This is a genomic window from Leptospira ellinghausenii, from assembly GCF_003114815.1.
Taxonomy (GTDB): domain Bacteria; phylum Spirochaetota; class Leptospiria; order Leptospirales; family Leptospiraceae; genus Leptospira_A; species Leptospira_A ellinghausenii.
Genome location: NZ_BFAZ01000003.1, coordinates 230686 through 286469, shown reverse-complemented (window position 1 = coordinate 286469; position 55784 = coordinate 230686). Strand labels below are relative to the sequence as shown.

The window sequence follows — 55784 nt, the reverse complement described above, 5'->3', positions numbered from 1 at the left end:
AAGGAAGTTTCATCTCCCTCTAAAAAATTTTTACGTTCACTCAAGTAAAAAAGGAACTTATCTTTTTGAAATTCCGTTTGGTGTTTGAATAAAAAACCAAGAGAAGCCGAACAAATCGAACAGGATTCACCAGATACACCCAAAATTCTGATCCTATCCTTACCTTCTTTTCGGTAATACAATTTCACTTCATCACCACATAAGGGATTCAATGCCGAAACTTCTAAAACAGTTTCCTCTGGTTTTTGCCAAAGCGCATAGGATTTCCATTTTAGAAAATCTTGGAATGTATTATTTTCTGACGACACGACCAAATATTGATTTTACCTTCTCAATGGATTTTATGAGAACATCAATGTCTTCTTTTGTATTATAAAAATAAAACGATGCCCGACAGGTTCCAGGGATTTGGAAGTGTTTCATGAGAGGTTGGCAACAGTGGTGTCCCACACGGATGGCAACACCTTCTTCATCTAAGATGGACCCAACATCATGAGGGTGGATTCCGTCCAAAGTGAAGGAAATTACACCACCACGTTTGTCCAAATCCTCTGTTCCGTAAAGGGTAAGACCACCGATCTTTTGAAACCGTTCCAAAGCATATTCGGTTAACATCCGTTCGTGGTTTTTGATATTTTGCATACCTACTTTTTGCAAATAATCCAAGGCATGAGAAAAACCAATCACACCTGCTATGTTTGGAGTACCTGCTTCTAGTTTAGCAGGAAGTGCTGCGTATGTAGAACTTTCCAATTCCACGGATTCAATCATATCACCCCCACCTAACCAAGGTGGCATGGCTTCTAAAATTTCTTCTTTCCCAAAAAGTACACCAACTCCAGTGGGACCTAACATCTTGTGGGCAGAAAAAGCATAAAAATCCACATCTAAATCCACTAAGTGAATAGGCATATGGCAAGCTGCCTGGGCACCATCAACGAGTACCTTTGCTCCTACTTGCCTTGCCCGATCAATGATTTTTCGCAGATCATGAACCGTTCCAGTCACATTTGACATTTGGCTAATTGCCACAATTTTTGTTCGTTTGGTGATAATTTCACTTAACTTTGATAAGTCGTAAGTTGTATCCGGAAGGATTGGAATGAATTTTAAAAATGCTCTTTTCTCGCGAGCTAACATTTGCCAAGGAACTAAATTGGAATGGTGTTCTTGGACAGATAAAACAATCTCATCCCCTTCGGATACATTTACCCGTCCATAAGTTTGTGCCACTAAATTGATGGCATCTGTTGTTCCCCGGGTGAAAATGATAGCCTTTGCACATTGTGCTTGGAAAAAATGGGAAGTTTTGATTCTTGTTCGTTCAAAAAGTTCAGTGGCATGTTGGGAAAGGTAATATACACCCCTATGGATGTTTGCATTTTCTTTCGCATAATAATCATTTGTTGCCTGAATGACACTGAGTGGTTTTTGCGAAGTTGCTCCATTGTCTAAGTAAACAAGAGGTTTCCCATTCGGCATTGTCTCGGAAAGGATCGGAAAATCTTTTCGAAGTTGATAAGGATCCAAACTCATACAGACTCCAAATCCACTTCTAAGTCATTTCCATTTACTTTTGTAGGAAATGTAGTGAGTGGTTCTGTGGCTGGCAGAGCCAAAACATTCCCATTTCTGATATCAAATTTTGCAAAATGGCGAGGACAAGTGATGACACAACCTTCCAACTTACCACAGGAAATCTCTTCACCATCATGAGTACAAGAATCTTCAAAGGCATAGTATTCGTTTTCCCATTTTGTAATCACAACGGAAAAATGCCGGGTTTTGATGACAGTTAATTTACCTTCTTCAATTTCCCCAATGGAAACTAATTTTTTAAACGCCATCATTTCCCTCCCACGAGAATGGTATGAATGGAAGATTCCAAATCCAGTTTTACTTCCTCATTGAATCCAATCGTATGTATGGTTTCTCCATAAAAAGCAGTCACAAGTAAAGACTTAGATTCTTCAGGACTTAGACCTCTCGATAATAAATAAAAGTACTGTTCTTCATCAATGTCACCAACGGTTGCACCATGAGTACAAGATACGTCTTCTGCTAATACTTCTAACTTTGGATTTGCTTCCGCTCTCGCCTTTTTGTTTAAAGAAAGGTTGAATGATTCCTGGTGAGCCACTACCTTTTTTAAGTTAGGTGGGATAATGAGATTTCCTGTAAATACATGATGGGAACGATCAGTAACAATTGCCTTATATGTAATTTTACTTGTTGTATGGTCTGCATGGTGGTGCATTTCCATATCCAAATCCTTCAGGTTCCGCTTTCCTAATGCAGAAACCCCATCCACAGTCACTTCTGCTCCGTTTCCTAATAAATGAGAATGTAATAATAATTTGGATCGAAACCCACCAAAAGGAAAATGATGGTATTTTACCGATGTATTTTCTTTGGATAGTAAAAGAACAGTTCGAAACTGGACCAAGTCTTCATCGTAATTCTCTTCATCTAAAATCTCAACGTGTGAATCTTTGTCTGAAATAAAAACATCAATTCCTGATTTTAAATGAAGGGAATCTGAATTGTGGTTTGTTTGTGTTTTTAAATGGATTTGTGAAAATTTTCCTTTGGGAACATAAAAAATTCGGAATGAAAATTTTGGCTCATCACCTAATGATGAATCAATGGGAGTAACTAGTCCATCTTCACAAATATAAAACTCAATCCCAGGGGATTGTAAAACAGAGAGATAACTAAAATAATCCTTTGGTAGGTATTGTTGTAACAATACAAAAATATCATCTAGGATCGTTTCACTTACCAAATCCTTTTCAACAGAATTTGAGAAATCCTCAATCTTAGTTTTTTTCTCTTTGGGGTCAAATCCCAGTTCCTTCCAATCTAAACCACTGATTGGAAATTTACGATAGGATTCCTCTTTTTCTGTGGGAAGAGACAATCCTTCCCAAGTTTGTATGAGGGAACGACAAAACTGATTTCGCTTTTTTGGGTCGATGGTAAACTGTTGTCTGTTGAGTAAGGAATTCATTTGACCCCTTCTCTCTCCAATATCCAATCATAACCTACTTCTTCCAATTTGAGAGATAGGTCTTTTCCACCTGTTTCCAATATCCTTCCATCAGCAAACACATGGACAAAATCAGGAACAATGTAGTTCAGCATCCTTTGGTAATGTGTGATGAGTAAAATCGATCTCTCAGGATTTCTATTTGCATTGATTCCTTCTGAAACGATCCTTAGGGCATCGATATCTAATCCAGAATCAGTTTCATCTAAAATCGATAATACAGGTTTTAATAAACTCATTTGTAAAATTTCAGCTCGTTTTTTCTCTCCACCAGAGAACCCATCATTCACATAACGCCCGATAAACGATTGAGGAACTTCTAAAAGATCCATTGCGGTTTTTAATTCTTGTTTGAATTCTTTTACAGGGAGTTCTTTTCCGCGGTGTGCTTTTAAAATGGATTTTAAAAAATTCCCGATGGTGACACCTGGAAGTGCAGTTGGGTATTGGAACGATAAAAACAAACCTAACCTTGCCCTTTCGTCTGTAGAAAGTTTTAAGATCGATTCTCCTCGAAAGAGGATGTCCCCAGATGTAACATTGTATTTTGGATGGCCAAGGATCACATTGGAAAGGGTACTTTTCCCAGAACCATTGGGCCCCATGATGGCATGGACTTCTCCGGCTCCGATGGTTAAATTGACCCCTCGGAGGATCTGTTTGTCTCCGACATTGGCATGTAGAGATTTGATTTCGAGAATTGCGGACAAGGTGGTATCCTGTTTTTTTATATTTAGAATGATTCTATATTATAGACGAATCCCTACTACCAGGAAAATCGACCACTCAAAAAAAACAAGATTCTATTCCGACCAACTCACCTGTGCCACAAGGATCTTCCCTGCCATGAGAGAAAAGGTAAAGATAACATACTGATTTTGGTTGTTGATGTCATACAGAGGGTATGTCACTCCCCATTTTTTGCGAAACCGCTCCGATTCCTCTTTGTGTTTCAAAAAATAAGGTTTCCAAGCGTAATTGTTTCCAATTTGCCTAGATCGTTCCAAATACCCACCATTCATTCGATCCAAATCATAGGTTGGTGTGATTTGGTATCCTTCCCCGTCGCATACAAACACCTTTAAGATCTCCCGTGGAAGGGAACCTAGGATTTGTCCAAACCGATAAGGGAAATCTTCTTCACTCGAATCAGAAAGTTCATAAAATAAGTCTTGTAATTGGTCGATGATCTTTTGTTCTCGGATTCCCTTTTCCCGAAGTTCACGAGAACGAACACTGGAAAAGTTTTCGAGAACTGTTTTCATTTTATCGGAGAAAGTATTGCGGTTGAGAAAATGTGGGTTCGGGGTCGAAAAATAAAATCCTTGGAGGAGATTGGCTCCCATAGAAAGGGCAAGGTTCACCTCTTCTTCAGTTTCAATCCCTTCAAATAGAAGTTGGCTTCCTAATTTCTGGGACATCTCCGAGATGGCTCCTAGAACTTGTTTGAAGGAGTTTTTATTCAAACTTTCCCTCATGATACGGATGTCCACTTTCATGATGTCTGGGTGCAAATACCCAATGCGTTCTAAATTGGAAAATCCTGTCCCCAAATCATCGATGGCAATTTTTAAGCCATAATCCCTGAAAATTTGCACAATTTGGATGAGCCGTTCGATCGAACCATCAAATTCGTCTTCCGTGATTTCGATCACCACTTGGTTGCGATCAATCCCATACTTTTCAATGAGTTGGATGATATGGAAATTTTCTGCAAATAAATCAGTATGGTGCACCCGAGAGAGAAAGTTCGGCATCATATTGAAAAACAATTTTGTCCGAAGGTTACTTTCCTTTAAGGTTTGGACTGCCTTCTCTCGCAAAATCCGATCAATATTGTAAATTGGAACCGGGTCATGTTCTCGGTTATGGAAAAGTCCACCTAAAGAATGGTAGGTGTTCTCTTCTGGGTTGAACTGGCGGCCGAGGACTTCATAGGCTGAAATCGAGCGATTGATCGCATTGACGATGGGTTGGAAATGTGGGACAAAGTATGTCTCGTTCCAAAACTGGTTTCCTTCCGTTGATTCCGTTGTGAACATGGTTCCCTTTCTTCCAACTTAGAACTAAGTTCAAAACTGGCAAGAAAAATTCCACATTTTTGGAACCATTTAGACCTATTTTAGGCAAACTAAATCCATATTTGTGTCATTTATGACTCAAATAGAATACCCATCAGGGATGGCAGAGTGCCTTGGGACTACAATGATCCCATCCCGGATCCGAATGTAATCATCTTCGTACTCTTGTAAGTTTTGTTCGTTTAACAGGCGAACGTTGGCACCGATCGCACAATCTTTGTCGACAATTGTCCGCCGTATTTCGCAGTTAGGTCCAATCCCAATAGGAATTTTTCCCGATTTACGATCAAAGTAGCCGTAATGGTCAAGTCCCATGATGATGGAATCGTAGATTTTTGTACCAGAAGCGATGAGTTGTCTGACCCCAATGATGGATCTATGCACCTCACATTGGTTAAGGATGGTACCTTCCGAAATGAGGGCTTGGTTTACCACCGCCTGATTGATCTTTGACGGTGGAAGTGCCCTCGCCCTTGTATAAATCGGGGTTTTCTCTAAATACAAATTGAATTTAGGGATATGATCGGTTAACATCAAATTGGCTTCATAAAAAGCTTTGATGGTTCCAATGTCCTCCCAATAACCGTCGTAAGTATACGCTTTTACCTTTCGTTCTTTTATCGCATTCGGTAAAATTTCCTTTCCAAAATCTGCCATATTTCGGTCTTCCAAAACATCGATTAACGTGGATGTGTTGAAGATATAAATTCCCATGTTTGCAAGGAAGTTCCCGTTTTCTGTACGGCAAGATTCTACCTGGGAAAGTTCCTGTGGTTTTTCAATGAATTCCTGGATGGTACCACCGACTCCCGCTTTGACAATGCCCAAACCATAAATTTGGTCTTCAGGGATTGCATTGGTTGCCACAGAAATTTGGGTTTCTGGGTCCATCAAATGGCTCTGCATAAAGTCAGCAAGATCCATATTGTACAATTGGTCACCAGAAAGGATGAGAACATACTTTGGTTTTTGTTCACGAATGTAAGGTAGTACTTTTCTTACGGCATCGGCAGTGCCTTCGAACCAATTGGCACTCGATACGGTTTGTTCCGCTGCAATGATTTCTACAAAACTTTTTTGGTGGATATTACCTGTAGCATAGGTTCGATTGATGTGGCGGTTCAGCGAATACGAGTTAAACTGTGTGAGGATAAATATCTTTTCGAATCCACTATTGAGGGAATTGGAGATCGGAATGTCGATGAGCCTATACTTTCCGCCAAAACTCACGGCGGGTTTTGATCGTTTTTCTGTTAAAGGCAGAAGCCTTGTTCCTTTTCCCCCACCGAGAATAATTGTGAGGACTTCATCTTTTTTTAGAATAAAATCCACACAGTCTATTGAGTCTTCTTGGAATCGCATACCAATCCTTATAAAGGTATTCGACGAAAAAGCAAGAAAAGGAAACGAAAGATTCTAATTTTTTAAGAGAGCTTCTAAGATTAGTTTGCCGTCCATTTTTCCCGTAAAAGGATTCATTGCTCTTTCAGGATGTGGCATCATTCCTAATACATTTCCTTTTTCATTACAGATCCCAGCGATATCATGTAAGGATCCATTTGGGTTTTCCTGATAACGAAATACAACTTGGCCATTTTTTTCTAATCGTTCTAAAGTTTCTGCATCAGCAAAATACGCACCTTCTCCATGAGCAATTGGAATGGAAAGATTTCCTTGGAAATGTTTTGAAAAGCCATTTTCTTTCACCGGAACAAGTTCAACATCTTTGCAAATGTATTTTAGAGTTCGATTGTGTAAGAGTGCACCTGGAAGTAGTCCCGATTCAGTAAGGATTTGGAACCCATTACAAACTCCAAGAACCTTTCCCCCTTTGTTCGCATACTTCACTACCGATTCCATGGATGCACTAAATTTTGCCATAGCACCACAGCGTAAGTAATCTCCAAAGGAAAACCCTCCGGGTAAAACAACCAAATCAGGAACGTCATCGAAGGATTCTTTGTACCAAGTATAATTGACATCTGCCTGGAAATAATCGTGGAGAACGGATCCAACATCTTTATCACAATTGGAACCAGGAAAGGTGACCACCCGAACTTTCATTGGGATTCAACCACCAGTTTGTAAGTTTCAATCACTTGGTTCACAAGGACTGATTCACAAATTTCCTTGGCGATCGATTCCGCCTCTTTTAAGGAAGAAACATTGAGTTTGAGTTCAATGTATTTTCCCACACGTAAGTCCTGGACTTGCCCCTTACCTTGGTCATGAAGGGTACGGAGCACTGTTTGGCCTTGTGGATCAAGGACGGATTCTTTGAGGGTTACATTTATTTTTGCGACAAACATATATTGATTTTATCTTCCAATTCCAAGTATTTTTTACGTAGTTCCTGAATCAAGGATTCGGGGAGTTTAGGGGGTGGTGGATTTTTATCCCAAGAGGTGGATTCCAGCCAATTTCGTAGGATTTGTTTATCAAAACTGGCGGGAGTTTTCCCAAGGGCATAGGTGGACGCATCCCAATACCGGGAAGAGTCTGGTGTCAAAATTTCGTCAATGAGAACCGGTTCTCCCCCAATGAGCCCAAATTCAAATTTGGTATCACAAAGTAGAATCCCTTGTTTTGCCATCAATTGATGGGCTTTTTCGTAAAGTTGGAGGGAGATCGATTTTACTTTTTGGAATAAATCTGATCCCACTTCCTTTTCCATTGTGCTCTCACTGACATTTTCATCATGGCCAGAATCGTTTTTCCTAGCGGGTGTGAAAATGGGTGTGGGAAATTGGTAGGATTCTTGTAAACCCTTGGGGTATGGAGTCTCCGCAATGGTTCCCAATTGTAGGTATTCCTTCCAAGCAGAACCTGTGAGGTAACCACGAACCACACATTCAAAATCAATTCGTTTTGCTTTTTTCACAAGGACAGAACGACCAATAAGGCTTGGTTCATTTTGGTAAGGTTTTGGAAAACGGGAAACATCATCTGTGATCAGATGGTTATTTATATCCGAAAAATACCGAAACCATTGGGTGGAAATTCGAGTGAGGACTTTTCCTTTGTCTTCCACCGGTTCGGAAAATACAACATCAAAGGCAGAAATCCGATCCGTTGCTACGAGTAATAACTCAGAACCAAGATCATAAACGTCTCTCACCTTTCCTTTGTAATGGGGACTCGGGATCATAATTGTATACACACCATTGCCATATCATCATTCGGAGTGGAAGTTCCACAAAACTCTAAAATTTGATTTTGAACCGTGGGAAGGATATCCCCACCAATACTTACAGATTTTTGAAAAATATCGCGCATACCTTCTTCTGTGATGTATTCCATTTTGGAATTCATAGCTTCACTTGCCCCATCCGTGTACATAAAAAACTTGGAACCTTGTTTTAAAGAAATCGATTGCACTTCGTCATTGGTAATCATATTGATTCCCATTATCATAGGACTCATCCCCTTTAATAATTTGGTTTCTCCATCCATGTAAATGATAGGAGCCGGGTGACCACCATTGATATAGGACAGTTTTAATTCCTGATCAATGATCGCATAACAAAACGTAATGGCATAATCTTCAGGAAGGACAAGTTCCATATTTTTACGAAGGTGAGAAACACGTTCCTTCAATCCCATATTGGGAACTAAGTTGAATAATTGCATTTTGAACATGGCACCGATGAGAGCGGCACTTGGTCCATGGCCTGAACAGTCAGCAATCACGATATGGAGTTTTTTTTCTTCAATCCAAGTGTCTACAAAATCACCACCAATTTGTAAATACGGATGGAAAAGTGTCTGTGCTTTGATTCCATTCCAAATAAAACTTTTTTCGGGGATCAGTTGGTCTTGGACACGTCTCGCAGTTTGTAGTTCTTTTTCGTATTTGCTTTTTTGTTGGTACAGTTCGTCCTGTAGGTTTTTTAAACGGATCACTGAATGGATCTTTGCAACTAACTCTCGTTTATTGAAAGGTTTGTTGATAAAATCATCACCGCCATTTTTCATGGCTTCTTGGAATCCAACTTCGCGATCAATAGAAGTAATAAAAAGAATGGGCAAAAGTTTAAACTGGTCCATCTCCCTAAGTTCACGACAAAAGGAAAACCCATCTTGTTCTGGCATATTGACATCCAATAATAAAGTATCAATACGAGTATTGAGTAAAACTAAACGTGCTTCTTCTGCTGAATAGGCAGTGTATGTTTTAAAACCTTCTTGGGATAAAAGGTATTTGAGTAGCTCCACATTTTCCGGAACATCATCAACAATGAGAATTGTATGTTGTGACTCTTTTGTTTCCATTTTTCGTTTAATTCAATTCGGACCGCAGGTGATTTTTCAGTTCCTGTATTTTTTCGTTTCGATTCGAAAGGAAAAAGAGAAACAAAAACAAAAAATGGTAAGCAAGAACACCAAGCCACATTGTTTGTTTCATGTCCGAATCCATTCCGCCTTTTCCAAGTACACTGCCCGGGTGGTTTCCAGGATTTTCAATCCACCTGATGGCACCCCAAGTCAAAACCGCACTTAAGGCACAAAGAACAGAAAGATAAGCGGATAAAATCGCCTTTTTTTTACGAGAAGGAACCAAATAACGAAAAATAAAATAACTAAGGAGAGAAAGGCATAAGATAAAGAATGATTGTAACCTAGCGTCCGTTTTGTCCCAAGGAACACCCCATGCGCTATATGCCCAAATGGGACCAGAGAATAACACTCCCAAGGCAAAAAGAAAAGCTAGTTGGTTTGCCGTAAATGCTAGCCTATCCCAAAGCAGGTCTTTTTTGATGAAATAAATCAGAGAAAAAACAAACGAAAGAATTGGCCCGTATAATGCAACCCAGGCGACTGGAACATGTAGGTAAAAAATCCTATGGCTAAGGCCTTGTTCCAAGATGACATTGGGATACAAGATCGAAACAAATACGGCAATCACCAAAGAGATACAGACTACGATGTAAAAGGCAAAATCCAAAGTCGGATGAATCAGTTTGATCTTACGTTCCATTTTTTTCCAAATTTTCAGAATGGAAAAGAAATTCTAGGAGAAAATACAAATCCCCTACTCATTCTGTAAGGTTTCTACCATAATGGAACCAAGGGTTCCGTAAAATAGAAGGAAAAACAAAAGTAATCCAATCGAAGGTAAATACAATCCAGGCTCAATCCAGTATCGATTTTCAGCTTCTAGTCCAAATAAAAACAATGGAATTGAAAACGGAAGTTGTAAGAGAGGGATGATGATCTCTTTCAGTCGGCTTTCGAATGCAATCACTCCAAGGGATACACCCAAAAACACCAAACACCCACTGCCTAAATTGGCAAATAACCACTCTCCCAAATAACGATCCAAAACCATATTTTGGAAAAAGATCGATAACACAAGGATCAGGAGTGCATTTACAAGGATGGTACAAAACCAAATTGTAATCGATTTGCTAAGGTAAAGATAAGTAGGACTGACATAACTGGAACTTGCTTCCCATCCCATAGACTCTCTTTCTTCCCATAAACTTTGGCTTACAATGACAAAGTTGAGAATGAAGATGATGGCCCATTTTAGACCACGAATGCTTCTTGCTGATAACATTTCGTTCACTTCGATGGATGTATAAAAGATGAATACAACAGAAACACTCAGTGTAAAAAGTGAAACCACTCCGCCTAGCGAACGCCCAATTAAATAAAAATCTTTTTTTAATAGATTAAGAAACAAAGACATTCCCCTGGCGAATTAAAATTTGACCTGTACACTCAAGTTCACTTGGAATCGAATGGAGCACTGTAAGAATGAGTTTCGATTTTTTTTCTTCATTTAAAATCGAACTAAAAACCGAAGAAGATTCAAAATCAAGTCCTGTAAATGGTTCATCAAATAAAATGATTTCTGCTGAAGAAAGTAATACCCTCATGATGGCAACTTTCTGTTTCATGCCTCTGGAAAAAAAATGGATGGGATCCCATATCCTTTTTTCCAATCGAAAGAGTTTTAGTAACTCCATCCTTCTCTCCATGGAATGTATACCATCCAAAGAGGCAAAGTAGTCCAAGTTTTCTTCTAAACTAAGGGAAGAATAATAACCAAGTTCATGGCCCAAATAAGCAATTTTTCGTTTTCCACTAGGCCAAGTCCAGGCAGGAGAGGTTAAGGAATCATGGAAGATTTTTTTAAGTAATGTCGATTTACCAGCTCCATTTTCTCCAAGAACTGCAAGTAATCCTTTCTCAAAAAAACTGAGATTCACCTCTCTCAATACGGTTTTTTCGCCGACAGTAATAGTGAGCCCTTTTGTCTCCAAAAGCATTCGGTTCATTCTAACACCATGTTCCATCGACTGTTTACATTCGCACTTCTGTTTTTGTTTCCAAGCATAGTCTTTGCGCAAAAACTCATCGGGAACAAAGAATACCCAGAGCTTTTATGGGGGAAAGACGAAGAGTTTGATACCCGCGATTTTCCCAATGGATCTTTTATCTACCACAAAGATGATTTTATCCTAACCCGAGGAAAACTTTTTACAGGTGAGCCACCCAAATCCAATGGAAGTTTTACCTACGGAACAGAAACCATCACAAATTCTGGAAAATGGAACAACGATACCATCGAACTTCTCTTAAATGGAAAGGCAAACCAAAGAGGTGAAGTCATCAAACGTTTGGAAGCCGGAGTTCGATTTGACCCTCAATTTTTTCCTTTCCGTTACAATTTGGGCAGATTGTATTCACTTGAAATGAAATACGAAAAAGCGCTTGTTGAATTTGAATACGCAAAAGCAGAAATGCCAGAGTATTACAAAACATATTTGCATATCGCAATCCTTTCTGAAATCACAAGACAAACCTATTATGCCATTATGAATTATAAATTGGCAGTTGAAAAAAATCCATACGATACAGAAGCACTCATTCGACTTGCAGATCACTACCTGGCTACTGGATTAAAAAATAGAGCACTTTTGTATCTAAACAAAGCTCTGAAGATAGAAGAAGAAAGTCCGAATGTAAAACTTGGATTTGCTAGGCTTGAAATGGAAAAAGGAAATTATCATATTGCCTATAAGATTTTCAATCGAACGAGTTTAACCACCGGTGAAGGAAAACAAAAGTCATATGACAAAAAGTTTCATTATTACTTTGCGGAGACTGCTTCAAAAGTCACAGATTACGAAACAGCGGAAGAACAATATACAAAAATGCTTAGTTTCACAAATGATCCGTTTTTTGCGACCGTTTCCTCAAAAGTGATCGCACGTAGAAGGGATATAGCGAAAAAATTTGCGGAAGCAAAACGAACTCAATTGGATGATTCAGAAGAAGAAGTTACACCACCAAACGAATGATTTCTAGCAAAAACCAATTCTTGTAATAGTTTCGACTGTGGATGTTTTAAGAGTTGTTTTGGATTTCCAAATTCAGTGATACTTCCCTCTTCTAATACAAATATTTGATCACACATATAAGATAAAAATCCAAGGTCGTGTGAAACAATCAACATTCCTAGTGAATCCTTTTGGTTGATTTCCTTTAATTCTTCAGCAATTTTCTTTTGCACAAGAACATCAAGAGCTGTTACAGGTTCATCCAATAATAGGTATTCTGGATTCATAAGCAAAGCTCTGAGAATCGCAAATCTTTGTAATTGACCACCACTTAACTCTCGTTTTGTTTTACTTAATAAAGACGTTGGTAGTTCAAATCGATCACAAAAACTTTCAATCCTTGTCCTTTCTCCATTCATTACCCTTTGGTTTAAAAATAGGTGTTTCTGAACCTTAAGTGGTTCTAATAATAATTCGCCAATTGTATTGTACGGTGAAAAACTACCAAAGGGATCTTGGAAAACAGGTTGGATTTTGGGACAATGTTGTTTTCCTAACATTGCGCCGTTCCATTCCAATTCCCCAGTCCACTCATACCCCTCAGACTTAGGAAGTAAACCCAGTGCCAAACGAAATAAAGTGGATTTACCAGATCCAGATTTTCCAATGAGACCAGTGATTTCTTTGGGTTTTGCTTCTAATGATACGTCATTTAAGATGGATCGTTTCCCAATGTGAACGGAAAGATTTTTGATTTTAAACATAATACCTTGAAGATAAAATCATTGCATTCTCTCTTTCTATAAACAAGCTAAAGAGTATAAATAGGAGTGAATTGTTTTGGAGAAAGTAAAAATCACAGAAGTTGGACCAAGAGACGGATTACAAAACGAAAAAACCATTCTCTCCACTCAGGATAAATTTGAATTCGTAAAACGTCTAGTCGAATCTGGGACAAAACACATAGAGCTCACCTCTTTTGTTCGAAAAGATCGAATTCCCCAAATGGGAGATGCGATCGAACTATCTACACTCGTATTACCAAAATTTGCAAGCGATGTCGAATTTTCATGTCTGACTCCAAACACCAAAGGATATGAAGCAGCAAAACAAGCTGGTTTCAAAGAAGTGGCGGTGTTTACTGCGACTTCCGAATCTTTTACGAGAAAAAACATCAACATGACAGTCTTGGAAAGTTTTACTTCCTTCCAACCAATTTTTGACCAAGCAAAACAAGATGGAATCAAAGTCAGGGGTTATATATCTACAGTCATTGCCTGTCCATATGAAGGAAAAATAGCACCAGAAAAAACGTTAGAAGTCGCTTTACGACTATTAGATGCCGGTGCCTATGAAATTTCACTTGGGGAAACAATCGGTGTTGCTGTTCCAGATGAAATAGAAAAATTATTGGAAGTATTACTAAAAAAAATTCCGATTTCTTATCTCAATTGTCATTTCCATGATACCTATGGAATGGCAATTGCGAATACAAAACAAGCTCTCTCCATGGGGATACGAAGTTTTGATAGTTCCGCTGGAGGGTTAGGTGGTTGCCCCTATGCAAAAGGAGCTGCAGGAAATGTGGCAACAGAAGATTTAGTTTATTTTTTAACGAGAGAAGGATATGATACAGGGATTCAATTGGATTCACTAGTAAGAGTGAGTCAATTTATGGAAACAAAACTGGATCGCCAATTTAGTTCCAGAACCTTCATTGCCAAAAAAAATGCCAGTTGATGTACTCTTATTAAAGAAAAAATTAGAGAATCTAAAAAACAAATACCAGAGTGTATCCTATTTGGATACAGATCCCATTTGTTTCCCAAAACAATACAAAGACCCACTCGATATCGAAATTACATCATTGATTGCCTGCTTATTTGCCTATGGATCAGTCAAAAACATTCAGAATTTTTTAAATCCTATCGTTTCGGCAATGGGACCTTCTCCTTATTTATTTCTAAAACAAAAACAAAGTGCATTGGAACCCTTTCTAAAATCTCTAAAAGGGTACCGTTTCCAAACAAAAGAGGATATAATTGTTTTCTTTTTAACCTTACAAAGGATGATACAAAGACACAAAACGACAAAACCAATCTTTGAATCCACTTTTTTAGGTGAGGAATTCAATTTCCAAAGAGAAAGGTCCATACAGAATTTTCAAGCGTTCCTGGAAGAAGAATTCAAAATTACCCTGGGCAACAAACCACTTACGTATGGTTTACAGTTTTTAATTGGTAAATGGAATTCCACATCTCCTAAAAAAAGGATTTCTCTTTTTTTACGTTGGATGGTTCGAAACCAGTATCCTGATTTTGGAATCTATAAACAAATCCTTCCAAATGAAATACCCTATCCGATGGATGTTCACATTCAAAAATTGAGTAAAGTATTAGGCATTCGTGACAAAAAACAAGTGAAGTTAGATGATGCATTCCTTCTCACTGAGTATTTCAGTTTACTCAATCCCACCGATCCCTTGTTATACGACTTTTATCTAACGAGAGTGGGAATCATTGAAAAATGCAAAGGAAGTTATGTAGAGGAAATTTGTAACTTATGTGAGTTGCGGGAGGTTTGTTTGGTAGTGCCACGGGGAATTGAACCCCGATTGCAAGGATGAAAACCTTGTGTCCTAACCATTAGACGATGGCACCGTTTGAGAACGATTTCCAAGAGCTTCAAACTCTTGTGTTTGAGTCGTCGGGGATTCGAACCCCGGACCCATTCCTTAAAAGGGAATTGCTCTACCAGCTGAGCTAACGACTCGTTCTGTAGCCAAGAATATCGAACCACCTTTCTCGGTCAACAACTACTTAAAAAAAAGATACAGAACTATCTGTTTTTTTAATCCATGATGATCGTGTGATCACGATCAGGTCCAGTCGATACAATCCCAATTTTTGTATTCACTAAGTCTTGCAACGATTTGATATAAGACTGGCACAAAGGTGGTAATTTCGAAAACGAATTGATACCAGAGATATCATCTTTCCAACCCTTAAACTCAGCAAACAACGGTTTTACGCTCTCAAGTCCTTGTGATGGGAAAAAATCTAATTTTTTTCCTTTGTATTCATATCCTACTACTACTGGTATAGAATCATAGTGGCTAAGAACATCAATTTTAGTGAGAACAAGTGAGTTAATCCCGTTCACAGTGACTGCATGTTTGATCATCTGTACATCAAACCATCCACAACGTCTTGGTCTGCCAGTAGTGGATCCATATTCCCCACCTAACTTACGAAGTACGTCTCCAGCTTCACCCAAAATTTCGGAAGGGAAAGGTCCCTCACCAACTCTAGTTGCATACGCTTTTGTAATCCCAATCACATCTTTTAAATAACGGAAACTAACTCCAGAACCAGCAAGCGCTCCCCCAGTCGTTGGATTGGAACTTGTAACATAAGGATAAGTTCCAAAATCGATGTCAAGTCCTGTCCCTTGTGCACCTTCCAGAAGAACACGTTTGCCTTTTTCCAATTCGCCATTTAGGTAATACACTGTATTCACAATGTTTTTTCCCATTTTATCAGCAAAATCTAAAAGGAAATCATACATCTCTGTTGGATTCACTGGTTCTAAATCATAGTATTTTACAAGTTCTTGGTTTTTTACTTCTAGAATATGATTGAGTTTCGATTTTAAAAGGTCTTTATCGAGTAAGTCACCTGCACGGACACCATTACGTAACATTTTGTCCGCATAACACATACCAATCCCTTTTTTTGTGGTTCCAATTTTTCGTTCTGGAGAAGAACCAGCTTCTCTTGCCTCATCTATCAATCTGTGGTAAGGAAGCAGGATATGGCAGGAATCACTGATAAGGACTTTATCTTTGACCCGAAATCCATGAGATTCTAGATCGGCACATTCTTTCAGAAAGTATTCAGGATCTAGAACAACCCCATTTCCGATCACACACGTAGTATTATCATAAATAATCCCAGACGGAACTAAGTGGAAAATGTATTTTTTACCACCTACTACAACCGTATGACCCGCATTTGCGCCACCTTGGTAACGAACAATGATATCTGTATCTTTTGAAAGGTAATCAATAACTTTTGCTTTTCCTTCATCACCCCATTGGGCTCCAACGACTAAATTTGCAGGCATAAATCCCTCATTTTTCCTTATTTAACAAAACTTCAATTGAATCCAAATGCAGTGCAAATCCACATGCATCCTTTTGTATCCCTGTAAAACTTGCATATAAATCATTATACACACCACCAGCAAAAACTGGTTCAGGGTCATGTTCGACATATCCTTGGAACATAAATCCCGTGTAATACGATAAATCCCGAACAAGAGATGGATCCCAAATACAGGATACACCTAGCATTTGTTTGTTCCAAACTTCAAAAAAAGATGTAATCGAATCCAATTCATTTTTTACTAGATTCAATTCTTCTTTTGATAAATTAGATTCCAAATCTTTCTTAAAACCGACCATTTCATTTGCAGGGATCGGTTTGAGTAATAACTGAATGATTTTCATATGAGAAGCACTCGTATTTGTCCTCGCAGCAAGAGAGACTAATTCTGGAATGTTTTTCGTGTATAAAAATTGTCGTAAAACTTTTGTTTGTTCTTCATTCCAACCTAGGATGTCTAACAGACTAAGAAAGAAGGAAGAATGACCAAACACAATCGTAAATGTTTTGTTAGGAATTGTATTGTCCCAAAGTTTTTTCAGAATTTGGATTTGGGATATCAAATGGTTTGTATCACTTTTTCCTAAACTCTCGACCCCGATTTGTAAAATCTCGCGCCTAGACGCGTTTCGTTTTTTATGGTCTCTTATCTTTTTGGCAAAATAATAAATGTTTTGATTTTCTTCCCAATGGGACCTCGCAGCCATCCCCTTCACCACTTGTAATGTTAGGTCCACACCAGGAGAGAGTTCGTTTCCATCCCAATCCTTTGTGACAAGTAAACTCTCAACACCTTCATGCAACTGGGAACGAAACGAATTGGAATAATCAAAACTGGGGAGAGTGATTTCAGAATACCCTTCTCTTTCAAAGAGCTCTGAAAACGATTGTAGTAAATTTCGCCGGTTTCTGCTTTCTTCCGGTCCTAAAAAATGAAATCCATCGGGAATCCATTTCTGTTCCGAGGAAATTGTTTTGTTTTTTTGATTCATACCGGGATCTCGATCACCCAAGAAGTCAGTTTAGAGAAATCCAGGATTTACGCAATCAAATGTAAAAATCGAATAGACAAATCGAAACTTTTCAGTACGCTGATGTCGGTTTAGAGGCATACATGACAGAAAAAGAAGCCACTTTAGGACGTTGGCACAAAGAATTTTTTGAGAACATTCACTTATTTGTAAAATCCGGTCTTTCCGAACAAGAAGCAAAGTCCATTCTAGAAGAATTTTTAGTTCTGTCACAAGCGACTCCTAAACCCAAGGTCATGGAAATTTTCCAAGAACCTGAGCGATTAGAAGAGATTGGTGTCTACACCGACATCCGTCCCGAACCTCGCGATTTTATGCTCAAATTCCTAGATCCCATCATGAAGAAGTTTAAAGTGGAAGGCACAGAAAATTTAAAACTCCTCGATGGCATCATTGGCAAATACCCAGTCACTCTGATCTCTAACCACTTAAGCCATTTAGATGCTCCTGCCATTTTTACTCTACTTTACAATTCGGGGCCAGAAGGTAGAAAGATTGCTGAGTCTCTTGTCTTCATTGCGGGAAGACTTGCCTTTGAACCTGATTTTACACGCCTCGGTCTTTATATGTTTGGAACTCTCCTTGTCTGTTCCAAAAAAGATATGGCGGATAACCCTTCTCTTTCTGATGTCATGACCAAAATCAATATGCGTGCCTTTCGTAATTCACAGAAATTACAATCAGATGGAAAGGTAATCTCCATTTTCCCGGAAGGAACCCGTTCTCGCGATGGAAGGCTCATGCCTTTTGTGGACACTGTGTACCATTATGTAGCAAACAAAGTCATTTTACCGATCTCTCTCGAAGGTACGGAAAAAATTCTACCGATTGAAGGATTACTCTTCAACCAAGCAGTTGGAAAACTTGTGATCGGTAAACCTGTACTTGTTGGAGAACTGACCAAACGGGAAATGGAAACGTTTCCATCTCATATCGAACAAATTTCGTTTCCAGGAAGTGGTGACAAAAAACAATTCATCATTGATAACCTTGCCCTTCTTGTGGGAAGTAATCTCAACAAACACAAACACGGAACATATCGAAACCTTTACCGAGGTGATGTAAGAGAAACAAACCAACTCATTTCGCTTCCAAAAAAACCAGACGAACACGTTGTGATCATTGGTTCATCCAATATGTCTGTAGCCTTTGCTTGTATATTGGCAAATAAAAATGTAAAAGTGACTATTTACCATCCAGATTCAGAAATGGTAGCTAGAAGTAATGAGGAAAGACGTGATATCATCCATTACCCTATCTACAAACTGCCACCAAACATTGATTTCTCTGATAAACCAGAAATTTTAGAATCAGCAACATTATTTGTCCAAGGAACAAATCCTTGGGAATTCGATGCTGTTTACTCCAAAATCAGAACTTATTTACAGAAGAATAAATCACCGATGGTGAATGTAATCAAAGGATTTACTGGATCCAAAAAAGGGCTTATCCTAGAAGACTTAAACGAACTTCTCCTCATTGAAAGAGATCGATTGGCAGTTGTATCTGGTGCTTGTTACCCAGACCAAATTATGGAACGAAAAATTTCTGGATTTGAAATCTCTGCATTTGAAGATTCTCTCATTCCCAAACTCAAAGAACTTCTGACCAATAATTATGTATTCACTAGACCTGCGATCAATTCAAGAGATACAAAGGGCGTTCAGCTAGGTGGTGCATTAAAAACAATTTATGCACTTGCTATGGGACTTGTCGAAGGTTACTTTAAACGCGAATTAGGTGGCAATGTAGACAACACTCTATTCCATTTGAGTAACCGATTTTTTAATGAAATGGTTTCGATTGGTGTTTTACTCGGAGGAGATCCAACTACGTTTAATGGTTTATCTGGTATGACTGATTTTATGTTGGCCTGTTTTGGATCTGACACAAGAGACCGTAAATATGGTTATGATCTGGCAAATGGAACAAGACCAGAAAAAATCACCAATGGATTTTATGGTCTGAAAGTTTTACCAAACCTCATCCAACTGGATGAAAAAAGACATCCAATTGTTGCTTCTGCTTATAAAACAGTGATTCAAAATGAAGATTTTGATATAGTTGCAGAAGAATTACAAAAACAGTTAGCTAGAGTTTAGGGATAGAAACGATAAAAACCGTTTGGCCTGGTTCGGAAAATAACCGGATCTGGCCTTTGTGCCTCTCTTCTACGGATTGTTTGACGATCCCAAGGCCAAGCCCAGTTCCTTCTCCTTTTTCCTTTGTTGTATAAAAGGGTTCAAAAATTCGTTTTTGCATATTCTGTGGGATTCCTGGGCCATTGTCCTTAATGGATACCTCCACATCGGTAGTCGTTTCTTCCACTTGGACAGTCAACTTTCCTTTGAAGTGCATTGCCTGTAAGGAATTATAAATCAAATTGGTCCAAATTTGGATGAGTTCGTCTGGATATCCCATGATCACAGGATTTGCGTTATACAAACGTATACACTCAATTCCTGATTTCATTTTGTTCTGATACAAAGTAAGTACAGTTTCAATTGTATCTATGATATTGGTTTGGATTTTAGCAGAACCTCTGTCCATCCTTCCATAATTTTTTAAACTATAAACGATTTTCGATGTGCGTTCCACTGCCAAACGAATCGATTCAATACTACGTAAGGCATTTAATTCATTTAAAATGATACTGAGAATGGGAGTGTTTTTCAGTTTTTCCACAAAACTTGTATTTTCAAGAATATAATCAGATACACCCAAATCTACGATTCGATCTGCTAAATCATAAGGTGAATCAATATTGGCGGTTACAAAAAGTGATTCTAGATTCTTTTTGATTTTCCTTGTCTCTGAAAAACTATACGTTTTGGGTTTTACTTGGAAGAGTTCCGTGATCCAACGAATGATTTCCAGAGCATCTTTATCTGAATATTTACCCATACAATTTCGAATCTCAAGTAACCTAGATCCAAAATCACCCAAGCGGTTTTGTAATTCTTCACTAAATGCAGAGATAGCCGCCAAAGGGTTGTTAATTTCATGAGCCACGCTAGCTACGAGTTGGCCAAGAGTGGCCATTTTTTCGGACAAAATCAATTGGTCTTGGGTTTTCTGTAGATCTTCTAAGATACGATTCAGTTCTTTTGTCCTTTCTTTGACAGCAAATTCAAGAGCTTCTTTGTTTTGTTTGGATTCAGTGATATCAATGAGAATCGCAAGTAAAGTGGATCGACCTTCATGATTGAGAATTGTATTACCCGAAACTACGTGTCGAATTTCACCAGATTTGGTTCGAACACTTGCTTCCATACCCGTACTCCAACCTTTTTTCTGGACTTCTGCGAGTAACCTTGCTCGGTCAACCTTTGTGATCCAAATATTCAAATCATGTGATGTCTTCCCGATGATTTCATTTCTATCAAATCCAATGAGACGACAATATGCCTCATTCACATCATCGTATCTACCTGTTTCTGCATTTGATAAACTAACAGCCGCAGGATTTAACCTAAAAACACTTTCAAATAAATCCTTACTTAACTTTAATTCTTTTTGGAGTTGGTTAGCGAGTTTCTCCTTTTCCTTTAAGGCGGTTATATTCTGACCTGCACTGAGTAAGTAACGACCGTTCTCTACAATTTTCCCACTAAAAAGAATGGTGACTGTTTCACTCGTTTTAGTCAGAAGAGGGACTTCAAAATTCAGTACAAAACCATCTGTCTTTAATTTGGATAAAATGAGATCACGGTCCGCTAAATTTGAATAAATCCCTAAATCAATTGTGGTCTTTCCTACCACTTCCTCTCTCTTACGACCAAGCCAATTACAATAGACTTCATTTGCTTCCACATAGAGACCTGATTGTAAATCAGTAATTGCCATACCTATGGGACTTTCCGCAAAACTGGTATGCCAAATTCGATCAGTGATGGGTAATGAGGAGTCCATAGTTTTCGGAGGTTAAAGGCTAGCGGAATCAACGGGTATGGCAATAAAAAAACCTACTTAAGATTGATCTCAAGTAGGTTTTTCACCAAGGAATCCTTGTTAGCGGATAAGAAGTTACTTAGAAGCGGCTACTTTTTCTTTTTTGGCCTTTTTTGGTTTTTCTTCTTTTTTGGCAGGTTTTTTCTCTTCACGTTTTGCTTTCACTTCCGCTTTGAGTTCGTCTTGTGTTTTTCTATCTACAAGTTCTAAAATTCCCATCGCAGTGTTGTCTGAAGGACGGTTTACCAATCGGATGATTCTAGTATACCCACCTACTCTCTCAGCATAACGATTTGCCAAATCTTTCAAAAGTTTGTTTACGATTTCTTGGTCACCAAGGTGGCTATAAAGATACCTTGTATTGTGCAAAATCGCAGCATTTTTCTTTTGTTCATCTAGGTTTGCTAGATTTGCATCTAGATTCTTTTTCGCTCTAGTGATGATTCGTTCTGCGTAAGAACGAGCTACCTTTAACTTCGCTACTGAAGATTCAATTCTTTCGTGGCGAAGTAGAGAGATTACCATATTTTGAATCATAGCTTTTCTATGATCTGCTGATCTATTGAGTTGTTTAACTTTATTACGTTTGTTCATCTTAAAAATCTCTCATACCGAAAGAAAGTCCCATAGAGGAAAGTTTTGCTTTCAACTCTTGTAAACTCTGTTCGCTGAAATGTTTTGATTTCGTCATTTCGTCTTCTGATCTCTTTACGAGTTCACCAATGAAGTCAATTTCCAAACTTCGAAGAACGTTAGTAGAACGAACAGAAAGTTCTAATTCTTCTACGTGTTTTGATAATGCTGCTTTGAGTTTTTCATCAGCTTCATCTAACTCTTCTTCTTCTTCTTCAATTTCTTCTTCAAAATTGATGAATACAGTGAGGTGGTCTTTTAGGATTTTTGCTGCTTGTGCCACTGCATCTTCTGGTGATACAGATCCATCAGTCCAAACTTCCATTGTTAGTTTTTCGTAATCAGATCTTTGTGCTACACGAGTTTCTGATACTTCAAACAAAACTTTTTGGATCGGAGAAAAGATTGAATCGATTGGGATCGTTCCCAAAACTTCGATGTCTTTCTTTTTGTCTTCCGCAGGAACGTAACCACGTCCTCTTTGGATTTCCAAATCCATAATCAAATTAGCATCCTCATTGAGGGTAGCAATATGAAGGTCAGGATTCATGATTTCAATTGAAGAATCTACAGCAAGGTCAGCAGCTCTAAAATATCCAGCCCCTTTTAATTCAAGGTGGATCACTTTACTTGCTTCTTTATCTTCTGGCTCGTATTTGATTCGAACTTGTTTTAAGTTAAGAATGATACGAGTGACGTCTTCTGCAACACCTTCGATGTAAGAAAATTCGTGAGAAACTCCTTCAATGCGAATGGCAGAAATTGCAGCTCCTTCGATTGAAGACATGAGTGTACGACGAAGGGAGTTACCGATCGTTGTACCAATTCCTCTTTCGAAAGGTTCTGCAACAAACTTACCGTAGTTTGGTGTATTCACATCGGTAGTGAATTCGATTTTTTTGGGTCTTTTAAAACCTTTTAATAAATTCTTTGGAGACAATGTCGTATCCTTCTTCTCTAAATTCTTACTTCGAGTACAACTCTACGATTACCTGTTCTTTCACAGGGATATCAATATGTTCTCTTGTTGGAAGTGAAGTCACTTCTCCTGAGAACTTGGCATAATCCACACTCACCCAAGAAGCAGTACGATTGATTGCTTGGGCTAGTTTGATATTTTCTTCGATAAACGCGGATTTTTGAAACTTCTCACGAATTTCGATTTTATCACCAACATTCACACGATAGGAACAAATATCAACTCGGTGGCCATTCACTAGAATGTGTCTATGTGCCACAAAGTTACGAGCTTGTCTTCTAGTAACAGCAAAACCCATACGATAAAGAACATTATCCAATCTTCTTTCAAGGAATTGGAGTAAATTCTCACCAGGAATCCCTGGAGTGTGAGAAGCTTCTTCAAAGTATCTACGGAATTGTTTTTCTAACACACCATAAGCGCGTTTTACTTTTTGTTTTTCACGTAGCTGTGCACCGTATTCTGTTACCTTCCCTTTCTTTTTTGGAGGAAGACCTGGTGGGTACTTTCTCTTTTCGAGGGAAGATTTTTCTTTATGTAATGTATGACTATTTTTGAGAAAGAGGTTAAGTCCCTCTCTTCTCATCAATTTAACAACTGGACCTCGGTAACGTGCCATATCTAATTCCTACACCCTTCTTCTTTTTCGTGGTCGGCACCCATTGTGCGGGAGCGGAGTTACGTCTTTAATGAGTTTGATTGCAATCCCTTTTGTGGTCAAAGAACGAATGGCAGATTCACGTCCAATTCCAGGACCTGAAACCATTACATCCACTTCAGAAAGACCAGCAGCTTCGATTGCTTTCTCAGCAGCATTGGTAGCAGCTACTTGTGCTGCATAAGGAGTGGATTTTTTGGATCCACGAAATCCCATCATTCCGGAAGAAGACCAAGAAAGAACGTTTCCTGCCATATCAGTAATCGATACGATTGTATTGTTAAACGAAGCTTGGATATAAACCTTACCCCGTGGAACATTCTTCTTTTCTTTTTTCTTAACCTTTTTGGTATCTTTTTTATTCTTTGCGTCTTTTTCAGCCATGGACTGGTCCTCTACTTAGTAGCCTTTTTCTTATTGGCTACAGTCTTCTTGACTCCCTTACGGGTTCTTGCGTTGGTTCTTGTTCTTTGTCCGTTGACTGGAAGTCCGCGTCTATGACGGAAACCTCTGTAACATCCCACATCCATCAATCGTTTGATGTTGAGGTTGACTTCGGAACGAAGATCCCCTTCTACCTGGTATGATTCTTCAATGACTCGTCGGATCGCGGCTTCTTGTTCGTCCGAGAGGTCCTTCACCCTGATAGATTCGTCAATTCCTGCTTTTTTCAGGATATTTTGAGAGGATGTCTTACCAATACCAAATACGTATGTAAGACCGATCACTATTCTTTTGTTTGATGGTAAATCAACACCCGCGATACGTGCCATATCTTCCTATCTTTGCCTTTGTTTGTGTTTTGGGTTCGTGCAAATCACTCGGATTACACCTTTTCTGCGAATGACTTTGCATTCTGGACAGATTTTTTTTACTGATGCTCTAACTTTCATTATAGTTTCCTATTTCTTTCTGTAAGTGATACGGCCCTTGGTTAAGTCATAAGGAGAAAGTTCCACAGTGACTTTATCTCCAGGTAGAATACGAATGTAGTGCATACGCATTTTTCCTGAAATGTGCGCTAAAACCTTGTGACCATTCTCTAGTTCCACACGGAACATTGCATTTGGTAACGGTTCTAAAACGGTTCCGTCAATTGTGATTGCTTCTTCCTTAGCCAGGGTATATCTCCTACTGGATTGATTTTAAAATAGTGTTAGTGATTTCTTCCATACTTCCCAACCCATTGATTTGCCGAAGGATCCCCGTGCCTTTATAAAAGTCAATCAGGGGCAACGTCTTGGTGTTGTAAGTATGCAGACGGTTTTTGATGGTCTCTTCGTTGTCATCCGAGCGTCCTTCTTTGATCGCTCTACCTAGCAAACGTTTGACGAGTTCTTCATCAGGAACGTCTAGGTTGACAACGGAGTCGAGCTCCATGTGAAGCTCTTTGAGGATTTCCGAGAGAGCCTTTGCTTGCTCCACCGTCCTTGGAAATCCATCCAAAATGAATCCATTTGCACAATCGGATTCGACCAAACGGTCGCGAATTATGCCTATAACGACAGCATCTGGAACTAGGTCCCCAGCGTCCATAAATTTTTTAGCTTCAATCCCCATAGCAGTGCCATTTTTTACAGCGGCACGAAGGATATCACCTGTGGAAATCTGAGGGATATTGTATTTCTCTTTGATGATGTCAGCTTGTGTTCCCTTTCCAGCACCTGGAGGGCCCATAAATATGAGTCTCTTCATTCGTTACACTCTTCCCTTGATTTTAGTCTTTTTCATGAAACCTTCGTAGTTTCTCATGAGGAGTTGGGCTTCGATTTGTTTTAACGTTTCGAGAGCGACACCCACCATAATGAGAAGAGAAGTTCCTCCGAATGTATACACTAATGTTCCTCCACCTGTATTAGATCCCAGGTTTAAGAATTTAATGATGAGATACGGAGCAAGAGCAAGACCAGCAAGGAAAAGAGCACCGGGTAAGGTGATTCGATTCAAAATTTTCTCGATCATTTCTTTTGTTTGGCTTCCTGGACGAACACCGGGGATAAACCCACCGTATTTTTTTAGATTATCAGCTAACTCTTGTGGGTTGAACTGAATTGCTGTATAAAAATACGCAAAGAAGATAATGAGAGAAGTATAAATCACATAATAAAATAAAGCATGATACCAAATTTGTGAGAATGGGTTAAAATAATCCATTATCACAGCCCATCCAGCCCACTGTCCCCCTTTCGAAGACAACCACTGAACAATTGTTTGTGGAAAAAGGATGAGAGAAGATGCGAAGATAATTGGCATTACGTTTGCACTGTTCACTTTGAAAGGAATGGATTGGCTACGAGCCTGTACCATCTTTCTACCCACCATTTGTTTTCCATAATTCAATGGAACCCGGCGAACCCCTTGGGTTAAAATCACCGTAAGTGAAATCAGAACAATAAAGATAATGATTAGGATTAGGATACTGAGAGCATCCGAAGTATCAGAAGTAAACATCGCAATGAGTGCTTCTGGCATACGACCAATGATACCAGCAAAGATAATGAGAGAAATTCCGTTCCCAATCCCACGTTCTGTGATTTGTTCCCCGAGCCAAATGAGAAGCACTGTTCCCGTTGTGATGGATAACATCGCAATCGGTAAAAAATATCCTTCTACAGAAGGGTTGATAAGGCCTGGGTATTTCGCTTGCGCTGTTCCCGATCCAGTGGACCAAGAATTTGCAAGTTGGATCACAGCGAGCGATTGAATCGCACAGAGGATCAGAGTTCCGTACTTAGTGTACTGTTGGATTTTTTTTCTGCCTTCTTCCCCTTCTTTCTGCATTTTTTGCAAACTAGGAATGAGAACCATCACAAGTTGCATAATGATCGAAGAAGAGATGTAAGGCATAATCCCTAGCGCAAAAATAGAAAATTTGAGAAGAGCACCACCAGCAAACAAATCTACCATTCCAAGGAAACCTTCACTTGGATCGGCAGTAATGCCCGTCACAATCAAACTGTTGATACCAGGAATGGTCACGTGAGTTCCCATTCTGAAAAGTAACAACATACCGATCGTAAATAGGATTTTAGATCTTAATTCCGGGATTCGAAAGATGTTAGCGATGGTTTGAAACATGGGTTATTTAGTTTTTTTTCTCTTCTTTTTTCTTTTCTCTGATGATGACTTTGCCACCTGCTTTTTCAATCTTCTCTTTTGCAGAAGCTGAAAATGCATCAACCGTAATGGTAATGGCAACAGTCACTTCACCAGTTCCGAGTAACTTGATCGGTCCTAGTTCGGATTTGATAAGTGACTTTGCTTTCAAAATCGCAGGAGTCACTTCTCCCGAAAGACCAGCTTTCGTAAGAGAAACCAAATTCACAGGTTGGAACACTTCAGAGAAGATATTCGTAAAACCACGTTTTGGTAAACGTCTGTGGAGAGGGAGCTGACCACCCTCGAATCCACGTCTCATCGAAGCAGCACGAGCTCTTTGTCCTTTGGAACCACGAGTGGAAGTTTTTCCCATCCCAGATCCAGGACCTTGGCCAACGCGTTTTGGAGAGGTTTTTGCGCCTTCTGGAACAGGAACCAAGTTTTTGTTTCCGAGAGATGTGGATTTTTTAGCGCGTTTTGCACCAAACCCACGACCTTGTTCGATTCTTTCTTGTGCCATATTATTATACCTTTTCCACTTTCAACAAGTAACCTACTTGTCGTAACATCCCTTTCAATTGGGGAGTCATTTTGTGTTTTTTGGATTGACCTTTCTTTTTAAGGCCGAGAGCAATCAGAGTTTTTTTGTGCATCGGGATGATACCGATGGAACTTCTTTCTTGCGTTACGATCACTTCTTCCATAGTCAGATTCCTTCTTATAGATCTTGCCCAAACAAGTGTTTGAGGCTAACACCACGTCGTTTCACCGCCATAGACGGAGTTTCCAACTGTTGTAATGCATCCATAGTCGCCTTTACAATGTTCATCGGGTTTGAAGAACCCCAAGATTTTGTTAGAACATCCTGGATCCCGGCTCTTTCCAAAACGGAACGAACAGAAGCTCCAGCGATGATCCCAGTTCCTGGTGAAGCTGGTTTCAAAATCACTCGTGCTGATTTGAATTGTCCAACCACATCATGTGGAACGGTGTGACCAATGTAATGAATGGATTTTAAATTCTTTTTTGCAGATTCGATGGACTTTCGGATCGCATCTGGAACTTCATTTGCTTTTCCAAATCCAATGCCTACTTTTCCTTTGGAGTCACCTACAACGGATAAAGCATTAAAAGAGAAACGACGTCCCCCTTTTACTACTTTGGCAACGCGGTCGATTTTAACGACTTTTTCAGTAAATTCTTTTGTTTCTTCTTCTAACATCATTTAGAACTCCAATCCACCTTCACGGGCAGAATCAGCAAACGCAGCGATTCTTCCATGGTAAACCATTCCAGAACGGTCGAGTACCACTTGGGAAACACCCGCTTTTTTCGCCTTATCAGCAACTACTTTACCGAGTTCGGTTGCAGCCGATTTACTCTTCTTAGAATTTTCATGTTTCGGAAAATCTTTCTCGAGAGTGGTTGCGTATACAAGTGTTACACCTTTTGCATCATCTATGATTTGTGCAGTCAGGTAACGGTTTGTTTTATTAAACACTAACCGAGGCCTATCCGATGTTTGGCGGATTTTGTATCGAACTCTCTCCGCTCTTCTCAATCTTTTACTATTTTTAGCTGTCTTGTTGATCATGACGTTCTACTTCTTACCGGTTTTTCCGGCCTTTCTACGGATGTATTCGTTCTGATATTTGATCCCTTTGCCTTTATAAGGCTCCGGAGGTCTTTTGGAACGAATGTCAGCCGCAACTTGTCCAACCAGTTGTCGGTCAATGCCCGATACTTTGATTTTGAGCTGATCTGCGACTTCGATTTTGATGCCATTTGGCTCAGGAAAAACCACTTCGTGAGAGTACCCAAGAGCCATCACAAGATCCTTACCACGTTTTTGCGCACGGTAACCGACCCCAGTGATTTCTAGGTTTTTTTCCCAACCAGTTGTGACACCCTTTACACAGTTCATCGCAAGGGAACGAACGAGACCGTGGAGAGCCACTGTCTTCTGGTCTTCACTTTTTCTTGTGAACACCAATTCGCCGTTTTCCACGTTTGCTCCGACACCTTCATAAAGTGGAGTTTTTAATTCCCCTAATGGCCCTTTGATTGTAAGGGCTTCTGCATCTGCTTTAACTTCTACCTTTGCAGGCAATTTGATGATACTTTTTCCAACTCGAGACATGGTGTTATCGTTCTCTAGAATACCTTACAGAGAACTTCCCCTCCTACTCTGAGTTTACGAGCGCGTTTTCCCGTCATCACACCTTTCGATGTCGAAAGGATGAGTGTTCCGATGTTATTTCGGAAAGGACGGATTTCACCGGATTGGATGTACACCCGACGTCCTGGTGTGGAAACACGTTCAATCATACGGATCACAGGTTTTTTCTCTGTGTCGTATTTCAATTTTACTTGGAAGTCATCAAAACTTCCATTTTTTACAGTTTGGACATCATCTACAAAACCTTCTTCTTTGAGAAGATCTAGGATGGACTTTTTGATTTTGCTACCAGGAATCACACAAAGCTCATGTTTAGCTTGTTGTGCGTTTCTAATTCTTGTTAGCATATCTGCGATTGGATCTGAAAGACTCATATCTTACCTTAACCTAATTACCAGGAGGACTTTTTCACACCGGGGATCTGAGCCTTGCTAGCAAGGTCCCGGAAGCAAAGACGACACATATCAAAGCGGCGCAAATAAGCGCGTGATCGACCACAAAGAGGGCAACGATTGTACTCTCTCACTTTGAATTTTTGCTCTTTGGCGTGGCGTTCCATCATTGATTTTTTCGCCATGAGTAATCTCCTACTTACCTGCCGCTCGGTAAGGCATACCGAAGGCTTGGAATAATTCGAACGCTTCTTTGTCCACTTCCGTGTTCGTTACGAAAGTGATATTGATTCCATAGATCGTATTGATTTTATCAAATTGGATCTCTGGGAAAATGATCTGTTCTCTAACAGAAAGGTTGTAATTCCCTCTGCCATCAAATCCCTTCGGGCTAACACCACGAAAGTCACGAACCCTTGGAAGGGCAACGTTGATGAAACGATCAAGGAACTCATACATATGATGTCCACGTAGAGTCACTTTGCAACCAAGCACCATTCCTTCTCTCACTTTGAAACCCGCGATGGATTTTTTAGCGAAAGTTTTCACAGGTCTTTGTCCAGTGATTTGGCCAATTTCCACAAGACATGCTTCCATTGCCTTAGGGTTTGTGTGAGCTTCACCCATCCCTACGTTGATTACGATTTTTTCTAATTTTGGAACTCGCATTACACTTTGGAAGCCGAGTGACTTTTGGAGTGTAGGACGAATTTCCTTTTCGTATTTTGATTTAAGCCTAGGTACCATATCTATACTTCTTTCCCTTCAGGTCGAGTCACTCGTACGGATTTACCATCCTTCTCAGCAAAGCCCAAGCGTACAGCCTTAATTTTCTTCTTTGGCTTCGCTTTGTTCTCTGCTTTTGCGTCGTGAAACATCACATTGGAAATATGGATCGGGAATTCGATTTCAATCGCACCACCACCAGGGTTTTCTTGGGTTGGGCGAACGAATCTTTTTCTTTTGTTCACACCTTCGATGTAAACACGGTCTTTACGTTTATCAACAGCAAGAACCTTCCCTTTTTTTCCTTTTTCTTTTCCAGAAATCACAAGAACTTCATCGTCCTTTTTGATTTTTGTTTTTTTGAATTTAGTAGGCTCGGAACCTCTATATGCTAACTTAGTCGCCATTTTAGAGAACCTCCGGAGCTAGAGATATAATTTTCATGTATTTTTTATCACGTAGTTCACGAGCAACAGGTCCGAAGATCCTTGTTCCTTTTGGGTTACCTTTATCATCGATAATGGCAACCGCGTTGTCATCAAAACGGATGTAAGTTCCGTCTGGACGACGAACTTCTTTTTTCGTTCTTACGACAACGGCTCTTTGAACCGCTTTGTTATGCACTTTCTTTCCTTGCCCGTCACGAAGTCCGTATGCAGGTTGTGCTTCTTTCACAGCGACGATGATTTCGTCACCAAGCGTTGCGTAGCGTTTTTTGGAACCGCCAAGCACTTTAACGCACATGACTTTTTTCACACCCGAGTTATCGGCTACTTGTAAAATAGTTTCTTGTTGGATCATACTAATTTCGCCTTCTCAATTACCTTTACAAGTTTATGGTGTTTCTGTTTAGAAAGTGGTCTTGTTTCCACAGCGATGACTCGATCACCAACTTGACACTCGTTCTTCTCATCGTGAATTTTCACTCGAGAAGTTCTGGTCATAATTTTCTTAAACCGTGGGTGCACTTTTCTTGTGATGATTTCGATCACTACGGTTTTATCCATAGCATCACTCACAACTACACCTTGAATGGTTAAAGATTTTTTAGAGTTTTTATCTTCCATAACCTACTTCTTCTTACCTTTGCTTGTTTTTGCGACTTTTGGAGCCGAACCAGCTTTCGGTGCGATTTGTTTGAGTTTACCTTTGGCAGCTAGTTCCTTCTCACGAAGGACAGTTAACGCTTGGGCAATTCTCTTCTTATGATTGCGGATTACTTTTGGGTTCTCAAGAGATCTTGTAACCCCAAATTGGAATCTTGCTTTTCTAACTTCTTCTGAAGAGGAGAGAATTTCTTTCTTCAAATCTTCTGGAGAAAGTGATTTGAAATCGTCTTTCATAGAACGTTCCTCTTAACAAATGAAGTTTCAACTGGCAGTTTAAATGCTGCTAGGTGGAGTGCTTTTCGTGCTGTTTCTTCATCAACACCAGCCATTTCAAAAAGAACTCGTCCTGGTCGGATTTCAGCAATCCAGAACTCAGGGTTACCTTTACCTTTACCCATACGAGTTTCGGCAGGTTTTTTAGTGATTGGTAAATGAGGAAAGATCCTGATCCATAATTTCCCACCTCGTTTTACTTGGCGGTTGATAGTGATCCTTGCTGCCTCAATTTGTCGCGCAGTGATACGACCGGAGGAAATGGCTTTTAAACCAAACTCTCCGAACGCAACGTAAGAACCTCTTTCGTCCTTACCTTTTAAGCGCCCTCTTTGGCGTTTTCTAAATTTTACTCGTTTAGGTGCTAACATGATGGTTTCTCTTTAGTACTTCTTAACTCGTTCTACGTTTTACAGCGTATTTATCTTCATCGGATTCTTCCTTCGTTGGGAAGTAATCACCGGTATAAGTCCATACTTTCACACCGATTTGTCCGAAAGTCGTGAGAGCTTCTTTGAATCCAAAATCAATTTTGGCACGAAGAGTATGAAGAGGGACTCGTCCTTCCATATACTTTTCAGTTCTTGCCATGTCCGCCCCATTGAGACGTCCAGAGATTTGGATTTTGACACCTTCAACCCCACCGCGCATCGCACGACGAAGTTCCGCTTTCATGACACGACGGAAAGGCATCCTTTGTTCGATTTGAAGGGCAACCGTTTCAGCAATCGCTTGTGCGATGATTTCTGGTTTTTTCACTTCGATGATGTTCATTCCGATCGGTTTATCAGCGTATTTTTTAAGCTCTTGTTTCACCGCTTCGATGTTTTGGCCTTTTTGACCAATCACCATACCTGGTTTAGAAGTATGGAGATTCACGTTGATTTTTTCAGGGAATCTTTCGATTACGATTTTCACAACGGATGCATTTTTGAATTTCTTCTGAAGGAATCTACGGATCTTGATATCTTCGTGAAGATTTTTGATGTAATCTTGTTTGGAAAACCAAACCGAATCCCAGTTACGTGTGATTCCGATTCGTAGTCCGATTGGATTTACTTTCTGACCCATAAATTAGCTAACCTTCTTTTCGATTTCAGATACAACAACGGTAATGTGGCTTAGGCGTTTACGGATCCGAGAAGCACGTCCACGTGCTCTTGGGCGGAAACGTTTCATGATTGGTCCGTCATCCACATAGATTTTTTTAACATAAAGTGAGCTAGGATCCAAACTTTCATTCATCTGAATGGCATTTGCCACTGCAGAGTTGAGAAGGTTAATGATCATTGAACTTGCCGATTTGTTTGTAAATCGCAAGATATCTATCGCTTCTTTGTAATCGTATCCACGAACTTCATCCGCAACCAGGCGAGCTTTTCTGGCAGAAATTCTGAGGTGTTTTCCTACTGCTTTTGCTTCCATCACTCTACCTATTTCTTCGCTACTTTTTTGTCTCCACCATGACCTTTGAAGGTTCTAGTGGGAGCAAATTCACCAAGTTTGTGTCCAATCATGTTTTCATTCACATAAACAGGAACAAACGCTTTGCCATTATGAATCATGACTGTATGACCAATCATATCTGGATAAATGGTACTTCTTCTGGACCAAGACTTGAAGGGAGTTTTTTTCCCTTCAGAGTTTAACTTGGTAATTTTTTTCATGAGGTGGTCGTCGATGAACGGACCTTTTTTTAAGCTTCTAGCCATGAGTATCTAGATCCTACCTATTCCTGTTTTTCTTACGTCTTTGGACAATAAAACGGTCAGACGGTCTAGTCTTACGTGTTTTAAATCCTTTCGTAGGTTTACCCCAAGGAGTCACTGGGTGACGACCTCCGGAAGTTCTACCTTCACCACCACCGAGTGGGTGGTCCACAGGGTTCATAACGACCCCTCTTACCTTCGGTCTTTTTCCTAACCAACGGTTACGACCGGCTTTTCCTATGATCACTAAGTTGTGGTCTTTGTTGGAAAGTTCTCCAACTGTCGCCAAACACTCTTTACGCACCTTTCGGATTTCCGAAGAAGGAAGTTTGAGGGATACGTAGTCACCGTCTTTTGCGGAGATTACAGCAAAGGAACCTGCTGTTCTTGCAATCTGACCACCTTTTCCAATATGGAGTTCGATGTTGTGAACGTTTGTTCCTGCAGGGATTTTATCCAATGGAAGTGAATTTCCTAGTTTAATCTCCGCGTTTGGACCAGACTCAATTTTATCCCCAACTTTAAGACCGTTAGGAGCTAAAATGTATCGGTATTCCCCATCCGCATAACAGACAAGAGCAATGAATGACGAACGGTTTGGATCGTATTCAATTGTTTTTACTGTTGCAGGGATTCCAAATTTATTACGTTTAAAATCGATGATACGAAACTTTCTTTTGTTACGTCCACCTTTGCGTCTAACAGCGATACGTCCCTTATTATCACGACCAGCCTTATAAGAAAAATTGGCTGTGAGAGGTTTATAAGGAACCACTTCTGTGATTTCTTTGAAATCTAATACCGAATAATACCGGCTCGACTGTGTTGTGGGTTTAAGTTTTCTAATTCCCATAATTAAACCTTAGCAAAATCCAAATTTGCTCCGTCAGCAAAGGTCACTACAGCTTTTTTGTAGTGAGGTCTAGGGGACGGCATGTTTCTAAAACGTTTCATTTTCCCACGGTAAACGGCTACGTTTACAGCAGTTGGAACAACGTTATACATTTGTTTCAGGGCTTGTTTGATCAAAGTTTTGTTCGCATCCGGGTGGACTTTGAACGTATACTTGACAGTTCTTTTTCCCATACGTTCTCCAATTGTTTGCAGGTCTTGCGACTTTTCTGTAACAACCGGTGATAAGATTACATTCTCTAGGTTCACTGTCTTATCCTTTCTTAGAATACTGAGCCTGAAGCTCTTTTAAAGCGCTTTCAGAGATTACTAAATTGTTATTATAGAGGATGTCTCGGCAAACGACACGTTTGCTGTTCACATATTTGAGGTTCTCTATATTGCGAGTGGATCTTTTTAGAAATTGGTTTTCACCAGCTACTACAAATCCCACGTTACCCTTCTCTGCAATGTCCATGTTCTTCAAAATATTGTAGATGGACTTTGTGGAGTAAGAAGAAGGTTCTACGTCTTCTATGATCGCGATTCTGTTTTCTTCTGCCTTTTTGTTAAGGATGGAGAGAACAGCTTTCTTCTTAACGCTGCGTGACAAGTTAGAGGAATAATCTCTTGGTTTTGGTCCATGAATGATACCACCACCAACGAAATGAGGAGCTCGGATGGATCCTTGTCTTGCACGACCAGTTCCTTTTTGAGCCCAAGGTTTGATTCCCCCACCGCGAACTTCGGAACGATCTTTTGTAGAATGTGTTCCTTGTCGATTGTTCGCATTTTCAGCTTTAACCGCATCATAGATGGCTCCAAGCGAAATGCCGGTAGCAAATAATTCTGCCGGAAGTTCAACTTCGCTTACGAATACGCCTTCTTTATTGTATTTACGCGCTTTCATGTTCTACCTATCTATCCGATTTTTTCTATCGTAACGATACCACGTTCCCTTCCTGGAACCGGACCGGATACAAATACTAAGTTAGCATCTGCATCAATTTTTACTACTTTTAGGTTTCGAACAGTTGTCTGTTCAGAACCCATTCTTCCACCCATCTTCAAACCCTTGAACACACGTCCAGGAGTTGTGTTCGATCCAATCGAACCAGGGTGTCTTTGGAAACGAGAACCGTGCCCAGCAGGACCACCAGCAAATCCATGGCGTTTTACAACACCTTGTGTTCCCTTCCCTTTAGAAGTTCCGGTAACCTTTACTGTATCATTCAAAGCAAAAACATCAGCGAGTTTCACTTCTGAACCCACTGCAACTTCTTCAAATCCTTTGAATTCAACCAAAGTTTTTTTAGGAGTCGCGATATTCGCCTTTTTAATATGTCCAACTTCGGCCTTTGTTAAGTGTTTTTCTTTGGCATCACCAAATGCTAATTGAACAGCTTCGTAGCCGTCATTCGCAGCAGTTTTTACCTGGGACACAAAACAAGGACCCACGCGTAAAACAGTAACAGTTACCATCTTACCGTCGTTATTGAATATGTGGGCCATGCCCAATTTTTCGCCGATTAAACCTTTAGCCATGGATCCTATCCTTAGGATTTAATATCTACGGAAACTCCAGCAGGGAGTTGAAGCTTCATCAGGGCTTCTACCGTATCTTCATTCGTATTTAAAATATCGATGAGTCTCTTGTGAGTTCTCATTTCAAATTGTTCTCTAGCTTTTTTATTCACGTGCGGAGAACGTAATACCGTGTAGATTTCTTTTTTCGTTGGAAGTGGGATAGGACCGGAGACAGTAGCTCCAGTCCTTTTCGCAGTTGCAACGATTTCAAAGGTTGATTGGTCAATCAACCGATGATCGAAAGCTTTTAACTTAACGCGAATTCTTTGTCCAGCCATTGCGATTACTCAACGATCTCCGCAACAACACCAGAACCAATCGTTCTTCCACCCTCACGGATAGCGAACTTCAAACCTTGGTCCATAGCAATTGGGTGGATAAGTTCGATTGACATCGTAACGTTATCACCTGGCATAACCATCTCCATTCCACCAGGAAGGTTACAAACACCAGTGATGTCTGTAGTTCTGAAGTAGAATTGTGGGCGATAGTTATTAAAGAATGGAGTGTGACGTCCACCTTCGTCTTTTGTAAGGACGTAAACTTCCGCTTTAAATTTTCTGTGTGGAGTAATTGTACCCGGTTTCGCAAGAACTTGACCTCTTTCGATGTCTTCTTTTTTCGTTCCGCGAAGAAGAGCACCAATGTTGTCCCCTGCTTCTGCTTGATCGAGAAGTTTGCGGAACATCTCAATACCAGTAACAACTGATTTAGATGTATCACGAATACCAACGATCTCGATCTCATCGTTGATCTTAAGAACTCCTTGCTCAACACGACCTGTTGCAACAGTTCCACGACCAGTGATAGAGAATACGTCCTCTACTGGCATTAGGAAAGGTTTATCAACAACACGTGTAGGGTTTGGAACGTAAGTATCAACAGCTTCCATCAATTTCAAAATGGATTTCATACCTAGGTCAGAATCTTCACCTTCTAGAGCTTTTAATGCAGATCCGGAAATGAAAGGTGTTTTATCACCAGGGAAGTTGTATTTGTTAAGAAGGTCTTTGATTTCCTCTTTAACCATCTCAATCATGTCTTCTCTTTCGTCAGCAGCGAGCATGTCTGCTTTGTTCAGATAAACAACGATGTAAGGAACACCAACTTGGCGAGCAAGAAGGATGTGTTCTTTGGTTTGAGGCATAGCACCGTCAGTTGCAGAAACTACGAGAATCGCAGCATCCATCTGAGCAGCACCAGTAATCATGTTTTTAACATAGTCCGCGTGACCTGGACAATCTACGTGTGCATAGTGACGGTTAGGAGTTTCATATTCCTGGTGAGACGTTGCAATAGTAATCCCACGAGCCTTTTCTTCTGGCGCGTTGTCGATTTGGTCGTAAGCAATCGCTTTGTTTTTTCCACCAACTAACTTCGCAAGCGTTGTTGTGATTGCTGCTGTTAGCGTAGTTTTACCGTGGTCAACGTGACCAATTGTTCCGATGTTTAAGTGTGGTTTTGAACGGTCAAATTTTTCTTTAGCCATTGTTAGAATCTACTCCTCAATCGTGGTGCAAGACCCGATATTCGGTTCTTTACTCCTTTAGAACTGCATAAAATTCAGAGGTAAAAGCAGTCCTTTCCCAAGAAATGCCAATCCCTTTGGTCATGTTTCTAAGAGCCCCTGAAAAGCCAAGCAGGTTTTCTGCCGATGCATTGGCTTTTAAGTGACTCTTCCCTGCCACAGCCTCATAGGTGGATACCACCTTTGCGTTCCTGCGACTTAGATCAGAAAGAACTACACCCAAATGGTTTGCGTCTACCATCACTTCGATCTCAGTGAGGGGACCAACCAAATATGTGTTTGACGGAAAACTTTCCTTCACTCCTGCAAGTATTGCTACTTTGAGTAAAGTGAGAGTGGTTTGTAAATCCCCCGGAGGCATCTCATACGAGAGCACTCTTAGTCTCAGGCCACAAACTTCCTCACCGTAAAACCCGTGTAAGCAGGCTTCCATAAAGGACGTTTCTATCGAATGTTTTACTTCTTCCGGAAGACTTACCTCGAAGGCAATTTGCTTCGAAAAATCGGCAGTATCTTCCAGGACTGCGATGAGCGCGCCGCTTGACTTTTGGTCTTCAAAGGCACGATGCTCTAGGGCAACCTTATGAGACATTTTTTTAAAAAGCTCTAATTTGGCAATGTTTATCGAACTAAATGAGAGTTTTTTTTCTGTTTTCTCGGAAATCCTTCGGATTCCAATATCTAAATGGAGTTCCCCTCGGCCAAATAGAACGATTTGTCCAGTTTCTTCTTTCAGTTCCAGCTGGTAACCGGGATCTTCCCAAATTAACTCCTTTAAGCGACATAACCAAAAATCCTTCTCCGCAGTCATCTCTGGTTCTAACACCACAGAAAACGGACTCAGTTCCGAAATTGTGTGTTTGGAACTGTTTGCGTTGGACACACTCGCTAGGTATACAACTGGATTCCCTGGTTCCATTTGGAAATGTTCATTTTCCCGAACGAGTGCAAGTTTTCCTTTGGTAAGGGAACCTACTCCTTCCAAAGTTTCTGCTGATAAAAAAGAAAGGGAGAGGTTAGTATCGTAACCAATCGGGATGGTTTTCTCCCTTTTGGTTTGGTCTTGTGTTTCCTTTGCGAAAAGAAGGACTTCCATCACCTTCTCGGTTGGTAATGAAATCGTTGGGCAAATGACCGCATAACGACCGATTTGTGGATCTGTCCTTCTTGACAGAACAAGGAGTGGAGAATGAGAAATTGGTTCAATCTCCTTTGGATTTGTCCACAAAACAAGATCTAGAAGTTCACGAACCCCTTCACCGGTTTTGGCAGAACCACCATACACTGGGAAAAGTTTCCCTTCCCCTGTCCCCTTTTGTAAGGAAAATTTTGGTAGTTCCGATGTTTCGCTTTCTTCTTTCCAGAATGTTAACAGTAATTCTTCATCACATGCGAGTAATTCTTCCTTCGTGGTTTTGGTAAAAACTCTTTCGTTTTGCAAGTAGTATTCCCAACCATGGTCTCCTTTTTGGAATAAGGATACGGGAGGTATTTGTAATATCTCTTCCAACGAAACGAGTGTATCAAGGTAGTCTTCTGCAAACCGGTCCAATTTGTTGATGAAAAAAACGATGGGGATCTTTGCCTTTCGTAACTCTTCAATCACTAACCTTGCTTGGGATTGTACAACTGTACCTGCTTCCAAAATGACAATCGCAGATTCCATTGCGGGAAGAAGGTCCGTCACTTGGTTTCGAAAATCGATATGACCAGGAGTGTCGATGAGTTGGATTTCAAATGTTCCAAAACTTGTTGTCCAAGGGACAACATGGAAAGTGGTACGGATAGAGATCCCTCTTTCAATTTCTTCTTGGAGTTGGTCTGATTCGGTATTCCCATCTTCAATGGTTCCAACAGCGGAAATTTTACCAGCTTCGAATAAGATTCGTTCGGTGAGGGTAGTTTTCCCAGAATCGATATGAGCAAAAATGCCAACTGTGCGGTAGATCATGGTTTATGGGATGAATGTAGAAATAAAAAAGCCAGGTATAAAACCTGGCTTATCAATGTTTGGAATCGAATAAAAGGGATTACCAGCGGTAATGAGAAAATGCCTTGTTGGCATCTGCCATCTTTCTGATGTCTTCTTTTTTCTTGATCGCAGATCCTGTGCCTTTTTGGGCTTCCATGAATTCTGCAGCCAATTTGTTTTTCATAGATTTTTCGTTTCTGCCACGGCTATATTTGATCAGCCATCTGATTCCAAGTGCGAGACGTCTTTCTGGACGAACTTCAATTGGTACTTGGTAAGTGACACCACCCACTCGGCGGGATTTTACTTCCACTTGTGGTTTTGCATTTTCCAAAGCTTCTTGGAAAACAGCAAAAGGATCTTGTCCTGTTTTTTTCGCAATAACTTCTAATGCATCGTAGAACACAGCTTCAGCGACACTTTTTTTACCATCTACCATTAGGCAGTTGATAAACTTCGAAATCACTTTGTCGTTGTATTTTGGATCGCCTTCGATGTGGCGCGGTTCAACTTTTCCTCTTCTTCTAGACATATACCTTTCTCCGATTACGCTTTAGGACGCTTCGCGCCGTATTTAGAACGTCCTTTGCGACGTTTGTCCACACCGAGTGTATCCAGTGTTCCACGAATGATATGATAACGAACCCCTGGTAAATCTTTTACCCTTCCCCCACGAATGAGAACCACGTTGTGTTCTTGGAGGTTATGGCCTTCGCCTGGGATATATGCTGTGACTTCAATTCCTGTTGTCAAACGAACCCTTGCTACTTTACGAAGAGCCGAGTTAGGTTTTTTAGGAGTGAAAGTCATCACTCTTGTGCAAACTCCACGTCTTTGTGGGCATGCCTTTAGAGCGGGAGATTTAGTTCTTTTCTTTTGGTCTTCTCTTCCAATGCGGATGAGCTGGTTAATTGTAGGCATTCGATTCCTTCTTCTACTTCTCTATTTAAAAAAATAATGACGTTTTCGTCCAAAATTCCAGACAGGGACATTTTGTAAACGAAAACATGATTTTTGTCCCTAGAAACCATCCAAATTGGATGATTTCTAGAAGATTTCTTTAGTGACTAATCGTCATCGTCCTCATCATCTGAGTCGTCAGCTTCTTCTTCTAATTCATCCTCGTCTTCATCTTCCTCCGCCACAAGTCTTGAAAGAGTGGCAGTCGAAACTGGAGCTGATTCTGAAATTTCAGATACTTCTTCTTCCTCATCTTCTGATTCCAAGTCCCAATCCAAATCCCCAGGCATTTCTTTGAAAACTTCAATGTCACGGTATTTTTTCATACCCGTTCCCGCAGGGATCATGTGACCAATGATGACGTTTTCTTTCAGACCCATTAGGTTATCTGTTTTCCCTTTGATAGCCGCATCGGTCAGAACCTTAGTGGTTTCTTGGAAGGATGCTGCTGAGAAATAAGACTCAGTGTTAAGAGATGCTTTGGTAAGACCAAGAAGCACTGGTGTTCCTTGTGCAGGAGATCCACCCTCTTGTTCCACTCGGTCGTTTTCTTCGTCAAAGAGGAATTTATCCACTTGTTGTTGGTTTACGAACGATGTGTCCCCACTATCAGTGATGATCACCTTACGAAGCATGGAACGAACCACAACTTCAATGTGTTTATCATTGATATGAACCCCTTGTAAACGATATACCTCTTGCACTTCGGACACTAAGTATTCATGAAGGGCACTTGGTCCTTTGATCGCAAGGATATCATGTGGATCAAAGTTTCCTTCATCCAACTGGTCTCCTCGTTTCACAAAGTCACCTTGGCGCACACGAATTTGTTTTCCAACTGGGATGGCAACTTTTACTTTTTCTTGTTCTGCCGTTTCTGGAATGATGTAGAGAATTCGTTTTTCTTTTACGATTTCTCCTTTGTCTTCAATCTTTCCGTCAATTTCAGCAAGTGTGCAGGCGTCTTTTGGACGACGTGCTTCGAAAAGTTCATCTACCCTTGGAAGACCACCCGTGATATCACGAGTTTTTTCAGCAACCGATGGGATTTTGAAAATGATATCCCCTTCTCTAACTTTGTCCCCATTTTGGAATTGGAGAAGTGCGTCTACTGGAACTGAATAACTATCAGATCCAACGATCACTTTTGGAACGAGACGGTCTTTTTTCTGTTCTACTACTTTTAAAATGATATTGGATGTTTTAGGGTCTACGTCACGACGAACGTTTTTACCAATTTCCAAATCTTCCCATTGAATCGTTCCTGCCGTTTCCGAAACAGCCACTTCGTTAAAAGGGTCAAACTCAGCAAGGGCTTTGTTTTCCTCAACGATTTGACCTTCTTCTACTTTTAAGATGGTTCCGATTTTGACTGGAATGACAATGTCATCCCCTAGAATACGAAGTGTAGTTCCGACGAGGGAAACAACACCTGCTTGGTCAGAAGTGATTCGTTGTTCTGTGGATTCACCCACTTGCGTTGCGAACACTTCCCCTTTTTCTAGACGTTGTCCATCTACGATTCGAACACTGGATAAAGACTCCGTGTTGAACTCTTGGATGAGTCGGTTTACGATGATGGTTCCGCGACGAGCAAAAACTTTTGCAGAGTTTGCGTTCGTCACAAGACGACCGTTAATTGATTTTACGATCGAACGATAAGGAACTTTATGTTCTCTTTCGGAAATGGTAGCGGAAGCCGCACCACCCACGTGGAAGGTTCTCATGGTCAACTGTGTTCCAGGTTGGCCGATGGACTGAGCTGCAATGGTTCCAACTGCTTCCCCAATCTCAGCAGGCACCAGGCGAGCCATGTCCATACCGTAACATTTTGTACAAATTCCATGACGGGAACGGCAAGTGAGTGGCGATCTTACTTTGATTTTATCGTAACCAAGGTTTTCAATCTGTTGGCCAAGAGCTCTTGTGATGAGTGTATCTTTTGGAAATACCACTTTTTCTGTCACAGGGTCTACAAGGTCTTCAGCTGTGTAACGGCCGAACACTCTGTCCGCAAGAGAAACAATTACGTTTTCCCCTTCTTTTACGATTCCGAGAGTGATATTTGCTTTTGTTCCGCAATCATCTTCTGAAACGATCACGTCTTGGGAAATATCCACAAGACGACGAGTGAGGTAACCCGCATCGGCTGTTTTTAAGGCAGTATCCGCAAGACCTTTTCTTGCACCATGTGTGGAGATAAAAAATTCTAATACACCAAGACCTTCACGGAAGTTCGAACGAATCGCAAGTTCGATGATTTCACCGGACGGTTTCGCCATAAGGCCCCGCATCCCAGCAAGCTGACGGATCTGTTGTTTTGACCCACGAGCACCAGAAGCTGCCATGACGTAAACCGGGTTGAATCCCGCTTGGTCTTTTTCGAGTTCCTTGAACATCCCTTCGGTAATGCGGTCATTGGTTTTGGTCCAAATTTCGATTACTTTTTTACGACGTTCTTCGTTTGTAATGATACCTTTACGGTACTCCATATCCGCTTTTTCAACTTCTTTGTTGGCATCATTTACGAGTCCTTCTTTTTGAGGAGAAACTCGGATGTCATCAATGGAAATTGTAGGAGCAAATACAGTCGCGTAACGGTAACCAAGTCGTTTGATTTCATCTAACATCACAACTGTGATCCCTGGTCCAAACTTCTCGTATACGTCTGCAATGATTTTGTTTGTTTCTTTATCACCGAGGGTTCTGTTGATATAAACATACCCTTTTGGCATCACTTGGTTGAAGATAAGTCTTCCAGGTGTAGTTTCGATGATTTTCCCTTCGTGAAGAACGGAAATTTTGGAGCGAATCTCAACGGTTTTTGTTTCAATCGCATACATCACTTCTTCGAGACCTGTGAAGAATTTACCCTCTCCTTTTCCGTCTTTGACTTCAGAAGTGAGGTAATAAATTCCAAGAACGATATCTTGTGTTGGTCCGCAAATCGGTTGTCCGTTTGCAGGGTTTAAGATGTTATGCGGAGATAACATAAGCATCCAAGTTTCAAGCTGTGCTTTTGGAGCAAGAGGTACGTGGATAGCCATTTGGTCCCCGTCGAAGTCGGCGTTAAACGCGTGACATACGAGTGGATGGAGTTTGATTGCTTTTCCTTCTACAAGGACTGGTAAAAATGCTTGGATTCCAAGTCTGTGAAGAGTCGGAGCACGGTTAAGGAGCACTGGGTGTTCTTTAACAACTGTTTCCAATACATCAAAAACTTCTTTGTCTTCGGCTTCTATTTTTTTCTTCGCAGATTTGATGTTTGGTGCAAGTTCCAAATCCACAAGGCGTTTCATGATGAATGGTTTGAAAAGTTCCAAAGCCATTTTTTTAGGAAGACCCATTTGGTGGTATTTGAGTTCGGGACCCACAACGATCACCGAACGACCAGAATAATCTACCCGTTTCCCGAGTAGGTTTTGGCGGAACCGACCTTGTTTTCCTTTGAGCATATCGGAGATCGATTTAAGCGGACGATTTCCTTTTCCTTTCACAGTACGTTTACGACGGCTGTTATCAAAAAGAGCATCTACTGCTTCTTGTAACATACGTTTTTCGTTTCGAACAATGATCTCTGGAGCTTTGAGTGCAAGAAGTCGTTTGAGTCGGTTGTTTCTATTGATCACACGGCGATACAAATCGTTAAGGTCGGAAGTCGCAAAACGTCCCCCCTCGAGTTGCACCATCGGGCGAAGTTCTGGTGGGATGACCGGAACTACATCAAGCACCATCCACTCAGGACGGTTTCCAGAATCACGGAATGCTTCTAAAACTTCGAGGCGTTTAAAAATACGTTTGTCAGAGATTTTGTTTTTGTCTTGGATCTTTTGGCGGATCACACGAGCTTCTGCGTCCACATCAATGCGTGCGAGAAGTTCTTTGATGGCGTCCCCACCGATCCCTGCGATAAACTTATCACCGTACTCATCTAAATAATTGTGGTATTCATCTTCATCGATGAGTTCCCCTCTGTTCCTTCCGGAATCAGCTGGGTCAATGATCACATACTTTTCAAAGTAAAGAACACTTTTGAGTTGGTTGATCGTCATATCGAGAAGGAGTCCCATACGAGATGGAACCGATCGGTAGTACCAAATGTGCGAAACTGGGGCTGCAAGTTCTATATGCCCCATCCTTTCACGACGTACTTTGGAGTGAGTTACCTCAACACCACATTTATCGCAAACCACACCCTTATAACGGATGGATTTGAATTTACCGCAGTAACATTCCCAATCCTTTGTGGTTCCAAAGATTTTTTCGCAGAAAAGACCATCTCGTTCCGGTTTTAGGGTACGGTAGTTAATCGTTTCAGGTTTTTTGACTTCCCCAAACGACCACTCTTTGATCCGCTCGGGTGATGCCAAACGGATCGTAATCGATTCAAAACTATTGTAATTTCTCATACTTTTTCCCTTCCCTAAACGTTTTCAATGGTCTCGAATTTGATTTTCTTTTTGTTTTTCGAGAATTCATCTTCGTAATCAGAGATATCCACTTCCAATCCTTCGGAGTCCTTGATGATGATATCGAGTGCTAGACCTCGGAGTTCTTGCACAAGAACGTTGAAGGACTCTGGGATACCCGGTTTAATCGAGTGGATACCTTTAACAATCGCTTCGTAAATTCTTGCACGACCTAACATATCATCTGACTTAATGGTGAGTAACTCTTGTAAGGTGTGTGATGCACCATACGCTTCTAGAGCCCAAACTTCCATCTCCCCTAACCTTTGTCCCCCGAACTGCGCCTTACCACCTAGTGGTTGTTGCGTTACGAGTGAGTAAGGTCCGGTAGACCTTGCATGGATTTTGTCATCCACCAAGTGAGCCAGTTTTAACATGTAAATGTATCCGCAGAAAACTTGGTTGATGAATTTTTCACCTGTTCTTCCGTCGAATAACTGAAATTTGCTGTTTCCTGGTAAACCTGCTTTTTGGCAGAATTCGTGAACATCACCTTCACTCGCTCCATCAAAAACAGGTGTTTCAAAATTGATCCCTAGTTTTTTCGCAGCGAAACCAAGTTGTGTTTCAAAAATCTGACCGAGGTTCATACGGGAAGGAACACCGAGAGGGTTCAGAACGATATCAACGGGAGTTCCGTCTTCCATGTATGGCATATCTTCTTGTGCCATCACACGTGCAACTACCCCTTTGTTTCCGTGTCGACCCGCCATCTTATCACCCACAAGGAGTTTACGTTTACGAGCCACATACACTTTCACCATTTCTTCCACGCCAGCAGCGAGTTCATCGCCAGTTTCACGGGAATAACGTTTGATATCGATCACAGTTCCTTCAAAACCGTTTGGCATACGAAGAGAGGAATCTCTTACTTCTTTTGCCTTTTCTCCAAAGATAGAGTGTAATAATTTATATTCTGGAGTGAGGTCAGTTTCCCCTTTAGGAGTCACCATACCAACAAGGATGTCACCTGGTTTTACTTCAGCACCCACACGAATCACACCTGATTCATCCAAATCACGGAAGGCTTTGTCCGAAAGGTTTGGAATGTCACGAGTGATTTGTTCTTGTCCGAGTTTGGTTTCCCGAGCTTGGATTTCGAATTCTTCAATGTGAATGGAAGAGAAAACATCGTCTTTGATGATACGTTCAGAGATAAGAATCGCATCCTCAAAGTTATAACCTTCCCAAGGCATAAATGCCACAAGGACGTTACGTCCAAGTGCCAAATAACCAGCGTCAGTGGAAGGACCATTCGCAAGGACAGTTCCTTTTTGGAGGATTTGTCCGAACTCACCGTATTTTTCCCCTTTGATGATCTGGCCGGCAACTGGAGCTCCAATTCCGATATCTTGTCCTTCTTTGACAACAGCATGGAATTGTACGTCTTCCGATAATACCAATTCGTGAGTTTCCTTTTCACCATTCGGAGTTGTCACTTCGATCCGTTCTTTGGAAACCTTACTCACCTTACCACCAGTTGTGGTATGGAGCATGGACACGTTTGGTTTTTGATTAAAACATGTACCTTGGTTTGTTTTTTTGAATTTAATGAGCGGGTAGTGCACAATCTCTTTGGATTGGTCTTCTTTCACCCAGACTCCTGTTGCATCCACTTTGGATACCACACCGTCTTTTTTCGCTACGATACAAACACCAGCGTCATAAGCTGCACGAGCTTCCATACCAGTTCCCACAAAAGGAGCTTCTTCTGTGAGAAGTGGAACTGCTTGGCGTTGCATGTTCGAACCCATGAGAGCGCGGTTCGCATCATCATGTTCGAGGAATGGAATGAGAGCTGTGGATACAGACACAACTTGTAAAGGAGCAAGGTCCATGTACTGGATCTCAGATGGGCTACGGAACGGGAAGTCCCCTCTGTGGCGAGTGGAAATGAGTTTGGAAGTAAATTCTCCCTTCTCATCCACAGTCGAATTTGACTGCGCCATATAGTGGTATTCTTCTTTATCAGCAGTGAGATACTCTACTTGTTTTTGGACTTTTCCATTTTTGACAAGGCGGTATGGAGTTTCAATGAATCCATAATCGTTAACCCTTGCAAAACTAGACATGGATAGAATGAGACCAATGTTTGGACCTTCCGGTGTTTCAATTGGGCACATACGACCATAGTGAGAATAATGAACGTCACGAACTTCGAAACCTGCTCTGTCACGAGAAAGACCACCAGGTCCAAGAGCGTTTAACCTACGTTTGTGGGTTAGTTCCGCTAGTGGGTTTGTTTGGTCCATAAACTGAGAAAGTTGAGAAGATCCAAAAAACTCATTGATCACAGCCGTGATTGGTTTGATGGAAATGAGAAGTTGCGGAGTTTGTTGTTCAGGCTCTTGAACGGTCATTCTTTCTTTGATGACACGTTCTACCCGAGAGAATCCTAGTTTCAATTGGTTTGCAATGAGCTCACCCACAGAACGAATCCTTCTATTTCCTAAGTGGTCAATATCATCTGGGTAGTAGTTTTCTGCCTCAGACATTAGCATCACAAGGTAACGAACCGTTTCAATGATGTCTTGTTTTCTTAAAACTCTGTCATCAGCTTTTGAGAATTCTTTAGGATTGTTGAATTCAAATTTGCTATTGATTTTGTAACGACCTACGACACCCAAATCAAACGTTTTGTGTGAGAAAAAGAGCCTTTTGAGTTCTGCTTCTGCGTTCTCAATTGTAGAAGGTTCACCCGGACGCATGATGGTGTGAAATTTTTTCACAGCATCTTCGTAGTCGTTGACTCCGTCTTTTTCCAGGCAGTTGATGAGAACTGGATTGTCTTTTCCTTTTGGAAATTCAATGACATCCACATCTTTTACCTTCATTTCACGAAGGATGGAGATATTATCCTCATTGATTTTGGAACCAGCATCGAGCATGACCTCGCCTGTTTCCATGTTGATGATATCAGCGATGGTTCGGCGACCAATCAGACGTTTGAGGTCTTTTGGATTGGCACCAGCTATCTTCATTTTACTGGAACCGTAAAACAAACGTAATACTTCTTCGTTTGTTCCCATTCCCATAGCCTTTACAAGTAAGGTAGCCGGAAATTTTTTCTTACGGTCGATTTTGGCAACAAGGATACCTTTGTTGTCCATCTCAAATTCCAACCAAGAACCCCGGTAAGGAATCACACGAGCCGAGAATGTATCTCGCACTTGGTCATAAGAAAAGAAAATACCAGGAGATCTGTGGAGCTGACTAACCACTACCCTTTCTGCACCGTTGATGATGAAAGTACCGTGGTCTGTCATCACAGGTAAGTCACCCATATAGACAACTTGTTCGCGGATTTCACCTGTGTCCTTGATGATGAGTCGAATGACTGCTTTCAGTGGAACCGCATAAGAAGAATCTGTGTCCTTACATTCTTGAGGATCACGTTTCGGTTCCCCTAACACATAATGGCCATATTCCATGACCATATCGTTGTTTGGTGATTCGATTGGAAAAGATTCACGAAAAACTGCTTCCAACCCTTGGTTTAAACGTTTGGTCGGATCTTTCACTTCCGACTGGAGAAACCAATCAAAGGATTTTTTCTGTACGTAGATAAGATTAGGAAGTAAATTGAGGTCGGTAATTTTACCGAAATTTACCCGGTTTCTAATTTGCATTCGGGTATGCATGGAATACTCTCCCTAGAGACGTCAAAATAATAGATGGTATGATAAACGAAAAAATAGAGGTGGGGACGCCTACGGCCTCCCTGCCTCTAAGTTTTTGAAGACTGGGTTTAAAAATTGGCAACCGATTAACCGGCAGCAGCAACTTCTACTTGAGCCCCAACACCTTCGAGTTTTTTCTTAATATCAGCAGCTTCATCTTTAGAAACCCCTTCTTTCACTGATTTTCCACCAGCTTCCACAAGAGTTTTCGCATCTGCTAATCCAAGACCAGTGATTTCGCGAACGAGTTTAATAACGTCGATCTTTTTGTCACCGTGTGCTTTCAAGATAACATTGAAAGTTGCTGGTTCTTCAGCAGCAGCAGCGCCACCACCTGCACCCGCAACAGCCGCTACCGCAACCGGTGCAGCAGCAGAAATCCCGAATTTCTCCTCCATCTTTTTCACTAGGTCAGCAGCCTGAACTAATGTAAGACTTCCAATTTGTTCTAATAGCGCGTCAACAGACATCTATATTCTCCTTATCCTACTAATCACTATGATTACTAATTGCCGTTTTTCTCGGCTACAGCATTGATGGCGCGAGCCAATGATGCCATGATTTGATTGATTCCAGAAGCAATTTGCGTTGCAGGAGCATTGATCCCACGAGCAACTTGCGCAAGAAGTTCTTGTTTGGACGGAAGTCCAGCAATCGCCTCTACTCCAGACTTACCCAAAACCTCACCGTCCATATAGCCGGTTTTGATTTCGAGTTCCTTCTTATCTTTTGCAAAGTCCTTACAAACTTTCGCTACTGCTGGAAGTGCATCCAGAGAGAAAATCGCTGCAAGTGGCCCTTTGTAAACATCCCCAAAATCAATGGAGTTGTTTTTATGTTCAGAAGACTCTTTTAATGCACGGAGAAAAAGGTTGTTTTTGATCACCTTCATCTCTGATCCTTCTTTGCGAAGTTTCGCACGAAGGTTAGACATATCTTCAACAGTTAAACCGCTGTAAGATGCTAAAATAAAGTTAGGTCGTTTTTCCAAACGACTCTTAAGTTCTGATACTGCTTCAATTTTAGATGGATTTGCCATTGTTCTTACTCGTTATATGTTAGCGTTTACTAGTTCTTTTACATCGACTTTCACGCCGATTCCCATAGTCGCTGCTACAGAGAAAGACTTAAGATAATCTCCCTTCGCGTCGGAAGGTTTGTCTTTCATAAGTGCTGCAACAACAGCATTGATGTTATCAGAAAGTTTATCATCTGAGAAGGAACATTTTCCTACTCCTAAGTGAACCACTCCCCCTTTATCAGGACGGTATTCAATACGACCCGCTTTGAGTTCTTTCACTGCTTTTGTTACATCAGTAGTGACAGTTCCTGCCTTTGGTTTTGGCATAAGGCCTTTACGACCAAGAACTGGACCAAGTTTACCAACTTCCTTCATCATATCAGGAGTTGCCACACAAGCGTCAAAATCAGTCCATCCACCAGAAACTTTTTCAATCAGGTCCATATCGCCAACAAAATCAGCACCAGCTTCTCTTGCTTCGTTTTGTTTGTCTCCTTTGCAGAAAACCAAAACCTTAATTGTTTTTCCAGTTCCGTGAGGAAGAGAAATTGTCCCTCTTACGTTTTGAAGAGATTTATAATTGATTTTAGTAGAGATCTCTAAAGTCCCGTCGAACTTTGAGTAACTGGTCGCTTTCGCTAAACCGACTGCCTCACCAAGGGTATAAGCCTTTGTGCGATCGACTTTCTCTTTGAGTTGGATGTATTTTTTGCCGCGTTTCATGACTTCGGTTCCCGTTTCCTAATGATTACTCGACGTTAACACCCATGGAACGGCAAGTTCCAGCAATGATTTTCACTGCTGCATCTAAGTCGTTCGCATTGAGGTCTTCCATCTTCGTTTTTGCAATTTCTTCTAGTTGTGCGCGTTTGATCGTTCCTACTTTCACAGTGTGAGGAGTAGCAGATCCACCTGGAATCCCAAGTGCCTTCATGACAAGAAGAGCAGCTGGAGGTGATTTAGTGACGAATGTAAAACTTCTGTCGGAATAAACAGTAATCACCACCGGGAGTTTGAGCCCCATTTGGTTTTTTGATCTCTCATTGAACTGTTTACAAAATTCCATGATATTGAGTCCGGCCTGACCAAGTGCAGGTCCTACCGGAGGAGCTGGGTTTGCTTTCCCTGCTTCTACTTGGAGTTTAATTTGTTTTACTACTTTCTTTGCAGCCATCTCGTTTCAAGTTCCTTACTAAAAGTCAATCTATCAGTTCTATTGTTCCGATTTTACTTGGAGGTAATCCAACTCCACAGGAGTGGATCTTCCAAAAATTTCGACTCGGACACGAAGCCTTCCTTTGTCAGGGAAAATTTCATCTACAAGCCCAGTGAAATTGGCAAACGGACCATCTATAATTTTCAATGTTTCGCCCACTTTGAAGAGGAAACGTGGTCGTGATACTTCTTCCGATTCCACACTTCCCACATCACTGAAGAGATTCTTGATCTCATCGAGTGAAAGTGGTTCCGGACCTTTTCCTTTTCCGCCTACAAACGTAGACACAGAAGGTAAGTTCTGGATTTTAAACCGAAGGTCATCCGTCATATTCATCTCAACGAGAACATAACCCGGCATGAGTTTTTTCTTCGTGACCTTCTTTTTGCCGTTTTTCATTTCGGCAACTTCCATTGAAGGAATTTTCACCGAAAAGATCTGGTCTTCCAGCTTTTGTTGTTGGACCATCTTTTCAATGTTAGTTTTCACCTTATTCTCATGACCAGAATAAGTCTGAAGCACATACCATTTTTTATCTAAAGAATCGCCCACTTCCCTACCTATGTTCCTAATGCCCAGAACCACTTTAACAGTTTCAAGAAAACAAAATCCGAAGCTGATAAAAATAAGGAAAAGATAAATACTGTAACTAGGACTACAACGGTAGAACTCACCACTTCTTGGCGCGTAGGCCAATGTACTTTTTCAAGTTCTGCTTTACATTCCTGAATGAAACTCGTAGCTTTCATTGATCCTTGTCCTGTTTCTCTAATTCTATATTCCGTAGTTGGCAGGGCTGGAGAGAATCGAACTCCCACCAAGGACTTTGGAGATCCTAGTTCTACCATTAAACTACAGCCCTAAACAAGCCCTCTACCAGGCTTGAACTGGCGACCCCTTCCTTACCATGGAAGTGCTCTACCACTGAGCTAAGAGGGCAAACGTTTCCCACCCAAGCGCGGGTTTCCAAGCGAGGCTAGGTTTTTTACACTATTTTAAATGAGGCTCATTGGTCAATGGAAAATGAGTTTATTTCCTGGAAATGGTAAAAAAACAGGAAATTTGGTGATTTTCCAGTCTGATTTTAGTTGTGGATTTCCCGGTTCGATAATAGAACCATGTGGGAGAAACTCACACAGTATAAGGAATGATTCGTGGCGAAACCCTTTGTAGAATTAGAAGCACAAATCCCCGATTTAGTAAAGGCAAAATCGAAAATCGTCGTCCGCTCGTCTCGGATGAATCGCCAGTTGGAACAGTATGTGCTTGGGCTCATCACTCATATCCTAAACGAAGTGGGACAATCTCAATTTGTGGAAATGTTGTACACCATTTCCAAAGAACTCACCATCAACGGAATCAAAGCCAACCAAAAACGAGTCTTTTTTGAAGATGAAGGACTCGACATTACAGATGAAGCAGATTATTTCCAAGGGATCAAAGAGTATTCCAAAAAGTTCTCAGAGAAAATGGCAGATGAATATGGGAAACGATGCCTGGCCCGCGGTGTATATGTGCAAATCAAATTCCACTATTGTTTGGACGGACTCCTTGTGGAAGTGACAAACAACACTCCCGTCATCAAAACGGAAGAAGTTCGGATGAGAGAAAAAATGAAAAAGTCCATGGGTTATAATGACATCGCTGAATTTTACATGGACAATATGGACAATACAGAAGGTGCTGGACTTGGAATTGCCCTCATCATGATCCTTCTCAAAAACGAAGGTGTTGACCCTAACCTATTTCGTATCATCACTCACGAAGACAGAACAGTAGCCAGAGTGGAAATTCCATTTAACGACAATTATGTGTCGTTTCGCAGTGCCGAACTAGCAGAAATATAATTCGTTTTTGACTAAATTATTTCTACTGTAATTGTATCGACCTAGTGTCTGCCCTTTTCGAAACTGGTGGACATGGAATTAAAAGGTGCAAACATTCTCGTCACCGGATCTGCCGGTGGACTCGGAAAGGCAATGGCATACCGTCTCGGTAAGTCGGGTGCCAATATCATTCTCTCGGACATCCAAAAAGACAAATTGGACGAAACCGTTTCTCTCTTTCAAAAAGAAGGAATCAAAACAACTGGAATCGTTGCCAATGTTGCTAAAGAAGAAGATAGTATCCGACTCATTGAAGAAGCTGCGGCATTTCAAGGAAGCCTTGATGTAGCAATTTTGAATGCAGGAATCTTAAGAGACGGACTTCTCATTCGCGTGGACAAAGAAACCGGAAAAGTCAAAGGCAAAATGGGTCTCGACCAATGGCAATCTGTCATCGATGTCAACTTAACTGGAGTTTTCTTAACTGGTAGAGAAGCAGCAGCCAAAATGGTAGAACAAAAAAAAGGGGTCATCATCCCTATTGCCTCCATTGCCATGCATGGGAATTCTGGACAAACCAATTACAGTGCAGCAAAAGCTGGTGTTGCAGCCATGACTGTCACTTGGTCGAAAGAACTCGCGAAGTTCGGAATCAGAGTGGCAGGTATTGCCCCTGGATTTATCGGAACAGAAATGGTTCTAAAAGATATGAACCCAGAAGCCTTGGCAAAATGGAAGTCCATCATCCCCGTGGGAAGACTTGGAGAACCAGATGAAATAGCGTCTACAGCTGAGTTTATCATTATGAACGATCTTGTTACAGGTGTGGTTTTGGAAATCTCTGGTGGTGTCCGAATCTAACTTCGATTAATCCTTTTTTGCCTTCTTTTCGTACATAGGAGGCAAAAAAATTTGTGAATATATTTTGTCATTTTTTTAACAAACGATAAAAATTTCGTAGGTAAATTGGGTATGTTTTCGTCATAAGGATATAACGGAATCCTTACCGATGAAAATAAAAACAGAACTATCGAAACAACAATTGGAACAAGCGATTAAAGGAATTCAAGGGATAGCCCACCCGATTCGTTTGCTCATCCTTTATACTTTGGCAAAAGAAGAAAAAACAGTAGGTCAACTCGTGGAATTACTTGGCACGAGCCAATCGGCCGCCTCTCAACACTTAAGCAAAATGAAAAACAATGGAATCTTGGAATCCCGAAAGTCTTCGAACCAAGTGTTCTATCGTTTGAAAGATGCTAAGTTCAAAGATTTAATCCAAACCATTGTAAAAGTGTACAAAAAATAAGCATTACTTCGCTTCTAACGATAAGAGGCGAACGTATTCTTTTATGGAATCCTGGAGGTTTGTAAAACCGAAAGGATATCCTGCTTTCGTTAACTTTTCCATATCAGCGCAGGTGTAATATTGGTATTTGCCTTTTAAAGACTCTGGCATTTCCACATATTCAATGTTTATCGGCGCGTCCATGGCATTAAAAAGAGCAAAAGCTAAGTCATTCCAAGTTTCTGCCATTCCTCGCCCGACATTGTACAGTCCGTATTTTCGTTCACTGAGTAAATAGACGCTGATTTTACTCGCATCCTTTACATACAAAAAATCTCGTTTTTGTTCCCCATCTTTGTATTCTGGTTTGTAGGATTTAAAAAGTTTTAGTTTGCCTGTGTCTCGGATTTGTTCATACCCTTTGAGAACTAAACTACGCATATCCCCTTTGTGAGCTTCGCCATATCCAAACACATTGAAATATTTGAGTCCAATGAGTTTGTCTGCAATCTTCGTTTTTTTTGCATACAAATCAAATAGGTGTTTTGAATAACCATACATATTGAGGGGTTTTAAAGTTTCGATCGGGGCTTTGTCATCATATCCGAATTCACCTTCCCCATAGGTTGCCGCACTTGATGCGTATAAAAAAGGTATGTTTTTTGTAAGAGCAAACTCAGCTAGTTTTTTCGTATAATGGAAGTTATTCTGGATTAGATACGTTGCATCTTTTTCCGTTGTGGCAGAACATGCACCTAAGTGGTAAATTTCGGAAATCTCAGAAAGAAGAGGATGGCCGGCATCCAAAAATCTTTCAAACTGATCCTTTTCACAATACTCTGTAAAAAAATTCCTTTGGAGATTTTTCCATTTGTCTGTTGTTCCCAAATGGTCCACAACCAAAATGTCGGTGTTTCCATTATGGTTTAAGTCTTCTATGATTTGCGAACCTATGAGGCCCGCACCGCCAGTGACTAGAGTCAGTTTTTTTGCCATTTCTCTGATGATTCTTTTTTCCTAAGAGATTCCATCTATCAACTTTTCTCCCGGATTTGGGAAAAGAGTTTCAGAAAGTTTCCGTATTGTCTTTAGCCCAATGGCAAGGAATCGATCCATTTGCCAAATCGTTCTTCCACTTGTTTGACTGTTTCTGGTAAAGCAGTCAGAACTTCTGGGATCCAAGGTTTCATACGGCAATCAAATACAATGGGAACTTGGTAGGATATATGGTTCCGAATGGTTTCTGTCCTTGCATAGACATCTGCTGCAGGTTCCATCCTTGTAAACATAGTCCAAATAAAATCGGAATCCGATTTCACAGCATCTTCCGAGTCGTCCACAAGAAATACATACGAAAACTTACCTAAATCTTCAGAGAGTAGTGTTTCCGCCAAACGATCATTTGGTTTAAATTCAGAACCTTTGACAACAAGAACACCGGGTAAAAACACTTTTGGGTTTTGAAAACGTTTGTCTTTAAAACTTCCATTAAATTCTCTAGGAAGATTTATATTGATGATGGGTTTGTTTGGATCCGTAATTCCCATCCAAAGAAGTTTACTCCCCTTGTTCACTGTTCCACTGGTATAATCCAAAGTATCTTGGCTGATATTACTAAAGATAAAAAAATCAGTCCTTGGATCACTTCGTTCTGTGATGACTCGGAATGTATCTGAAAAGTTTTTAAGATTCACCTTCTCGTTTGTCACAAGTAAACATTTTGTGAGAGACAACTGCCCTTCTCCTAAAATGCGAAGTGCTCCCATAAAGGCTTCGCGGAAATAACGTTCTTTGACAATTGCCGCGGCAAGAGAATGAACACCTGATTCCTCATAGGCCCATACCCCAAGAACTTGAGGCATCACAAGGGGAAACATTGGTGATAATAAGTCTTGTAAGAATTCAGCAATATAATGGTCTTCTTGTGGAGGTCTTCCCACAACCGTTGCTGCCCAAATAGCATCTTTACGGTGGAGGATGTGAGAGAGCTCTAAGTAAGGGTAATCGTGTAACAACGAATAG

Annotated in this window: 69 protein-coding genes and 4 tRNA genes (2 of these 73 only partly in view); 7 read left to right on the top strand and 66 right to left on the bottom strand. The window is 40.7% G+C overall.

The features are described 5' to 3' along the window. The 14 genes from DI076_RS03675 to DI076_RS03610 all read right to left on the bottom strand — a co-directional run. Positions 1-308, bottom strand: partial view of an iron-sulfur cluster assembly scaffold protein gene (locus DI076_RS03675; protein ID WP_108958644.1) — the 5' portion only. It extends 130 nt beyond the left edge of the window; only the first 308 of its 438 coding nucleotides appear in the window; it begins with the start codon at positions 306-308; the stop codon falls past the left edge of the window. Next, a complete protein-coding gene (locus DI076_RS03670; RefSeq protein WP_108958643.1) occupies positions 292-1536 on the bottom strand; it encodes a cysteine desulfurase in 1245 nt (414 codons plus the stop codon). The genes DI076_RS03675 and DI076_RS03670 overlap by 17 nt, the downstream gene beginning before the upstream one ends. Then, on the bottom strand, positions 1533-1847 hold the full coding sequence (locus DI076_RS03665; protein WP_167396502.1) for a Rieske (2Fe-2S) protein: 315 nt from the start codon (positions 1845-1847) through the stop codon (positions 1533-1535). Before DI076_RS03665 ends, DI076_RS03670 begins: the two co-directional genes overlap by 4 nt. After that, on the bottom strand, positions 1847-3010 hold the full coding sequence (locus DI076_RS03660) for a SufD family Fe-S cluster assembly protein (RefSeq protein WP_108958641.1): 1164 nt from the start codon (positions 3008-3010) through the stop codon (positions 1847-1849). The genes DI076_RS03665 and DI076_RS03660 overlap by 1 nt, the downstream gene beginning before the upstream one ends. Further along, the gene (gene sufC / locus DI076_RS03655; RefSeq protein WP_108958640.1) at positions 3007-3759 is read right to left on the bottom strand and encodes a Fe-S cluster assembly ATPase SufC; all 753 of its coding nucleotides are present in this window, start codon (positions 3757-3759) and stop codon (positions 3007-3009) included. Before sufC ends, DI076_RS03660 begins: the two co-directional genes overlap by 4 nt. Positions 3760-3852: 93 nt before the next feature. Then, complete coding sequence (locus DI076_RS03650) at positions 3853-5091, bottom strand: EAL domain-containing protein (protein WP_108958639.1); 1239 nt, start codon at positions 5089-5091, stop codon at positions 3853-3855. Positions 5092-5208: 117 nt separating this feature from the next. Beyond that, positions 5209-6492, bottom strand: a complete 1284-nt coding sequence (locus DI076_RS03645) for a sugar phosphate nucleotidyltransferase (RefSeq protein WP_108958638.1) — start codon at positions 6490-6492, stop codon at positions 5209-5211. Between the two features lie 54 nt (positions 6493-6546). Further along, the gene (gene purQ, locus DI076_RS03640) at positions 6547-7194 is read right to left on the bottom strand and encodes a phosphoribosylformylglycinamidine synthase subunit PurQ (RefSeq protein ID WP_108958637.1); all 648 of its coding nucleotides are present in this window, start codon (positions 7192-7194) and stop codon (positions 6547-6549) included. After that, entirely contained in the window at positions 7191-7439 is a 249-nt protein-coding gene (gene purS / locus DI076_RS03635) for a phosphoribosylformylglycinamidine synthase subunit PurS (RefSeq protein WP_108958636.1), read from the bottom strand. Before purS ends, purQ begins: the two co-directional genes overlap by 4 nt. Then, positions 7421-8278: a phosphoribosylaminoimidazolesuccinocarboxamide synthase gene (locus tag DI076_RS03630; protein WP_108958635.1), complete on the bottom strand. Its 858-nt coding sequence runs from the start codon at positions 8276-8278 to the stop codon at positions 7421-7423. The genes purS and DI076_RS03630 overlap by 19 nt, the downstream gene beginning before the upstream one ends. After that, a complete protein-coding gene (locus DI076_RS03625; RefSeq protein ID WP_108958634.1) occupies positions 8275-9402 on the bottom strand; it encodes a PP2C family protein-serine/threonine phosphatase in 1128 nt (375 codons plus the stop codon). Before DI076_RS03625 ends, DI076_RS03630 begins: the two co-directional genes overlap by 4 nt. Positions 9403-9409: 7 nt before the next feature. After that, entirely contained in the window at positions 9410-10108 is a 699-nt protein-coding gene (gene ccsA / locus DI076_RS03620) for a cytochrome c biogenesis protein CcsA (protein ID WP_108958633.1), read from the bottom strand. A gap of 54 nt (positions 10109-10162) precedes the next feature. Next, a complete protein-coding gene (locus tag DI076_RS03615; protein WP_245918241.1) occupies positions 10163-10822 on the bottom strand; it encodes a heme exporter protein CcmB in 660 nt (219 codons plus the stop codon). Next, on the bottom strand, positions 10806-11414 hold the full coding sequence (locus DI076_RS03610; RefSeq protein WP_108958631.1) for an ABC transporter ATP-binding protein: 609 nt from the start codon (positions 11412-11414) through the stop codon (positions 10806-10808). The genes DI076_RS03615 and DI076_RS03610 overlap by 17 nt, the downstream gene beginning before the upstream one ends. A gap of 9 nt (positions 11415-11423) precedes the next feature. On the opposite strand from DI076_RS03610, the gene DI076_RS03605 reads away from it, so the two are divergent. Beyond that, positions 11424-12440, top strand: a complete 1017-nt coding sequence (locus tag DI076_RS03605; RefSeq protein WP_108958630.1) for a tetratricopeptide repeat protein — start codon at positions 11424-11426, stop codon at positions 12438-12440. Here the strand turns inward: DI076_RS03605 and DI076_RS03600 are convergent. Further along, entirely contained in the window at positions 12395-13183 is a 789-nt protein-coding gene (locus DI076_RS03600; RefSeq protein WP_108958629.1) for an ABC transporter ATP-binding protein, read from the bottom strand. The two genes, DI076_RS03605 and DI076_RS03600, sit on opposite strands and share 46 nt — an antisense overlap. A gap of 76 nt (positions 13184-13259) precedes the next feature. Here DI076_RS03600 and DI076_RS03595 point away from each other — a divergent pair, with 76 nt between their 5' ends. Together DI076_RS03595 and DI076_RS03590 are read left to right on the top strand one after the other, a co-directional pair. Next, positions 13260-14159: a hydroxymethylglutaryl-CoA lyase gene (locus tag DI076_RS03595; RefSeq protein WP_108958628.1), complete on the top strand. Its 900-nt coding sequence runs from the start codon at positions 13260-13262 to the stop codon at positions 14157-14159. After that, complete coding sequence (locus tag DI076_RS03590; protein ID WP_108958682.1) at positions 14149-15045, top strand: TIGR02757 family protein; 897 nt, start codon at positions 14149-14151, stop codon at positions 15043-15045. Before DI076_RS03595 ends, DI076_RS03590 begins: the two co-directional genes overlap by 11 nt. Here the strand turns inward: DI076_RS03590 and DI076_RS03585 are convergent. The 4 genes from DI076_RS03585 to DI076_RS03570 all read right to left on the bottom strand — a co-directional run bounded on the left by DI076_RS03585 (position 15005) and on the right by DI076_RS03570 (position 17577). After that, positions 15005-15079 (bottom strand) — tRNA-Glu (locus tag DI076_RS03585). The genes DI076_RS03590 and DI076_RS03585 overlap by 41 nt on opposite strands. A gap of 39 nt (positions 15080-15118) precedes the next feature. After that, a tRNA-Lys gene (locus DI076_RS03580) sits at positions 15119-15191 on the bottom strand. A gap of 78 nt (positions 15192-15269) precedes the next feature. Next, positions 15270-16544, bottom strand: coding sequence for an adenylosuccinate synthase (locus DI076_RS03575; RefSeq protein ID WP_108958627.1), 1275 nt, complete (start codon positions 16542-16544; stop codon positions 15270-15272). A 7-nt stretch (positions 16545-16551) separates the two neighbouring features. After that, on the bottom strand, positions 16552-17577 hold the full coding sequence (locus DI076_RS03570; RefSeq protein ID WP_108958681.1) for an ATP phosphoribosyltransferase regulatory subunit: 1026 nt from the start codon (positions 17575-17577) through the stop codon (positions 16552-16554). Positions 17578-17699: 122 nt separating this feature from the next. Here DI076_RS03570 and DI076_RS03565 point away from each other — a divergent pair, with 122 nt between their 5' ends. Beyond that, positions 17700-19718 (top strand): 1-acyl-sn-glycerol-3-phosphate acyltransferase, encoded by a 2019-nt coding sequence (locus tag DI076_RS03565; RefSeq protein WP_108958626.1) that lies wholly within the window; start codon positions 17700-17702, stop codon positions 19716-19718. Here the strand turns inward: DI076_RS03565 and DI076_RS03560 are convergent. From DI076_RS03560 to DI076_RS03340, 45 genes are all read right to left on the bottom strand, one after another. Then, the gene (locus DI076_RS03560; protein ID WP_108958625.1) at positions 19708-21528 is read right to left on the bottom strand and encodes a PAS domain-containing sensor histidine kinase; all 1821 of its coding nucleotides are present in this window, start codon (positions 21526-21528) and stop codon (positions 19708-19710) included. The two genes, DI076_RS03565 and DI076_RS03560, sit on opposite strands and share 11 nt — an antisense overlap. 114 nt (positions 21529-21642) lie before the next feature. Beyond that, positions 21643-22161, bottom strand: a complete 519-nt coding sequence (rplQ, locus tag DI076_RS03555; protein WP_108958624.1) for a 50S ribosomal protein L17 — start codon at positions 22159-22161, stop codon at positions 21643-21645. A 1-nt stretch (position 22162) separates the two neighbouring features. Beyond that, complete coding sequence (locus DI076_RS03550) at positions 22163-23140, bottom strand: DNA-directed RNA polymerase subunit alpha (protein WP_002974165.1); 978 nt, start codon at positions 23138-23140, stop codon at positions 22163-22165. A 25-nt stretch (positions 23141-23165) separates the two neighbouring features. Next, entirely contained in the window at positions 23166-23798 is a 633-nt protein-coding gene (rpsD, locus tag DI076_RS03545) for a 30S ribosomal protein S4 (RefSeq protein WP_100727886.1), read from the bottom strand. Positions 23799-23807: 9 nt separating this feature from the next. Continuing rightward, on the bottom strand, positions 23808-24221 hold the full coding sequence (gene rpsK / locus DI076_RS03540; protein ID WP_004783964.1) for a 30S ribosomal protein S11: 414 nt from the start codon (positions 24219-24221) through the stop codon (positions 23808-23810). Positions 24222-24232: 11 nt separating this feature from the next. Further along, entirely contained in the window at positions 24233-24610 is a 378-nt protein-coding gene (gene rpsM / locus DI076_RS03535; RefSeq protein ID WP_035983662.1) for a 30S ribosomal protein S13, read from the bottom strand. Positions 24611-24616: 6 nt separating this feature from the next. Next, positions 24617-24730, bottom strand: a complete 114-nt coding sequence (gene rpmJ, locus DI076_RS03530; RefSeq protein WP_002974084.1) for a 50S ribosomal protein L36 — start codon at positions 24728-24730, stop codon at positions 24617-24619. A 9-nt stretch (positions 24731-24739) separates the two neighbouring features. Then, positions 24740-24958 (bottom strand): translation initiation factor IF-1, encoded by a 219-nt coding sequence (infA, locus tag DI076_RS03525; RefSeq protein WP_012476295.1) that lies wholly within the window; start codon positions 24956-24958, stop codon positions 24740-24742. A 10-nt stretch (positions 24959-24968) separates the two neighbouring features. Further along, entirely contained in the window at positions 24969-25532 is a 564-nt protein-coding gene (locus DI076_RS03520; protein WP_100727887.1) for an adenylate kinase, read from the bottom strand. Positions 25533-25535: 3 nt separating this feature from the next. Continuing rightward, positions 25536-26915, bottom strand: coding sequence for a preprotein translocase subunit SecY (gene secY, locus DI076_RS03515; RefSeq protein ID WP_015678147.1), 1380 nt, complete (start codon positions 26913-26915; stop codon positions 25536-25538). A 7-nt stretch (positions 26916-26922) separates the two neighbouring features. Then, positions 26923-27456: a 50S ribosomal protein L15 gene (gene rplO, locus DI076_RS03510; RefSeq protein ID WP_108958623.1), complete on the bottom strand. Its 534-nt coding sequence runs from the start codon at positions 27454-27456 to the stop codon at positions 26923-26925. 4 nt (positions 27457-27460) lie between these two features. Further along, entirely contained in the window at positions 27461-27640 is a 180-nt protein-coding gene (gene rpmD / locus DI076_RS03505) for a 50S ribosomal protein L30 (protein WP_002974048.1), read from the bottom strand. 14 nt (positions 27641-27654) lie between these two features. After that, on the bottom strand, positions 27655-28158 hold the full coding sequence (rpsE, locus tag DI076_RS03500) for a 30S ribosomal protein S5 (protein WP_002973816.1): 504 nt from the start codon (positions 28156-28158) through the stop codon (positions 27655-27657). A 3-nt stretch (positions 28159-28161) separates the two neighbouring features. Next, positions 28162-28530, bottom strand: coding sequence for a 50S ribosomal protein L18 (gene rplR, locus DI076_RS03495; protein ID WP_108958622.1), 369 nt, complete (start codon positions 28528-28530; stop codon positions 28162-28164). 6 nt (positions 28531-28536) lie between these two features. Continuing rightward, positions 28537-29076 carry a 50S ribosomal protein L6 gene (gene rplF / locus DI076_RS03490; protein WP_100721709.1) on the bottom strand — a complete coding sequence of 180 codons (540 nt, stop codon included), beginning with the start codon at positions 29074-29076 and terminating at the stop codon, positions 28537-28539. 14 nt (positions 29077-29090) lie between these two features. Then, the gene (gene rpsH, locus DI076_RS03485) at positions 29091-29489 is read right to left on the bottom strand and encodes a 30S ribosomal protein S8 (protein ID WP_002973604.1); all 399 of its coding nucleotides are present in this window, start codon (positions 29487-29489) and stop codon (positions 29091-29093) included. A 17-nt stretch (positions 29490-29506) separates the two neighbouring features. After that, positions 29507-29692 carry a type Z 30S ribosomal protein S14 gene (locus DI076_RS03480; RefSeq protein WP_012476296.1) on the bottom strand — a complete coding sequence of 62 codons (186 nt, stop codon included), beginning with the start codon at positions 29690-29692 and terminating at the stop codon, positions 29507-29509. Positions 29693-29702: 10 nt separating this feature from the next. Next, complete coding sequence (gene rplE / locus DI076_RS03475; protein WP_100721710.1) at positions 29703-30254, bottom strand: 50S ribosomal protein L5; 552 nt, start codon at positions 30252-30254, stop codon at positions 29703-29705. 2 nt (positions 30255-30256) lie between these two features. Beyond that, positions 30257-30640 carry a 50S ribosomal protein L24 gene (gene rplX, locus DI076_RS03470; RefSeq protein ID WP_108958621.1) on the bottom strand — a complete coding sequence of 128 codons (384 nt, stop codon included), beginning with the start codon at positions 30638-30640 and terminating at the stop codon, positions 30257-30259. A 1-nt stretch (position 30641) separates the two neighbouring features. Beyond that, positions 30642-31034 carry a 50S ribosomal protein L14 gene (gene rplN, locus DI076_RS03465; RefSeq protein ID WP_002974152.1) on the bottom strand — a complete coding sequence of 131 codons (393 nt, stop codon included), beginning with the start codon at positions 31032-31034 and terminating at the stop codon, positions 30642-30644. Continuing rightward, positions 31031-31300: a 30S ribosomal protein S17 gene (gene rpsQ, locus DI076_RS03460; RefSeq protein ID WP_012388932.1), complete on the bottom strand. Its 270-nt coding sequence runs from the start codon at positions 31298-31300 to the stop codon at positions 31031-31033. The genes rplN and rpsQ overlap by 4 nt, the downstream gene beginning before the upstream one ends. Before the next feature lie 3 nt (positions 31301-31303). Continuing rightward, positions 31304-31576 (bottom strand): 50S ribosomal protein L29, encoded by a 273-nt coding sequence (gene rpmC, locus DI076_RS03455; protein ID WP_100721558.1) that lies wholly within the window; start codon positions 31574-31576, stop codon positions 31304-31306. Then, positions 31573-31986: a 50S ribosomal protein L16 gene (gene rplP / locus DI076_RS03450; RefSeq protein ID WP_012388934.1), complete on the bottom strand. Its 414-nt coding sequence runs from the start codon at positions 31984-31986 to the stop codon at positions 31573-31575. The genes rpmC and rplP overlap by 4 nt, the downstream gene beginning before the upstream one ends. Positions 31987-32008: 22 nt before the next feature. Beyond that, the gene (gene rpsC / locus DI076_RS03445) at positions 32009-32686 is read right to left on the bottom strand and encodes a 30S ribosomal protein S3 (RefSeq protein ID WP_100721560.1); all 678 of its coding nucleotides are present in this window, start codon (positions 32684-32686) and stop codon (positions 32009-32011) included. 3 nt (positions 32687-32689) lie between these two features. Next, positions 32690-33040, bottom strand: coding sequence for a 50S ribosomal protein L22 (gene rplV / locus DI076_RS03440; RefSeq protein WP_100721562.1), 351 nt, complete (start codon positions 33038-33040; stop codon positions 32690-32692). A gap of 8 nt (positions 33041-33048) precedes the next feature. Then, positions 33049-33327, bottom strand: a complete 279-nt coding sequence (gene rpsS / locus DI076_RS03435) for a 30S ribosomal protein S19 (protein ID WP_002974021.1) — start codon at positions 33325-33327, stop codon at positions 33049-33051. A gap of 13 nt (positions 33328-33340) precedes the next feature. Further along, on the bottom strand, positions 33341-34177 hold the full coding sequence (rplB, locus tag DI076_RS03430) for a 50S ribosomal protein L2 (RefSeq protein ID WP_108958620.1): 837 nt from the start codon (positions 34175-34177) through the stop codon (positions 33341-33343). A 2-nt stretch (positions 34178-34179) separates the two neighbouring features. Beyond that, on the bottom strand, positions 34180-34485 hold the full coding sequence (locus tag DI076_RS03425; protein WP_002973792.1) for a 50S ribosomal protein L23: 306 nt from the start codon (positions 34483-34485) through the stop codon (positions 34180-34182). A gap of 4 nt (positions 34486-34489) precedes the next feature. Continuing rightward, positions 34490-35125 (bottom strand): 50S ribosomal protein L4, encoded by a 636-nt coding sequence (gene rplD / locus DI076_RS03420; protein WP_100727889.1) that lies wholly within the window; start codon positions 35123-35125, stop codon positions 34490-34492. A gap of 11 nt (positions 35126-35136) precedes the next feature. Further along, positions 35137-35760, bottom strand: a complete 624-nt coding sequence (rplC, locus tag DI076_RS03415; protein WP_108958619.1) for a 50S ribosomal protein L3 — start codon at positions 35758-35760, stop codon at positions 35137-35139. An 11-nt stretch (positions 35761-35771) separates the two neighbouring features. Next, a complete protein-coding gene (gene rpsJ, locus DI076_RS03410; protein WP_002974412.1) occupies positions 35772-36080 on the bottom strand; it encodes a 30S ribosomal protein S10 in 309 nt (102 codons plus the stop codon). 5 nt (positions 36081-36085) lie between these two features. Continuing rightward, positions 36086-37291 (bottom strand): elongation factor Tu, encoded by a 1206-nt coding sequence (gene tuf, locus DI076_RS03405; protein ID WP_108958618.1) that lies wholly within the window; start codon positions 37289-37291, stop codon positions 36086-36088. 49 nt (positions 37292-37340) lie between these two features. Beyond that, positions 37341-39281, bottom strand: a complete 1941-nt coding sequence (locus tag DI076_RS03400) for an elongation factor G-like protein (protein ID WP_108958617.1) — start codon at positions 39279-39281, stop codon at positions 37341-37343. 79 nt (positions 39282-39360) lie between these two features. Beyond that, positions 39361-39834, bottom strand: coding sequence for a 30S ribosomal protein S7 (rpsG, locus tag DI076_RS03395; RefSeq protein WP_015678186.1), 474 nt, complete (start codon positions 39832-39834; stop codon positions 39361-39363). Between the two features lie 14 nt (positions 39835-39848). Further along, positions 39849-40223: a 30S ribosomal protein S12 gene (rpsL, locus tag DI076_RS03390; RefSeq protein ID WP_004783543.1), complete on the bottom strand. Its 375-nt coding sequence runs from the start codon at positions 40221-40223 to the stop codon at positions 39849-39851. Positions 40224-40369: 146 nt separating this feature from the next. Then, positions 40370-44671: a DNA-directed RNA polymerase subunit beta' gene (rpoC, locus tag DI076_RS03385; protein ID WP_108958616.1), complete on the bottom strand. Its 4302-nt coding sequence runs from the start codon at positions 44669-44671 to the stop codon at positions 40370-40372. Positions 44672-44685: 14 nt separating this feature from the next. Continuing rightward, the gene (gene rpoB / locus DI076_RS03380; RefSeq protein ID WP_108958615.1) at positions 44686-48372 is read right to left on the bottom strand and encodes a DNA-directed RNA polymerase subunit beta; all 3687 of its coding nucleotides are present in this window, start codon (positions 48370-48372) and stop codon (positions 44686-44688) included. A 125-nt stretch (positions 48373-48497) separates the two neighbouring features. Next, positions 48498-48881: a 50S ribosomal protein L7/L12 gene (gene rplL / locus DI076_RS03375; RefSeq protein WP_012388946.1), complete on the bottom strand. Its 384-nt coding sequence runs from the start codon at positions 48879-48881 to the stop codon at positions 48498-48500. A gap of 35 nt (positions 48882-48916) precedes the next feature. Continuing rightward, positions 48917-49450: a 50S ribosomal protein L10 gene (gene rplJ, locus DI076_RS03370; protein ID WP_108958614.1), complete on the bottom strand. Its 534-nt coding sequence runs from the start codon at positions 49448-49450 to the stop codon at positions 48917-48919. A 12-nt stretch (positions 49451-49462) separates the two neighbouring features. Beyond that, positions 49463-50155, bottom strand: a complete 693-nt coding sequence (rplA, locus tag DI076_RS03365) for a 50S ribosomal protein L1 (protein WP_100721691.1) — start codon at positions 50153-50155, stop codon at positions 49463-49465. A 25-nt stretch (positions 50156-50180) separates the two neighbouring features. Further along, entirely contained in the window at positions 50181-50606 is a 426-nt protein-coding gene (gene rplK / locus DI076_RS03360) for a 50S ribosomal protein L11 (RefSeq protein ID WP_100721689.1), read from the bottom strand. Positions 50607-50645: 39 nt separating this feature from the next. After that, the gene (gene nusG / locus DI076_RS03355) at positions 50646-51200 is read right to left on the bottom strand and encodes a transcription termination/antitermination protein NusG (protein WP_004783847.1); all 555 of its coding nucleotides are present in this window, start codon (positions 51198-51200) and stop codon (positions 50646-50648) included. 8 nt (positions 51201-51208) lie between these two features. Further along, complete coding sequence (secE, locus tag DI076_RS03350; RefSeq protein ID WP_002973751.1) at positions 51209-51397, bottom strand: preprotein translocase subunit SecE; 189 nt, start codon at positions 51395-51397, stop codon at positions 51209-51211. A gap of 39 nt (positions 51398-51436) precedes the next feature. Continuing rightward, positions 51437-51510, bottom strand: a tRNA-Trp gene (locus tag DI076_RS03345). A 5-nt stretch (positions 51511-51515) separates the two neighbouring features. Continuing rightward, a tRNA-Thr gene (locus DI076_RS03340) sits at positions 51516-51587 on the bottom strand. Between the two features lie 215 nt (positions 51588-51802). Here DI076_RS03340 and DI076_RS03335 point away from each other — a divergent pair. The 3 genes from DI076_RS03335 (at position 51803) to DI076_RS03325 (ending at position 53783) form a co-directional block, all read left to right on the top strand. Next, positions 51803-52495, top strand: a complete 693-nt coding sequence (locus DI076_RS03335) for a histidine kinase (protein WP_100728582.1) — start codon at positions 51803-51805, stop codon at positions 52493-52495. A gap of 72 nt (positions 52496-52567) precedes the next feature. Continuing rightward, complete coding sequence (locus DI076_RS03330) at positions 52568-53335, top strand: SDR family NAD(P)-dependent oxidoreductase (protein ID WP_108958613.1); 768 nt, start codon at positions 52568-52570, stop codon at positions 53333-53335. A 148-nt stretch (positions 53336-53483) separates the two neighbouring features. Next, positions 53484-53783 carry an ArsR/SmtB family transcription factor gene (locus tag DI076_RS03325; RefSeq protein ID WP_012388953.1) on the top strand — a complete coding sequence of 100 codons (300 nt, stop codon included), beginning with the start codon at positions 53484-53486 and terminating at the stop codon, positions 53781-53783. A gap of 3 nt (positions 53784-53786) precedes the next feature. Here DI076_RS03325 and rfaD read toward each other — a convergent pair whose 3' ends face one another. Both rfaD and DI076_RS03315 read right to left on the bottom strand, forming a co-directional pair. Then, the gene (rfaD, locus tag DI076_RS03320; protein ID WP_108958612.1) at positions 53787-54758 is read right to left on the bottom strand and encodes an ADP-glyceromanno-heptose 6-epimerase; all 972 of its coding nucleotides are present in this window, start codon (positions 54756-54758) and stop codon (positions 53787-53789) included. Positions 54759-54850: 92 nt separating this feature from the next. Next, positions 54851-55784 carry the 3' portion of a UbiD family decarboxylase gene (locus DI076_RS03315; RefSeq protein ID WP_108958611.1) on the bottom strand. Its footprint extends 848 nt past the window's final position, so the window shows 934 of its 1782 coding nt (coding positions 849-1782); its start codon lies off the right edge, out of view; it ends in the stop codon at positions 54851-54853.

Coding starts and splice junctions, on each gene's coding strand:
- rplK (WP_100721689.1), bottom strand. CDS start 50,606: ATGGCTGCAAAGAAAGTAGTAAAACAAATTAAACTCCAAGTAGAAGCA.
- tuf (WP_108958618.1), bottom strand. CDS start 37,291: ATGGCTAAAGAAAAATTTGACCGTTCAAAACCACACTTAAACATCGGA.
- DI076_RS03605 (WP_108958630.1), top strand. CDS start 11,424: ATGTTCCATCGACTGTTTACATTCGCACTTCTGTTTTTGTTTCCAAGC.
- rplF (WP_100721709.1), bottom strand. CDS start 29,076: ATGTCTCGAGTTGGAAAAAGTATCATCAAATTGCCTGCAAAGGTAGAA.
- purS (WP_108958636.1), bottom strand. CDS start 7,439: ATGTTTGTCGCAAAAATAAATGTAACCCTCAAAGAATCCGTCCTTGAT.
- DI076_RS03325 (WP_012388953.1), top strand. CDS start 53,484: ATGAAAATAAAAACAGAACTATCGAAACAACAATTGGAACAAGCGATT.
- DI076_RS03600 (WP_108958629.1), bottom strand. CDS start 13,183: ATGTTTAAAATCAAAAATCTTTCCGTTCACATTGGGAAACGATCCATC.
- rpsG (WP_015678186.1), bottom strand. CDS start 39,834: ATGTCTAGAAGAAGAGGAAAAGTTGAACCGCGCCACATCGAAGGCGAT.
- rpmD (WP_002974048.1), bottom strand. CDS start 27,640: ATGGAAGAAGTGATCGTAACGCAAGAAAGAAGTTCCATCGGTATCATC.
- DI076_RS03570 (WP_108958681.1), bottom strand. CDS start 17,577: ATGAATCAAAAAAACAAAACAATTTCCTCGGAACAGAAATGGATTCCC.
- rpsC (WP_100721560.1), bottom strand. CDS start 32,686: ATGGGTCAGAAAGTAAATCCAATCGGACTACGAATCGGAATCACACGT.
- rplC (WP_108958619.1), bottom strand. CDS start 35,760: ATGGCTAAAGGTTTAATCGGCGAAAAATTGGGCATGGCCCACATATTC.
- rpoB (WP_108958615.1), bottom strand. CDS start 48,372: ATGCATACCCGAATGCAAATTAGAAACCGGGTAAATTTCGGTAAAATT.
- rpsL (WP_004783543.1), bottom strand. CDS start 40,223: ATGCCTACAATTAACCAGCTCATCCGCATTGGAAGAGAAGACCAAAAG.
- DI076_RS03665 (WP_167396502.1), bottom strand. CDS start 1,847: ATGGCGTTTAAAAAATTAGTTTCCATTGGGGAAATTGAAGAAGGTAAA.
- rpsQ (WP_012388932.1), bottom strand. CDS start 31,300: ATGGAAGATAAAAACTCTAAAAAATCTTTAACCATTCAAGGTGTAGTT.
- DI076_RS03645 (WP_108958638.1), bottom strand. CDS start 6,492: ATGCGATTCCAAGAAGACTCAATAGACTGTGTGGATTTTATTCTAAAA.
- DI076_RS03650 (WP_108958639.1), bottom strand. CDS start 5,091: ATGTTCACAACGGAATCAACGGAAGGAAACCAGTTTTGGAACGAGACA.
- rpsE (WP_002973816.1), bottom strand. CDS start 28,158: ATGTTAGAAGAAGAAACAAAAGAATTTACTGAAAAAGTCGTTAAAATC.
- DI076_RS03575 (WP_108958627.1), bottom strand. CDS start 16,544: ATGCCTGCAAATTTAGTCGTTGGAGCCCAATGGGGTGATGAAGGAAAA.
- rplR (WP_108958622.1), bottom strand. CDS start 28,530: ATGATCAACAAGACAGCTAAAAATAGTAAAAGATTGAGAAGAGCGGAG.
- rpoC (WP_108958616.1), bottom strand. CDS start 44,671: ATGAGAAATTACAATAGTTTTGAATCGATTACGATCCGTTTGGCATCA.
- rpsJ (WP_002974412.1), bottom strand. CDS start 36,080: ATGGCTGGACAAAGAATTCGCGTTAAGTTAAAAGCTTTCGATCATCGG.
- DI076_RS03670 (WP_108958643.1), bottom strand. CDS start 1,536: ATGAGTTTGGATCCTTATCAACTTCGAAAAGATTTTCCGATCCTTTCC.
- rplQ (WP_108958624.1), bottom strand. CDS start 22,161: ATGAACAAACGTAATAAAGTTAAACAACTCAATAGATCAGCAGATCAT.
- DI076_RS03520 (WP_100727887.1), bottom strand. CDS start 25,532: ATGAAGAGACTCATATTTATGGGCCCTCCAGGTGCTGGAAAGGGAACA.
- rplV (WP_100721562.1), bottom strand. CDS start 33,040: ATGGAAGCAAAAGCAGTAGGAAAACACCTCAGAATTTCTGCCAGAAAA.
- DI076_RS03630 (WP_108958635.1), bottom strand. CDS start 8,278: ATGATCCCGAGTCCCCATTACAAAGGAAAGGTGAGAGACGTTTATGAT.
- DI076_RS03660 (WP_108958641.1), bottom strand. CDS start 3,010: ATGAATTCCTTACTCAACAGACAACAGTTTACCATCGACCCAAAAAAG.
- rplE (WP_100721710.1), bottom strand. CDS start 30,254: ATGGTACCTAGGCTTAAATCAAAATACGAAAAGGAAATTCGTCCTACA.
- rplD (WP_100727889.1), bottom strand. CDS start 35,125: ATGAAAGCGCGTAAATACAATAAAGAAGGCGTATTCGTAAGCGAAGTT.
- secY (WP_015678147.1), bottom strand. CDS start 26,915: ATGTTTCAAACCATCGCTAACATCTTTCGAATCCCGGAATTAAGATCT.
- rplA (WP_100721691.1), bottom strand. CDS start 50,155: ATGAAACGCGGCAAAAAATACATCCAACTCAAAGAGAAAGTCGATCGC.
- rpmC (WP_100721558.1), bottom strand. CDS start 31,576: ATGAAAGACGATTTCAAATCACTTTCTCCAGAAGATTTGAAGAAAGAA.
- rpsK (WP_004783964.1), bottom strand. CDS start 24,221: ATGGCTGAAAAAGACGCAAAGAATAAAAAAGATACCAAAAAGGTTAAG.
- purQ (WP_108958637.1), bottom strand. CDS start 7,194: ATGAAAGTTCGGGTGGTCACCTTTCCTGGTTCCAATTGTGATAAAGAT.
- rpsS (WP_002974021.1), bottom strand. CDS start 33,327: ATGGCTAGAAGCTTAAAAAAAGGTCCGTTCATCGACGACCACCTCATG.
- rplN (WP_002974152.1), bottom strand. CDS start 31,034: ATGATCCAACAAGAAACTATTTTACAAGTAGCCGATAACTCGGGTGTG.
- rplP (WP_012388934.1), bottom strand. CDS start 31,986: ATGTTAGCACCTAAACGAGTAAAATTTAGAAAACGCCAAAGAGGGCGC.
- rpmJ (WP_002974084.1), bottom strand. CDS start 24,730: ATGAAAGTTAGAGCATCAGTAAAAAAAATCTGTCCAGAATGCAAAGTC.
- DI076_RS03560 (WP_108958625.1), bottom strand. CDS start 21,528: ATGGACTCCTCATTACCCATCACTGATCGAATTTGGCATACCAGTTTT.
- DI076_RS03590 (WP_108958682.1), top strand. CDS start 14,149: ATGCCAGTTGATGTACTCTTATTAAAGAAAAAATTAGAGAATCTAAAA.
- rpsH (WP_002973604.1), bottom strand. CDS start 29,489: ATGAGTCTTTCAGATCCAATCGCAGATATGCTAACAAGAATTAGAAAC.
- DI076_RS03480 (WP_012476296.1), bottom strand. CDS start 29,692: ATGGCGAAAAAATCAATGATGGAACGCCACGCCAAAGAGCAAAAATTC.
- rpsM (WP_035983662.1), bottom strand. CDS start 24,610: ATGGCACGTATCGCGGGTGTTGATTTACCATCAAACAAAAGAATAGTG.
- DI076_RS03400 (WP_108958617.1), bottom strand. CDS start 39,281: ATGATCTACCGCACAGTTGGCATTTTTGCTCATATCGATTCTGGGAAA.
- rfaD (WP_108958612.1), bottom strand. CDS start 54,758: ATGGCAAAAAAACTGACTCTAGTCACTGGCGGTGCGGGCCTCATAGGT.
- rplX (WP_108958621.1), bottom strand. CDS start 30,640: ATGGCGACTAAGTTAGCATATAGAGGTTCCGAGCCTACTAAATTCAAA.
- rplB (WP_108958620.1), bottom strand. CDS start 34,177: ATGGGAATTAGAAAACTTAAACCCACAACACAGTCGAGCCGGTATTAT.
- rplJ (WP_108958614.1), bottom strand. CDS start 49,450: ATGGCAAATCCATCTAAAATTGAAGCAGTATCAGAACTTAAGAGTCGT.
- ccsA (WP_108958633.1), bottom strand. CDS start 10,108: ATGGAACGTAAGATCAAACTGATTCATCCGACTTTGGATTTTGCCTTT.
- DI076_RS03565 (WP_108958626.1), top strand. CDS start 17,700: ATGACAGAAAAAGAAGCCACTTTAGGACGTTGGCACAAAGAATTTTTT.
- DI076_RS03625 (WP_108958634.1), bottom strand. CDS start 9,402: ATGGAAACAAAAGAGTCACAACATACAATTCTCATTGTTGATGATGTT.
- secE (WP_002973751.1), bottom strand. CDS start 51,397: ATGAAAGCTACGAGTTTCATTCAGGAATGTAAAGCAGAACTTGAAAAA.
- rplO (WP_108958623.1), bottom strand. CDS start 27,456: ATGGCACAAGAAAGAATCGAACAAGGTCGTGGGTTTGGTGCAAAACGC.
- rplL (WP_012388946.1), bottom strand. CDS start 48,881: ATGTCTGTTGACGCGCTATTAGAACAAATTGGAAGTCTTACATTAGTT.
- DI076_RS03330 (WP_108958613.1), top strand. CDS start 52,568: ATGGAATTAAAAGGTGCAAACATTCTCGTCACCGGATCTGCCGGTGGA.
- DI076_RS03610 (WP_108958631.1), bottom strand. CDS start 11,414: ATGAACCGAATGCTTTTGGAGACAAAAGGGCTCACTATTACTGTCGGC.
- rpsD (WP_100727886.1), bottom strand. CDS start 23,798: ATGGCACGTTACCGAGGTCCAGTTGTTAAATTGATGAGAAGAGAGGGA.
- DI076_RS03615 (WP_245918241.1), bottom strand. CDS start 10,822: ATGTCTTTGTTTCTTAATCTATTAAAAAAAGATTTTTATTTAATTGGG.